The following is a 56,435-nucleotide window of genomic DNA, read 5'->3' as shown; positions in this document are numbered from 1 at the left end:
AAGATGAAACTGGTATTCGTGGGGAAGCGCCGGTTTGTGGTCTGCTTCGTAGAACAGCTCGGTCACCTCAACGCCTTCGTCGCGCAGCGTCTGCGACATGGGGAGCGACTGAATCCAGGTGAGAGCATCGCCGTTTCCACCCGAGATGAAGGTTTCTGGGAAGTCTTCCGTCACCCAGTTCTGCGTCGACATGAGAGAGCCGGAGGCCAGCTGTGACCACGCCTTCGTGCCGGTGTACGCCCAGAGCGCTGTCTTCAGCCCCCACGATTCGATGCCGGTGAGCTCAGCCATGGCATCGAGGTCATACACGCCGCAGTACAGAATCACGGCATCAAGCTGGTCAGGAGAGAGCGCCGACTCAATACCGGTGAAGTGAGCATAGTGCGGGTTGGTGACCAAAACAGCGAGCTGGCTGGCAAGCTGTGATCCCGCAGAGTCTCCGGCAAGGATGATCTGGTCTGGGTCAATGCCGAGTTCATCGGCGTGGTCATCGATGTACTCGAGTGCCGTGTTGAGCTGCTCAAATGCCGTGGGATACGTGGCTTCGGGGCCGAGTGTGTAGCCGATGCCGATTGCCGCATAGCCCTCGTTTGCGATCATCTCCAGGTACGGTGCGACATTGTCTTTGCTGCCCGACACCCAGGCTCCTCCGTGCACCCAGACAACGACGGGGAGCGGCTCAGAAGCCGATGCCGGGCGGAACACATCGAGTTGCGTGTCTTCACTGCCCGTGGCGTATGGGATGTTCCGTTCTGATTCGATGTCGAGCTTGGGCTGGTGTCGCTCCATCTCGGCAACCGTCGCGGCGCCCCCGTCTTCAAACACCCCACGAATCAGCATTGTCGACGGCCACGGGCTCGCGCTCGACACAAGCGCGATGAGTGCGAGAACGACGCCACAGCCGAGCAGAAGCTGGCGCCAGAGGAAGTGCGAGCGCGAGGGTTTCTGAAAGGAAGTCACCTCGCGAGCCTATCGATGAACCGCGACTCGCCACGAGAACCTCGGCGTCAACGCACGAGTGTCGGCCTGCCCCTTACCCTAAACATGGCTGTGGGGCAGGAGAACTCTCCTGCCCCACAGCATCCAGATTGCTTATTCGACGCCGATCAGGCTTCGGGTGATGATGCCTCGGCCGGTGCCTTGTAGCCGGGCAGCGCGATCTCTGAGGTGCGGCTGAACTCCTGAGTGATCGCGTCGTTCTCTTTGAACGTGAGCAGGCTGACGACGACGGCCACAACGAGGTTCGCGATGAATCCCGGAATGATCTCGTAGGTCTGTGCGACCCACGACTCTGCCCCGAACATCGTCGCTCCGAACTGTCCCCACACGTAGGCGACGACGGCACCGGTGATGAGCCCGGAGAGGGCACCCCAGTTACTGAGCTTCTTCCAGAAGAGAGCAAGCAGAATGATCGGCCCGAATGCGGAACCGAAGCCTGCCCAGGCAAACCCGACCAAGTCGAGGATGCTTTGAGACGGGTTGAGTGCGAGAATCACCGCGATGATCGCGACGATCAGAACACCAACGCGACCGAATGCCACATAGGTCTTGTCTTTGATGCGATCAACGCCGCCCGTCTTCTCTGCAATCATCTTGTAGAGGTCTTCCACGAGAGCAGATGACGTGACGACAAGCTGAGACGAAATCGTCGACATGATTGCTGCGAGCACTGCTGCGAGCACCAGACCAGCGATGAACGGGTGGAATAGAATCTGCGCGAGGTCGAGGAACACTGTCTCGCCCGATTCTGCGTCGGTCGGCTGACCGCCCGTGTTTGCGAAGTACGAGATGCCGATCAGCGCCGTCGCAATCGATCCGAGCACGGTCAGAATCATCCAGCCGATTCCGATCCGGCGCCCCGCCGTGGCGTCCTGCGGGGACTTCAGCGCCATAAACCGCACAATGATGTGCGGTTGCCCGAAGTACCCAAGCCCCCACGCAGCAGCAGAGATGATCCCCAGCGCAGCTCCACCCGGAACGAGGTTCAGAAGGTTCGGATCGAGGTCGTTGATCGTGGTGACGACCGTCGATGGGCCGCCCGCGTTGACCACGGCAACGATCGGAACGGCGATCAGCGCCGCCAGCATCAGCAGACCCTGAGCGACGTCGGTGAGCGTGGCACCGAGGAATCCGCCAAAGAGGGTGTAGATCATGGTGATCGCGGCGACGAGGAGCATTCCCCACACGTAGTTGATGCCGAAGCTCGATTCGAAGAACTTGCCCGCTGCCACCATGCCGCTCGACACGTAGAACGTGAAGAAGACCAGGATGATGATGCCGCAGACGATGCGCAACGCACGCGACTTGTCACGCAGTCGGTGCTCGAGAAAGCTCGGAATCGTGATCGAGTTGCCGGCAACCTCGGTGTACGCACGCAACCGCGGCGCGACGAACTTCCAGTTGAGCCAAGCGCCGATCGTGAGACCGATCGCGATCCACGCCTCAACAAGGCCCGATATGTAGATGGCACCGGGAAGACCCAGCAGCAACCAGCCGGACATATCGGAAGCTCCCGCGCTGAGGGCCGCCGTTCCGGGGCTCAATCCGCGACCCGCGAGCATAAAGCCGTCGAGGTCGTTCTTGGTTTTTCTATACGCGAACCAACCAATGGTTAGCATTCCCGCGAAATAGAGAACGATGGCGATTGTCTGGAACACTTGATCCGACATACTGCTCCTCGGGTTTTTCTCTCCTCACGCCAATGTGAGGATGTTTCCACTATGCCAGAGGAATCCCGAATGTCGGGCCCTCAAATGGGTGTCATCCACGCGATGTCGGCGCGGGGTTGTTGGTGGGGTGAATGCTCGAGCGCATCGGAATTGAGTCGCCATCGGGGACTGCTTGGCGTCAGCGATGCCTCTCGGGCACCACACAACCCTAGCGAAAACCTGAGAATCCATGGAAATCTCTGTCAATTCGCAACCGATTTCCAGCTTTGCTATGGTGGCTCACGGCGCGTGCGCTCGCGACAGGTGCTCCCACCTCCGGTGATGTGAGCATGTCTGCTGAGCCGCGCAGTGCGATCTCACCACGGGTGTCAGGTTGCGCTTGTTCGCGGTGCCGGATCGCGAATCACTCCGTCGACGGCGGATGAACGATGCTGCCTGCCCACAGGCATGCGCAGAAATGAACGCGGGTCCGGCGCCGCCGAGGAAAGGACGACATTCTCCGTGGACGTATCTGAGCTCAGCCAATTGGGGGGACCGCTCACCGTCGGTCTGCTGATCCTCTTCTTTGGCGGCACTCTCGTGATGTCGATCGCGATCAGCCGCAAGAAAGAGAACGCGGACGGCTACATGACAGCGGGAAACAAGATCGGCTTCGGAATCTCTGCCGCGTCGATGACCGCCACCTGGATCTGGGCATCATCGATGTATGCCTCAGCGACGTCTGGCTACACATACGGAATCTCCGGGCCGATCCACTATGGGCTTTGGGGAGCCCTGATGATTCTGCTGATCTACCCGTTCGGCCGCCGCATTCGCAAAGTCGCGCCCCGGGCCCACACCATGGCTGAGGTCATGCACGCGCGGCACGGCCGCTCGAGCCAGCTGATGCTCGCAGGCTCCAACGTGCTCGGCAGCCTCATCAGCCTCACGTCGAACTTCATCGCCGGCGGCGCACTCGTCTCGATGCTCTCCCCCTTCAGCTTTGGGCAGGGCATTCTCATCATCGCTGCGGGCGTTCTTCTGTACACCCTGTGGTCGGGGTTCCGCGCGTCGGTGCTCACCGACTTCGCGCAGGTGATTGCAATGCTCGGCGCCGTCGTCATCATCATTCCCGCCGTGTTCTTTCTCGCCGGCGGTCCGTCGATGTTCGTCGAGGGCGCCAAGAACCTGACTCCGCAGCAGGGCGATTTCTTCTCGTCGGATGCCTTCCTCAATCAGGGTGCCCCGTACATCGCTGCTGTGCTCGCGTATGCGATCGGCAACCAGACAATTGCGCAGCGTCTCTTCGCCGTGCGCGAGGACCTCATCAAGAGAACGTTCGTCACGGCGACGGTCGGCTACGGAGCGACGATCATCGGCATCGGCATGCTGGGCGTCATGGCCCTGTATCTCGGCATCGAGCCGATCGACGGCGACCCCAACAACCTGATCCCTCAGATTGCAGCGACGTTCCTCGGGCCGGTTCTACTCTGCCTCTTCTTCATCATGATCATCGGCTCGCTCGCCTCCACGGCAGACTCCGACCTTGCCGCGCTGTCGTCAATCATGATGGCCGACGTCTATGGCCAGAACATCGCAGGCACGAAGAACGCGAACCCTCAGACGATGCTGCTCGTTGGCCGCATCACCATGATCGTCGCAACGGGTGCTGCGTTGTTCTTCGCCAGCGGCCAGATGAACATTCTCGATCTGCTCGTGTTTGTCGGTGCCCTGTGGGGTGCCCTCGTGTTCCCTGTCATCGCGAGCTTCTACTGGAAGAAGGTGACGAACCTCGCGTTCTCGGCGTCGGTGCTCACCGCACTCGCCGTGTTCATTCCCGTGCGCTTCGAGTGGTTCTCGATGGCTGGCGCCACCGGCATCATCTTCGACGTCCTCTCGGTGATCGGCATTGGCATCGTGCTCGGTCTCATGGCGTTCGGCTTCTTCGGCAAGCGGGTGGCACTCATCGTCGCGGGCGTCGCCATCGTGGCATCCGCGCCGTTCGCCATCGGGTTCTTGCACGACTACGCCGTGCTTTCGGGCTCCCTCGTGGCGTATTCCGTGAGCACGATCGTCTGCACCGCGCTGTCGTTCCGCAGCAAGATGAACTTCGACTTCGACCTCATCAAGCAGCGCACAGGCGACTTCGACACAGAGAACCCGGAAGACGCGCTTCTCGACACCGTCACGCCCACCTCGAGCGCAGACAACACCACCGATTCCGACGACGAGTCCGCCGACCAGGCGCGACGCTAAGGAGCACCCATGAACGTCATTCTGCTCACCGTCTATGTTCTGGTCTGGCCCCTCATCGTGGCCGGAACGCTGTACTACATCGCGAGCGCCTTCTTTCGGGAATGGCGTGAGGCACGCCGTGAGGGCCGCCGCCTGATCTAGCTGGCGGAACGCACCTGGCCTGAAGCACCGCGGCATCCACCCTTCTCGGTCTTGCCTCTGGACTGAACAGAGACCAGTTGAGCCGACCTTAGTCGTTTGAGTCGTTCTCCGTCGGCACTGCTCCCGTCACCGCGGGAACCTCTTGCGTGAGCGGTGCCTCGGCTGCCACCTCGAGATGCTCTTCGGTCTCAAACTGCTCCTCGCGGTCTTCACCGCGGAACTGCGTCATGTAGAGATCGAAGTATGCCCCACGCTTGGCCAGCAGACCGTCGTGCGTGCCATGCTCGACGATCGCGCCGTTCTCCATCACGAGAATCGTGTGCGCATCGCGAATCGTCGACAGGCGGTGCGCGATGACGAACGATGTGCGATCGGTGCGCAGCGCGGCCATGGCCTTCTGCACGAGCAACTCCGTTCGCGTGTCAACCGAACTCGTCGCCTCATCGAGAATAAGCAGCGACGGGTTGGCAAGGAACGCGCGGGCGATCGTGATCAGCTGACGCTCGCCGGCCGAGACGCTGCCGCCCTCGGCATCCACCACGGTGTCGTACCCGTCAGGAAGCTGGCGCACAAAGCGATCGACCATGGTCGCCGTCGCGGCATCCACAACCTCGTCGTCTGTCGCATCGAGACGGCCGTACCGGATGTTGTCGCGGATGCTGCCCTCGAACAGCCAGGTGTCCTGCAGCACCATGCCGACCTGCGAGCGCAGCTGGGCGCGTGAAAGCTCGCGCGTGTCGATGCCGTCGAGCAGGATGCGCCCACCGGTGATCTCATAGAAGCGCATCACGAGGTTGACAAGCGTTGTCTTGCCCGCACCGGTCGGCCCGACAATCGCGACGGTCTCACCGGGCTGCACCTCGAACGACACGTCTTCGATCAGCGACGACTCCGGCACATAGCTGAACGAGACGCCGTCGAATTCCACATGGCCGTTTGTCTTTTCGGGAAGCTCGGCGCGCACGTCGTCAGGCTCCTGCTCGTCTGCGTCGAGCAGCTCGAACGTGCGCTCGGCCGAGGCAACGCCCGACTGCACCATGTTGGCGACGCCGGCCATTTCGCTGATCGGCTGCGAGAACTCGCGCGAGTACTGAATAAATGCCGTTGCATCGCCGAGCGTCATCTGCCCTGACGCGACGCGCAGGCCACCAGCGACGGCGATCAGTACGTAGGTGAGGTACGAGACAAACTGCATGGCGGGCATGATCATTCCCGAGACGAACTGGGCGCCGAAGGATGCCCGGAAGAGCTTCTCGTTGCGGTCGTCGAACTCCTGCAGCATTTCTTCATCACGACCGAAAGCGCGCACAAGCTCAAGCCCTGAGTACGACTCTTCGATATGGCCGTTGAGTGTTCCCGTCTCTCTCCACTGCGCGGTGAACAGCTTCTGCGAACGCACGCCGATCACTCCGGCAATGATGGCCGAGAGCGGAAGGGCGATGAGCGCCAGCAGAGCGAGCTGCCACGAGACGATGAACATCATCGCCGCGATGCCCACGATGGTGAGCAGCGACTGCACGAGCTGCGAGAACGCCTGCTGAAGTGCCTGCTGAACGTTGTCAACGTCGTTCGTCACGCGCGACATGAGGTCGCCGCGCTGGCGTGTGTCGAAGTAGCTCAGCGGCAGGCGATTGAGCTTCACCTCGATGTCTTCGCGAATTCGGAACACAACGCGCATCACGAGGGCGTTCAAGATGAAGCCCTGCGCCCACATGAGAATGGACGCAATGACGTACATGCCGAGCACGATGAAGATGAGGCGGCTCAGTGCGACGAAGTCGATTCCCTGCCCCGGCACGACATCGGCCGTCGCGAGCATCTGGGCATAGTCGCCATTGCCCGCTGCTTTCGCCTGATCGATAATCGTCTCGAGCGGAACACCCTCGGGCAGCTGCGCTCCGATGACGCCGTTGAAGATCACGTCCATTGCGGCACCCAGAACCTTGGGTGCGATCACCGTGAGCACAACGGAACCGACGACGAGCAGCACGACCAGGACCATGCCGGTCCGCTCGGGTTTCAGCAATCCGACAAGACGCTTCGCCGAAGGCCAGAAGTGCTGCGCCTTCTTGGCAGGGGCGTCGCCGAACATGTCGCCGTCTGCCTCTGTCGGGGTGTACTCCAGTAATGCATCGTCAGTTTTCGCTGCTTCCGCCTCGGCAATGCTCGACCCTGTCGGTTCAATTCCGGATGCTGTGGAGGCGGCGTTCTTCTTGTCGCGGCGGGCCATCAGCGCACCCCTTCCACACTGAGCTGGGACTCGACGATCTCCCGGTATGTCTCGTTTGCGACGAGAAGCTCGTCGTGCGTGCCCCGGCCGACGATGACGCCGGCGTCGAGCACGATGATCTCGTCTGCCTCACGAATCGTCGACACCCTCTGGGCGACGACGATCACGGCGGCATCCGTAATCGACTCGGCGAGCGCTTCGCGAAGCCGGGCATCGGTTGAGACGTCGAGCGCTGAGAACGAATCGTCGAACAGATACACCGTGGGCCGAGATACGAGAGCGCGTGCGATGCAGAGTCGTTGGCGCTGCCCGCCCGAGACGTTCGTGCCGCCCTGTGAGACGGGGTCGTCGAGTCCCTTCGGCTTCGCGGCGACGAAGTCGTCTGCCTGGGCGATGCGCAATGCATCCCAGAGTTCGTCATCTGTGGCGCCGGGTCTGCCGAATCTCAGGTTGGAGCCGATCGTGCCCGAGAAGAGGTAAGGCTTCTGCGGTACCAGGCCGATCACGCTTGCGCGCTGTGCCCGTGTGAGATCGGCAACAGACGAGCCGTCGATGGTGACCCTGCCCGACTGCACGTCGTATAGGTTGGGAATGAGGTTGACCAACGTCGTCTTGCCCGCACCCGTCGAGCCGACGATCGCCGTGGTGCGGCCCGGCACAGCGGTGAAGCTGACGTCGTCGAGTACGGGCCGCTCGGCGCCGGGGTACCCGAACGTCACATGATCGAACACGACGGTGCCGGTCTCGGGTGTCGGTGCCTTCTCGACCGTGGGCGGAACGTGGTCGCTCTCACGGAGCACGTCGTCGATGCGCTCAGCGCACACGACTGCCCGCGGAATCATCATTACCATGAACACGCCCATCATGACGGCGACGAGAATCTGCAGGAGGTACTGCAGAAATGCGGTGAGGGAGCCGACCTCCATCGCGCCAGCATCCACTCGGTGCCCGCCGAACCAGAGAACAGCGGATGTTGCCAGGTGGAGCACCATCATGATGACGGGGAACATCAGAACGAAGATGTTGCCGACGCGCACTGAGACGCGTGTGATCGCCTCGTTCGCCGAGCGGTAGCGCGCCGTCTCGTGGGGCTCGCGCACGAACGCGCGGATGACTCTGATGCCGACGATCTGCTCGCGCAGAACGCCGTTGATCGTGTCGATGCGATCCTGCATCTCTCGGAAGAGAGGCAGAAGCAGCCTCACGAGGAAGCCGACGACGATGAAGAGCAGAGGCACCGAAACCCAGACAAGCCATGACAGACCGACGTCTTCGCGCAGTGCCATGACGATGCCGCCGATGCACATGATGGGTGTCATCACCATGAAGTTCAGGGTCATGAGCACGAGCATCTGCACCTGCTGCACATCGTTCGTATTGCGGGTGATCAATGTCGCAGTGCCGAACCGTCCGACCTCGAGGGCTGTGAGCTTATCGACCTTGCTGTAGATAGCTCGGCGAAGATCGCGGCCGACCGCCATGGCCACGCGTGCACCGCAGTAGATCGCGCTGATGGCGGCGATGATCTGCGCGAAGCAGACGATGAGCATGACGATTCCGGTGTTCCAGATGAACTCGGTGTCGCCCTTGGCGATGCCCTCATCGATGATGCGAGCGTTGAGGCTTGGCAGGAACAGCGTGGCGATCGTCGACGCGAGCTGCAGAATGACGACGGCGACAATCCACGGCCAATACGGCCGGGCATAATGAAGTGAAAGGCGGAGGAGGGCCACGAGAGTTTCGTCCTGACGTCGTGATTCTCGCCTGGTGAAATTTGGCGAGCGTATGAGCCTAACTCACGTCGCGCGAGATTTTCTATCCGCCTTAAGGGGGATATCTGAGCAATTCTCGGTGGCCGAATGGAGTCACCCGAGTCGGAGCCTGTCGCTTGATAGCGGTGCCCGTAGGTTAGTCACGCACGGCAGCGACTGCTTCGATCTCGACAAGCTGAGCGTCGTAACCGAGAACTGTCACGCCCATGAGCGTGCTCGGCACGGCGTGTTCCCCGAACGTATCTCGTACGACCTCCCACGCGGCGACGAGGTCGGACTGCTGTGTCGAGGCGACGAGCACGCGCGTGCTGATCACATCGGTAAGTGTCGAGCCGGATTCAGCGAGCGCGATCTCGAGATTCTCGATGCACACCGCCGCCTGTGCCGCGTAGTCACCGATCCCTGCCGTGGTGCCGTCGAGGTTCAGCGGGCAAGCCCCGGCGAGAAAGATCAGTCGCGCGTCGGCCGGCGCTGTGGCCGCATAGGCGTATTCAGCAGTGGATGAGAGTCGGTCAGTGTGAATCAGGGTGACGGCTGACGGCATGGCATTCTCTCCCCGGCTGTGCTTACTCTCATGGTTGGCGCTCACGGTTCACTCTCACGAGCGGTTGCGGACGCTTCTGGCCTCGTCCATCGTCACACGTGCCGTCAGAAGGGAGGATCGTCACCGTATGTTTCCGGCGGTGCAGCCAAGATCGTGCCGCCTTCAGCACAAGTTCGCGATGACATCGCAACATCAGGCTCAGTCTCGTAGGTGTGACCCATCGGGCTGGTCCACGTGACGCGACCTTCGGCATCTTGCTCGGCACTCCACAGCGTCTCGTGTTTGAGCGTGTGATGTTTGCGGGCTCATCCCAATCGGGGGTGTAGGAGTTGGGGTCTGAAGCCGCCGGTCTCGAGCAGGCTTCGGGCGATGTAGTTGGTCAGGTTGCGGAACCCGAGTGCGGAGCCGCGCAGGTGTTCGAGCCGTCCGTTGAGCGCCTCGGTCGGCCCGTTGCTGGTGCCGGGTCGTTCGAAGTAGGCGAGCACGTCAGCGGCTCGCTTCTTCAGGGTCCGGCCCAGGGTGGTGAGCTCGGTGAGCACCTTGGGGACGCCGGCGCTGAGGTCGGTGATCAGCTTCTCCATGAGCTCGCGGCCACGTTGCCGGTCCTCGTGGCGATAGGCGGCGATCATGCGCTGGTAGACACCCCAGGTCGCCTCGACCTCGACGTGAGCGTCATCAACGAACAGCGCGCGTAGCCTGTCGCTCTGCTTGTCGGTGAGCAGGTCCGCGCCGGTGTGCAGCGTGCGCCGCGACTTGTAGAGCGGGTCGTCCCTGAACCCACGGTGCCCGTGGGTCGCGAGTTGGACCCGGCGCCGGCACCTGTCGAGGGCGTCACCGGCCAGGCGCACGACGTGGAAGGGATCCATCACCGTGACCGCGTCCGGGATCTCCTCTGCAGCGGCGGTCTTGAACCCGGTGAAGCCGTCCATCGCGACCACCTCGACCGCGTCACGGAAGGCGTCGTCGCGGTCGGCGAGCCAGGTCTTGAACGCCGCCTTCGACCGGCCCTCGACCATGTCCAGCAGCCTTGCTGGGCCGGCGCCATCGCGGACCGGGGTGAGGTCGATGATCACGGTGACGTACTTGTCGCCACGCCTGGTGTGGCGCCAGACGTGCTCATCGACGCCAATGACCTTCACGCCCTCGAACCGCGTGGGGTCGTTGATCAGCAGCCGCTTGCCTTCAGCCAGGACCGCGTTGTTGGCGGTGTCCCACGCGACCCCGAGTCCCTCGGCGACACGTGCGACGGTGAGGTGTGCGACCACGATCCCTTCCAGCGCCCACCGCAGCCCGGTGCGCGAGAGCTTCGCGCGTGGCTCCGCCGCGGCGCTGGTGTCTTGGCGCCACACGTGTCCGCAGTCGGCACAGCGGTAGCGGCGCACTACAACTTCCAGCACGGTCGGTCGCCAGCCCAGCGGCTCGTGGGCCAACCGCCGGATCACGGTGTCACGAGCAGCGCCTTCGCTGCCGCACCGTCGGCACCACTGATCTGGTTCCACCACGCGGCACGCGAGGACCGCACGATCCGGTTCAAGTCGTTGTCCGGTCACGCTCAGACCGAGGCCGTCGAGTCGAGCGAAGGCGGTCAGGTCAGGGCGGCCGAAGCCGGCCGGCGGGGTAGCGTCGGTCACGTCGAGGTCTTTCGGACGGATGGCGTAGGAACCTCCGTCGTCGGGAGACCTCGACGTCTATCTGCGGACCGACGCTCCCGGCCGACCTACACCGTCATCTGAGAAGACCCCTGAAACGTCTTCGCCGACGACGGGGCCGGCGAGGAGGAGGGCGCGGTGAGCTAAAAGAATGGAGCTTGCTCGGCTTCGACGCCGCCGCAAGCTCCGGTGAAACGGTCGGTACTGGTCGGTCGTCGTCGGTCACCACCGGATGGCGGCGTCCTCCACGCTCGGCGTTTGCGCAGGTCAGCGGCTCGTTCGCCCAGTGGGCGCATCAAGCGATAGACGCAAAGCCGACGCGATTAGGTCGTCCGTTCGATTCCGACAGGCGGCTCCGGCGAACCGTTCTGGTGGTCGCGCGATGCGCTGGCCTCACGGCTCTGCCCGACACCGACGTCGCTCTCCTCTGCGACGGACCCCTCGCCGGCTGAGCGCTCGCGGCCGGCATCCTGTCCGTGTGCCGATAGGCCTCGCACCGCTCGGCAACGCAGCGTGGCGTTGCGTCGCGACCTGGCGACGGCTCGGCGGGGCGCGATCGTCTCGTGCGTTGGCGGACTACGGGAGCTTGGACGCGAGGACGTCGGCCGCCAGGATCTCGGGTGCTGCGCCGAGGAGGTGCTGGTTGGCCATCAGGGCTGCGACGATGGCGCCGTTGGCGTGGGCGTCGCGAGCGGCTTCGTCGGGGAATGCATCGAAGATCCAGAAGGTGTCGGCGTGGGTCCTGACCGCGAACCAGACAATCGTTCCTACTTCTTCGTTGGCGAGTGCGACAGCGCCGGCGAGCAGATCGGCGACCGCGTCGTGCTGTCCATCGGCCGCGACGATCTTGGCGACGAAGGCATACGGAAGTGATGCGGGTGTGGACATGAGGGACTCTCCTTGACGTCGGGGTTCTTCGTGGGACGAGTTCAGCGTATGACGAGCGAGGGCCGGTGGGGAGTGGCGTATACGGCAGTATTGCTATTGTTTACGTCATGCGTATCGGACTGATCGCGATCGACGGCTGCTTCGGTTCGGCTATCGCGTCGATCATCGACATCGTGCGGGTGGCCGACGGAGCCCGCGGCGATGTCGACCCGCGGATCGACCCGATCGAACTCGCCATCCTCGGACCGAAACGGCGAGTGACCACGACGGCATCGATGACCCTGTCGGTGGACCACCCGCTGTCGGAGTCCGGAGAGTTCGACGTGGTCGTCGTCCCTGCGCTTGGAACCCTTACGGCCGCCGCTACCAACGACGCCCTCCAGAGCCGAGATGCTCGTTCGGTCATCGCCTCGCTCGGGCGCCTCGACGAGGCGACCACCCGGATCGCCGCGGCGTGCACCGGCGTGTTCGCTGTCGCCGAGACCGGACGGATGCATCATCGGAGGGCGACGACCAGCTGGTTCCTGGGGCCGGAGTTCCGGAAACGCTATCCGACCGTCGCCCTCGATCTCGACACCATGGTCGTGGTCGACGGGAACCTCGTCACCGCCGGCGCCGCGTTCGCCCACATCGACCTCGCGCTCTCACTCGTGCGATCGATCAGCCCCGACCTGGCCCAACATGTCGCCAAGCTCCTCATCATCGACGAGCGTCCGTCGCAGGCGGCCTTCGTCGCCTACGAACATCTCCGGCACGAGGACCCGATCGTCGTCGAGTTCGAACGCTTCGTGCGCGCCCGCCTGGACGAACCGTTCAACGTCGCCTTCGTCGCGCAGTCGCTCGGCACCAGCCGGCGCACCCTCGAACGACGAGTCCGTGCGGCGCTCAACCTCACTCCGCTCGGCTTCGTCCAACGGCTTCGCATCGAACGAGCTCGGCACCTCTCAGCAACCACGGACTTCACCTCCGCCGAGATCGCGCTACGGGTCGGCTACGCGAACGCCGAGACTCTGCGCTCCCTCCTGCGCATGGAGCGACGCCGTTCCTGACCTATCGCCATGCCTGTAGCCGGTGTCCTAGCGCTCGACTGGAACCACCTCTCAGCACGTCGCGTCGACGCTCCTGCGTCGCCCCTGGACGACCCACTCGACACGCCCGCAGCACAGGTCATGTGACGTGTCCCGGCTTCCCGGACGGTCGGGGTTGGGTGGCTGTGATGTCGCTGCGTTCTCGTCGAGGGGGTCAGCAGACTCGATCAGGGTCGACTGGGATGAGACGCGAAGGCGGTCAGGTCAGGGCGGCCGAAGCCGGCCGGCGGGGTAGCGTCGGTCACGTCGAGGTCTTTCGGACGGATGGCGTAGGAACCTCCGTCGTCGGGAGACCTCGACGTCTATCTGCGGACCGACGCTCCCGGCCGACCTACACCCTCATCTGGGAAGAGCCGGGAAACCGGCAGGCCCTCCGCGCGGCGTTGCCTTCGTTCGCGCTTCTCGTGCTGACGGAGCCACGCTGAAATTTCGCTTCGCCGCCGAGGCGGCCGCGCGTAGTGATACGTGTCACGCGAACGACGAACGTCGATGTGCCGAGCGGCTGTGCTGGACTCGACACGGTCATCGACATCGTCGTCCCGGACTGCACTGGGGAGTGGCGGAGTATCGGCGCCCTCCCGTGGGTCGAGGTAGCCCGACACCGTAGCGTCGGCGAACACATCTGCCGCGATCTGGGGCAAAGAGCGCGTTTCGCCGGCCGACTGAAGCCCTCGCGCCGTTTCCATTGTGGCGTTGTAGATGGCCGTCGCGACGTCGGCTGTGTGAACGAGTTCGATCGACGCCATGCCGTCGTGCAGCGGCTGAAAGCTGACGCACCGACCCTCTTCTGCCCTCTTACGGCGAACCACAATCGACTCGGGATGCATTTTCTCGCGCGTGACGCGCGCGGTCCGGGAGAACTGCGCAGGTGTTTGCGTGTGCGCCAGAGGCACAACTGCTGCTTCGAAACCCGCTGCCGCGTCGCGCGGCAGCGACCACGACTGGTCGATGATTCGACGCACGTGCTGATGCGAGATGTCGCCGGAAGCAAGCGCCGCCCGCGTTTGCGGAAGGTCGCGCTGCAACGTCGTCGCCTCTTCGATCTGAGTGCGCATTGTCGACTCGGGAATGCGCAGCATGACCGCTGCCTCGGCGACGAAAGCGCGGAAGCCGAGCTCGTCGACTCGAGCAGGCGACGTCGCGTGCGAGTCGAGAACGACGAAATCGGCCGCCGACTCTGCGAGCTTTCGCGCACCGTGCAACACTGCCGTACGGCGCTCCTGTGCCCGCGCGATCTCGCGATCAATGCGCGCGACTTCGTCGAGTGCAAGACTCGCCAGGCTCATGCGGTCAGCCCCCGCTGAGCGTCCTCTCGCGTGAAAAAGAGGAGTGTCGTCGGGCTGCTGGCCCTCCGGTGCGGCATCCTCGTTTCCCATGCCCCAACTATACCAAGTATCGAAACTTTGTTCTAGTCTTTTGTGAAGATATTTCTCGTTTTTTGGTCGTAAACAACCTGCCGCCGCTTTCGAAAGATTGGCAGTTCACCGGCTGATAACTTCCCACTCTTACGAAGCTTTATACGAGCAGCTTCCGTAGACCCAACCGATTCTTCGTGCGTTGAATGGCCAGAAATCCTCATGGCGAAAGGCACAGCTTGACCCTCACGAAGCGTCAGGGTTCATGATGGTCTTCATGACCAACGACATTGACAACGCAGGCACCGGTTCTGCTCCGTTCTACAGTGCCTTCGAGATGAGCCCCGTTCCGCCGCCCGGGCCAAACGCGACTCCTCCCGAGGTATACCGCGGCATCTACGGCATGCCAATGTTCGTGACGATTCCGACCGCCGACCTGGCGGCATCCGTCGATTTCTGGACCCAGGGACTCGGGTTCATCGACCTGTTCTCCGTACCTGGCCAGCTCTCGCACATGCGCCGCTGGGCATTCCAAGACGCCCTCCTCGTCGCTGGCGATCCAGCTGCCCAAACACAGGCGATGACCGTGAGCTTCTCGTGCGTGCTGAGCGAGATCGATGGCATCGCACAGGCATGCGAGAAGCTCTCGCCCGGCTGCACGACCGGCCCACGCGCCATGCCGTGGCCCACGATCGACCTGGAGGTGCGCACACCAGAGAACACGCGCGTGATCTTCTCGGCAGCACGCGGGGTCGACCCGTCAAGCGACGAGGCCGACACTCTCAGGAACGAGGGATACCTGGTTCCCGACGCGACAGATAAGGAGTGAGACTGGATGCCGTGAGCTCACACTTCCGCGACCACGCCGCCGCCACCCGCGAAGGAGGCGGTGCCCACGGTGAGGCCGTCTCGCCTGACGGACTCACCGTCGGCGCCGTCGCACACCGAACGGGCGTGACAGTGCGCACATTGCACCACTGGGACGGCATCGGTCTGGTGGCACCGAGCACGCGCAGCGGTGCGGGATACCGGCTCTACTCCCCCAGTGACATCGCTCGCGTGCACCGCGTGTTGATCTACCGTGCACTGGGACTCCCGCTTGAGCGCATCCGCGATGTGCTCGACTCAGACGCCGAGCTGACGGCGAGCGCGCTGCGGGCTCAGCATAAGAAGCTCGAGGAGCGCATCGGCGAGCTGCACGGCATGCGCACAGCGCTCGAGCGCATGATCACTGCGGTCGACTCGGGGATCACCCTCTCGGCAGACGAGCAGATGCGCATCTTCGGAGACACGTGGAACCCTGAGTGGGCGACGCAGGCGCGCCAGAAATGGGGCGACACCGCTCAATGGGCGCAGTATGCCGAGCGAGCCGCCTCGCGCAGCACGCACGACTGGGAAGAGATCGCCGATGACGTTCGCGACCTTGAGGCCACGCTGGCTCGCGCTCTCGAACGCGGAGTTCGGCCGGGAAGCATCGAGGCAAACGAACTCGCCGAAGCCCACAGAAAATCGATGAGCCGCTACTTCGACTGCACGGTCTCCATGCACGTCTGCATCGGGCGCCGTTACGCGGACGACCCCGATTTTCGCGCACACTTCGACACCGTGGCGCCGGGTTTGGCTCTGTGGCTACGCGACGTCATCGACGCCAATGCCCGCGCAAACGGCATCGACCCGGATGAGGCCATCTGGGAGTAAGCCGAATGGGCGTACGTCGGCTGCCAAGACCGTCCACATCGCGATACGCTGACCTTTCGCACCAGGGAAGGAAGCGCCGTGGCAGACACCGTCACCGACGCATCGGACGCAGGAATCGTCGTGGATGCCATCGCACGATCGTTCGGCAGCGTCCACGCCGTGAGCCAGGCGAGCTTCACAGTGCCGCAGGGCAGCATCACCGGACTCGTCGGCCCCAACGGGGCGGGAAAGACGACGTTGCTGCTCATGCTGGCCACCCTGCTGCAGCCCGATGCCGGCAGCATCCGGATCGCAGGAATCAACCCGAGCGCAGACCCTGCCGCCGTTCGCTCCGTGATCGGCTGGATGCCCGACAGCCTCGGCACGTGGTCGTCGCTGAGCCCGCGCACCGCACTGAAGATGATCGGGCGCATGTACAACCTCGACGCGCAGGCAGCGGCCAGTCGGGCCACCGAACTGCTCGATTCCGTCGGGCTCACTCCACTCGCCGATCAGCCAGCCCGGGTGCTCTCACGCGGTCAGAAGCAGCGCCTCAGCCTCGCTCGCGCTCTCATTCACGAGCCCCGCGTGCTGCTGCTCGATGAGCCGGCGTCTGGCCTCGACCCCGCCGCGCGAGCGGAGCTGCGCTCGCTGCTACGCCACCTGGCCGACGACGGCGCGACCGTGCTCATCTCAAGCCACGAACTCGCAGAACTCGAAGAGATTTCGGATGCCGCGGTATACATGTCCGGCGGCGTCACGGCGTCGAGCGACGCGCTCACTCGCGCGGCGACGTCAACCCGCCAGTGGCGCATTCGTTCGCTCGACGGCGCATCGCTGCGGAGTGCGCTGACCGGAATCGGCGTAGCGCCAGAGAACATCGCCGCAGACAACCGCGGGGTTCTCGTGAGCGTCACGGGCGAAGCCGATGCTGCGCAGCTCCTCGGCGCCCTCGTCACCGCCGGCGTCGCCGTCACATCGTTCTCGCCCGCCGTTGGCGAATTCGAGCATACGTTCCTCGACCTCACGCAGAATGCCGCGGCCGACCAGCATCCGAAAACCGCTCTGAACGGAGGAGCACAATGACGTTCTTCCGCGGGCTCGGCCTGATCATCGGTCTCGAACTGCGCCAGCGCGTGCGCGGGGTCGCCTGGTACATCCTCGTCGGCATCTTTGTCGCACTCGTGGCCATCGTCACGCTGTTGCTGTGGCTCACAACAAGCACGTGGGGAAACGACTTCGGCGATACTGCGCCCGGTGACTCCGGCGCGGGCGGGTGGCTGTTCTCGCTCATTCTCTATTTCGTGCTGCTGCTCGGCACGCTCGCGACCCCCGCCTTCAGCGGCAATGCCGTGAACGGCGAGAGGGATGCCGGCACGCTGGCCACCACCCAGGTCACCCTCGTGACCACACCGCAGATCGTGCTCGGCAAGTTCGTCGCCGCGTGGATCAGCTCGCTCGCGTTTCTCGTGGCGAGCGTTCCCTTCATTCTGATTGCGCTGCTGCTCGGCAACCTCAGCGCGGTGACCATCGCCGGTTCGGTGCTCGTGCTGGCCGCAGAGCTCGGCGTCTTCGCCGCATTCGGCGTCGCGCTCTCTGCCCTGGTGACGCGGCCGCTGTTCTCCATTGTGCTGAGCTATCTGGTTGTCGCCGCGCTCAGCGTCGGAACGCTCATCGCCTTCGGGCTGCTCGGCAGCGTGACGACGTCGACGGTGACCGAAACCTACATCGGCTTCGAGGCCGACGAGTACGACGATGCCACGGGCGAACCCGTCGACCCCGTGTGCCTCGACCCCGAGATGCGCACGTTTCAGCAGCCGCGCTTTGACCTGTACTGGGGCATTCTCGCCGCGAACCCGTATGTGGTGATCGCCGATGCCGCGCCAGGTGGCTTTGACTCGCACGGGTACCCCACAAACCTGTTCGGCACGCTGTCGAGCGGTGTTCGCTCGCTGCAAACGCCTCCGGAACTCGAGCGCGTCGTGGACCACTGCAACGGCGGTGAGCCGGGAATGTCGTACCTCACCGACCGGCCGACACCGCAAGAGGCGCACGACGCCGCTGTTCCAAGCTGGTTCGTCGGCCTCGGCATCCATATTCTGCTCGCTGCCGGCGCTCTCTGGTGGGCATGCGTGCGCACGCGCACTCCGGCGAAGCGTCTTGCGAAGGGCAGCCGCATCGCGTAGCGATCGTGGCGCGCCTGACGGAGGGTTCGAGGTTAGGCGCGCAACCCCGCCATGAGCACGTCGAGAAAGAGGTAGCGATGCTCGGGGGAGCCCAGACGCGTCGCATGCTCGACACCACAGATGAGATGCTCCAGCTGTTCAACTGTGACGTCGGGCCGAATAGCTCCGCTCTGACTCGCTCGCTCGAGCACCTCCGTGAATGTAGAGAAGATCTCACTCTTCATCGCGCGCACCGATTCTGACTCGTCATCTGGCGAGAGCAGCACCGCCTGCAGGCCGCCGTTCTCAAGCTGCAGCGCAAGTGCAGTGCCTACGAACGCTCGCAGCGCCGTCGCGGCATCCGGTTCGCTTGACGCCTTCTGGCTGACCTGCACCATCTCGGCGAGGGTCTCTGCGGTGAGCGCCTCTTTGAGAGCGTGCGCGTTCGGGAAATGTCGGTAGACGGTGCCGACCCCGACACCCGCTTCTCGCGCAATGTGGTTGAAGCGCAGATCGTCGGGGTCTTCATGCCTGGCCGCCTCGAGAATGCGCGACCTGCTGCGGGCGGCATCGGATCTGAGAGCGGACATGACGCAATCATAACGTAAACGGATAGTGTATCCGGATCGTGCTACGTTAAATGGATACTTCATCCGCTTCGTTAGGAGACCTCATGATCTGGAACCCCGAGCGCATTCCCGACCAGACCGGTCGCACCATCGCCGTCACCGGCGCGACAGCCGGCATCGGCTATTTCGCGGCTGAGCAGCTCGCCCGCGCGGGGGCGTCGGTTGTGCTCGCCTCGCGTTCCGCAGCCAAGCTCAATGTTGCTCAGGCCACTCTTCGCTCGCACGTGCCCGGAGCCTCGCTGAGCTCGGTCGTCATCGACATGACGTCGCTGGACTCCGTCGCGCGCGCAGGCGAAACACTCGCCGCGGGGCCTCACCTCGACGGCATCCTGCTTAATGCCGGCGTGATGACGGCGACGCGAGGCGCCACAACAGTCGATGGGCTTCCGGTGATGATGGCAAGCCACGCCATCGGAAACTTCTCCCTCGTCGCGCACCTTCTGCCCACGCTCGTCGGCGGATCGGAGGGGAGCGAGACTCGCATCGTGCACACCTCCACTGGGTTTGTGCGTCGCTTTCGCATGGCCGTCGACGACATCACGCGCACGCCCTGGCCATCGATCGCCGCGTATACGCAGGCAAAAACGGTGACGGAGATCTTCGCGTTCGAGCTCGACCGCCGACTGCGTGCGGCTGAGCTGCCCGTCGCGTCTCTCGTGACCCACCCCGGGGTCGGCGTCGATGCAAAGACGCCGCGGCGGGCCGGCATCCGAGATGAGACGACGCACTACCAGCGCAACCCCTACACCCCGTGGGCGCAAGGCAAAGATTCAGCGGCGTGGTCTGCCGTGCGCGCGCTCACCGACCCCTCTGCGGCGAGTGGGGAATACTACGGGCCGCGCGAGGGCCTCCGCGGGCTTCCCATCGCCATCGAGCCGTTGCCGCGCACGGCTCGCCCAGACGGCGACCTCAGCGCACGCGTGTGGGAACAGCTCGAGCGGCTTTCTGGCGCGCACGCGCTCGCGTGACGCGCGCACGGGACTGCGCGATTCGGGCACGCTGCCTGCGCTCACACAGGGTCAGCCCGATCGACGCGAGCAGAGTGATGAGAATCGTGCCCGCACCGATCAGCGCGAGGTTGTGCTCGATCGAACTCAGGGCGGCGAACATCCACGCGAGAACGCTCGAGCCCGCAACAACGGCGGCGAGCGTCGCCCACCATATTCGCGCCCGCGAGCGACTCGATCGGCGAAGCGAAGCAACAACGACAGCGGCCGCGACGCCGGAAACAAGCCCGATTACCGCTCCGGCAACTGAGCCGATCACTCCGTAGATCACGGCGATGCCCAGCACAAGCTCCGAGTGCAGAAGTGCGCTCTCGATGAGCGTGCCGACAAGCACGTAGAGCCCCGCCGCTACGGCTCCGCCGATTGTCGCCCCAAGCACCATCGTCACTATTCGCCAGGGCCGCCACATGCTTCAAGTATGGGATGAGCGGCTGACAGTTTCGGCCCGCGCCATGGTAATTAAGTGCTACCCTAATACTATTAGGCAATTGCCAACTGAGAGAAGGTTGCGTCATGCGCATTGGGCTGACTCCCGAGAGGGTCGTCGACGCTGGCCTCGAACTGGCGGATGCGGCGGGACTGACCGGCGTCACCATGACGCGCCTCGCGCAGCACGTGGGGGTCAAGACCGCGAGCCTCTACGCCCACGTTCGCGACCTCGACGATCTGAAGACGCGCATGGCTCTCCGCTCTCTCGATGAACTGGCCGACCACGGCGCAGAAGCGCTGGCCGGACGCGCGGGAAAGAACGCGCTCGGGGCACTCGGCAACGCCTATCGCGACTATGCGCGAGCGCATCCGGGCCGTTACGCCGCGACGCGCATTCCGCTTGATCACGCGACAGCGGCGGCAAGCGGAGGGCCACGAAATACCGACCTGGCCAGCGCCGTGCTGCGCGAGTACGACCTACCCGCCTCCGAGCGGCCGCACGCCACCCGCGTGCTGGGCGCCACATTTCACGGCTTCATCTCGCTTGAGCAGAGCGGCTCGTTCAGCCACAGCTCTCCCGACAGCGAGAGCAGCTGGCATCGCGCCATCGACGCGCTCGACGCCATGCTACGACACTGGCCGGAACCGTCACACACCTCAATCATCGAAAGTCCAGCATGACAACAGCAGACATCATCACCACACCGATCACCACACCGATCACCGCGCCGCTTGTGCACGGCGCACACGCGCTCGAGCCGGGCGCACACGGGCTGCGACCGCACCGCCTCCCCGAGTGGGCGCGTCGTCAAGCAGCAGACCCCCAGCTCGACATGGTCGAAGCGCAGCCTTCTGGCGTGCGGCTGGTGTTCGACACCACGGCGACGAGCATCGCACTCGAAGCCAGCGCCGTCAGATTCGGCTACCGTGGCGCACCCGCGCGCCCACGCGGCATCTTCGATCTCACAATCGACGGCGCCCTCGTGGCGAGCGCCTCGCTCGAATCGGCAACCCTCATCATGATCGACATGCAGACGGGCGAGCGCAGCCTTGACGCGAAGGAGCCAGATCGCATCGTCTTCGAGAGCCTTGAGCCAGGTGAGAAGCGCGTGGAGATCTGGCTTCCGCACAACGAGACGGTCGATCTCGTCGCCCTGCTCACGAACGCGCCCGTGCGCGCCGTGACTGACGAGCGCCTCGTCTGGCTGCATCACGGCAGCTCGATCAGCCACGGGTCGAATGCAACGCATCCAACGGGAATCTGGCCGGTTATCGCAGCAAACGCCCTCGACCTCAACCTTGTGAATCTCGGCCTCGGCGGCAGCGCCCTGCTTGATCCGTTCATTGCCCGAGTCATCAGGGACACTCCCGCAGACCTCATCAGCGTGAAGCTCGGCATCAACATCGCGAACGCCGACCTCATGCGGCTGCGCGCCTTCCGAACAGCCGTGCACGGGTATCTCGACACGATTCGCGATGGCCACCCCGAGACGCCGCTGCTCGTCGTGTCTCCTGTGCTCGCCCCGATTCACGAGAGCACGCCCGGCCCGGGCGGTTTCGACCTCGAAGCGCTTGCGCGCGGCGAGATGCAGTTTCGTGCCTTCGGTGATCCGGCAGAGGTTGCGGCGGGCAAGCTCACACTCACGGTGATGCGCGAAACGCTCGCCTCGATCGTCGCCGAGCGATCGGTCGACGATCCGAATCTGCGGTACCTCGACGGTCTCGACCTGTACGGGCCGTCAGACTCTGACGAGCATCCACTCCCCGATAATCTGCACCCGGATGCCGCGACGCACCGCCTCATCGGCGATCGGTTCGCGGCCCTGGGATGGCCCCGCTAGAAAGCCAGAAAACGACCCCACCTGCCGCTGGCCGGACGTCGTCCGGGAGTGGCAGGCGGGGTCGTCTGTCTTTGGTGTCAGCCGACCAGCACGTTCCGCTTCGCGGCAATGGCGCGCCCGTACTCGATTGCGAGCTGCTCGGCGCCGGCCTTGATCTCCGCGGCCTGCTCGGCGAACTGGTCCATCGCAGGATTGACTCCAACGAGCGTGAACGGGCGCTGCACAACGAGCAGATCGGTGCCCCAGACTTCGCCGAGCACGCGCTCAAGCCACGGAGTTGAATGGTCCCACCCCTCCTTAGGAGTGCCGGGGTTGTAATTACCGCCGAGCACCGTCGTGAGCACGGCAGGCTTGCCCTTCAGCGCGCCTTCGGCGATGCGTGGGTCCGCGTACGCGACGTCGTACCAGCTCTTCACGTGAGCGGCGACTCCCCAGTTGTAGAGCGGCACCGCCAGCAGAAGGGCGTCGGCGTTGATCAGTTCGTCGGCGATTTCGGTGGCCTGTGCCCGAGCGTCGAGCTGAGCCGGGCTGCGCTCGCCCTCGGCGACAAAGCCGCTGGTGACAACGTCACGCCAGAGCGTGGACGGGAGCGGATTGCTTCCAATATCACGACGGGTGACGACAGAGTCGGGGTGTTCCGCAGACCACTCCGCTTCAACCAAATCGGCCAGGGCGCGGCTCTGGGATGCGGCCGGCATAATGCTGGCGTCGAGGCGAAACAGTGACATTAACGTGCTCCAAATCCATTTGACTAAGAAAAACAAAGTGACTCGGAAAACAGTAGCACGTATGATTGATGCCATGGTCGATCGCGAGTCCGAAACACGCATGTGTGACGCTGCGATCACACTTGCCTTCTCGGTGTTGGGAAAACGGTGGAACGGCATGATCCTCGCTGTGCTCGGCCAAGGCGAAGCATCGTTCGTCGGGCTGCGCAAGGCTGTCAGCGGCATCAGTGACACCGTGCTTTCGGATCGCCTGACCGAGCTCGTCGAGGCTGGGCTCGTAAGCCGCGATGTCTCGAATGGGCCACCCATATCGGTCAGCTACGGGCTCACAGCGGCGGGCGCCGAAATCGTGCCGACAATCGATTCGCTCGGCGACTGGGCAATGCGAAATCTGCGGCCGACCCGCTAAACGGTTTGGCTGACGGCCGACTCAGCTCCGAGAGCATCCTGTGCTTCCATCAATCGAAGCGCGCGCTCGACCTTGTCGACGTCGCGCACGGCGCCCTTGTCGGCAGACAGTGCCATTGCGGCGTAGGCACGCAGCGCGGGCGACACGACGCGCTCGCGGTCGCGCGGCGTGAACCCGCCAGAGGCGAGCAGCGCACGGCGACGCTCGGCGAGCACATCTGCAGGCACGTCGAGCGACATCGCGCGACTCGGAATGTCGATCGAGATGATGTCGCCGTCCTCCACAAGCGCGATATCACCACCGGATGCCGCTTCGGGCGAGACGTGCCCAATCGACAGTCCCGAGGTTCCGCCCGAGAAGCGTCCATCGGTGATGAGCGCGCATTTCTTTCCGAGGCCACGGCCTTTGAGGAACGACGTGGGGTACAGCATCTCCTGCATGCCGGGTCCGCCCTTGGGGCCCTCGTAGCGGATGACGACGACGTCGCCCTCACCCACCTCTTTCGCGAGGATCTTCTGCACGGCCTCATCTTGCGACTCACACACGACGGCCGGGCCGGAGAATGTCCAGATCGACTCGTCGACGCCCGCGGTCTTCACGACGGCACCGTCGACGGCGAGGTTGCCGCGCAGCACGGCGAGGCCGCCGTCGACCGAATATGCGTGCTCGATGTCGTGGATGCAGCCCTCGGCAGCATCCATGTCGAGATCGGCCCAGCGCTCTGACTGGCTGAATGCCGTCGACGAGCGCTTGCCCCCTGGCGCAGCGAACCAGAGGTCGGTCGCCTCGTCGGTTGCTGCGCCACCGCGCACATCCCAGCTCGCGAGCCACTCGGCAAGCGAGGGCGAATGCACGCTGTGTACGTTCTCGTTCAGCAACCCGCCGCGGCGCAGCTCGCCGAGAAGCGCAGGGATGCCGCCGGCGCGGTGCACGTCTTCCATGTAGTACGTTCGCCCGTTCGCCACGTTGGGTGCCACCTTCGCCAGGCACGGCACCCGGCGCGAGACGGCATCGATCTCGTCGAGCCCGAACTCGACGCCTGCCTCGTGCGCCGCCGCGAGCAGGTGCAGGATCGTGTTTGTCGAGCCACCCATCGCGATGTCGAGCGACATGGCGTTCTCGAATGCCGCGGGTGTGGCGATCTCGCGCGGCAGCACGGATGAATCGTCGCCGTCGTAGTACCGCGTTGCGATGTCGACGACGGTCTTCCCGGCGTTCTCGTAGAGCGCCTTTCGCGCCGTGTGTGTCGCGAGCACCGAGCCGTTGCCCGGAAGCGAGAGCCCCATTGCCTCGGTGAGGCAATTCATGGAGTTCGCCGTGAACATGCCCGAGCATGAGCCGCACGTGGGGCACGCGCTCTCTTCGATGCGCAGCATGTCGGCATCCGAGATGTTCTCGTTGACGGCATCCGAAATCGCATCGACGAGGTCGAGCGAGCGCACCGAGCCGTCGACGAGCGTCGCCCGGCCCGACTCCATGGGGCCGCCCGAGACGAAGACAGTCGGAATGTTGAGGCGCAGCGCGGCCATCAGCATGCCCGGGGTGATCTTGTCGCAGTTCGAGATGCAGACGAGGGCGTCTGCGCAATGCGCGTTCACCATGTACTCGACGGAGTCGGCGATGAGGTCGCGGCTCGGCAGAGAGTAGAGCATGCCGGAGTGCCCCATGGCGATGCCATCGTCGACGGCGATGCTGTTGAACTCGCGCGCGATGCCGCCCGCTGCGTTGATCGCCTCGGAGACAATGCGCCCGACGGGCTGCAGGTGCGTGTGCCCGGGAACGAACTCGGTGAAGCTGTTTGCGACGGCGATGATCGGCTTGCCGAAATCGCTTCCCTTCACGCCGGCGGCGCGCAGCAGCGCGCGGGCTCCGGCCATGTTTCGTCCGTTGGTGACTGTTCGTGAACGCAGGTGTGGCATGACACAAGACTGGCCGAGGGATGCCGCGCGCGGAAGTTGCCGCTGGCACTAGTACTGTCACTACTAGTATTGAAAAATGATTCAGGATGCTGCGAGGGCAGGGCGCGCCCGAGGCACGACGCCGCGCGAAAGCGACGACGCTCAGCGCCGTGCCGAGCTGGGCGGCTTCCTGCGCGCGCGGCGCAACGAGCTGTCGCGCAGCGAAGTGGGGCTTCCGCCCCGCACTCGAGGCGGCGATGTCGGCCTGCGCCGCGAAGAGGTCTCCTATCTTTCCGGCGTGAGCGGCACCTGGTACACCTGGCTCGAGCAGGGCCGCGACATCAATCCCTCACGTCAAGTGGTGGATGCTGTCGCGCGCACGCTGCGCCTCGACGCATCCGCGCACTCTTACGTTTTGGCGCTGCTCGGCTACTCGAGCCCGCTCCCCCAACAGGTGCCGCCGACGCACGATGCTCCGCCGAGCCTGCAGCGCCTGCTCGACTCGTGGGCAGACCCGGCGTTTGCGTTGGCGCCTGACTGGGCGGTGCTCGCGTGGAACGACGCGTACGAACAGCTGTATCCGGGCATCGCGACGGCCGCAGACGACGATCGCAACCTGCTGTGGCTCGTCTTCACCGACCCGTACGTTCGCGCGCTGCTGCCCGACTGGGAGCGCACAAGTCGTCGCTTCCTCAGCGAGTTCCGCGCCGAGACGGGCCCGCGGCTCGGCGATCCGGCGCACGGCATGCTCGTCGAGAGGCTCAGCGCGGCGAGCGCTGCGTTTCGCGCAGGCTGGGAGAGCCGCGACGTGCAGCGCTTCGCCTCACGAGAGCGGCTGTTTCAGCATCCTGATGTCGGCCTTCTGCACCTGGAGCACCACCAGCTCGCGCTCTCGGACCATCCCGAGATCCACGTGGTCGCGTACACGCCGATGCCCGAGACGGATGCTGCGGAGCGCCTCGCCCGCCTGTGCGCGCTGTAGCCCGAGTTGCCAGGCCCTTGCCCGGCTCACTCGCCAGCTGCCCTGGCTGAACCGCCGCCTCACTCGCGGGCCATTTTTTGCGGGTATCTGCTGCAACAAAAACACCAAGAGTGGCACCCGTTCTCGGAGGCAGCAATACCCTCGCCGATCCTTACGCGACGTGCATGCGCGCTCGATAGCCCTGCGGCGACTCCCCGACGTGACGCTTGAACGCCGTGCTGAACGCACTCTCTGACGAGTAGCCGAGGCTGAGCGCCAGCGGCCGCATTCGCGTGTCGCGCGACCGCAGCTCACGCTGCGCCATCAGCATCCGCCAGTGGATCAGGTATGTCAGCGGCGGCGTTCCAGCCACCTCACGAAAGCGCTCAGCGAATGTCGTGCGCGACATCATCGCCGCGTGCGCGAGGTCTTCCAACCGCCACGCCTTCGACGGCTGCTCATGAATGAGCGTGAGCGCTGGTCGCAACCGTTCATCCGCGAGAACCTTGAGCCACCCCGTCGGAACTGCCGCGTCATTCATGAAGCTGCGGAGCACCTCGAGGAGGAGCAACTGCCCGTATTGGCGAATCGCAAACGCAGAACCCACGCGATCCGCCACGAGCTCGGCAAAGATCTGGTCGATGTGTGCGCGCACGTTCGCGGCCGAGTCAGACGATGCGCTGATCCACGCAACGGCGGGCAGCGCCTGCAGCAGAAGCTCCTTCCCGACGGCACTCAGGTCGACACGTCCCCCGATGAACACGTCTGCGACGTCGGGATCGATGTCGTCAACACGGGTCAGCGTGCCCGCAGATGGCGGGTGGATGCTTGCGGGCGGCCCGTCTCCGGTGCCGCCGCGAAGCGCCAGCCACGAGCGTCCGTTCAGAACCGCGACGTCGCCCTTCTCAAGCAGAATCGGCTCGTCGAGCCCATCCGTCGAGAGCCACGCGCTGCCCTGAGCGACCGCGCAGAACTTTAGTTCTTCGTCGACATTCGACCGCGCCTCCCACGGCCCACTCACCGCCACGCTGCCCGAGACCACGCTGCGAACGTCGATGAACTCAAGCACGTCTGACAATCGATCTGCGGGCATCTTCGGATTATAGAACATAAAAATAGGATGATTCGTTATTCCTCGTTCGCTTTCAGGGAGGCAAGGTGGTGTGTGGGGGCACGACTACGACCCCGGAAAGAGAAGATCACCATGACGAACAATCCTGTCGCACTCATCACCGGAGCAAACAAGGGAATCGGGCACCAGACGGCGAAAGACCTTGCCGCCCACGGCTTCACCGTGCTCGTCGGCTCGCGCGATCTCGATCGCGGGTTGGCCGCCGCCGCCGACATCACCGGCGACGCCGTCGCCGTGCAGCTCGATGTCACGGACCACGCGTCGGTCGATGCCGCCGCCAAACGCATTCGTCGGGAGTTCGGTCGCCTCGACGTTCTCGTCAACAATGCCGGAGTCTCCTTCATCGGAGACTCGGAAACGCCGCTCCAGGAGCGGGCATCATCTGGTCTTCTCACCCAGGTTCCCCTCGACATCGCCCGGCAGATTTACGAGATCAACGTGTTCGGCGTCATCGCCATCACTCAGGCGCTGCTCCCGCTCCTGCGCGAGACTCCCAACGCTCGTATCGTCAATGTGGGAAGCGGCGGCGGTTCGCTCACGGCCAACGCCGACCCGTCGAACCCGCACCGCTCGATGTTCGGAGTCTATTCGGCGTCGAAATCTGCACTTCACGCGGTGTCGCTTGCGTTCGCAACGGCGCTTGAACCCGACGGAATCAACGTGTATACGATCGATCCGGGGATGACAGCAACATCACTGAACAACTTCCAGGGAACAAAGACCGTCGAAGACGGCGCACACCACGTCGTCGAAATGGCGCTGCGCGAATCGGGGCGTACGGGCAGCTTCACAAGTGATGAGGGCCCTGTCGCCTGGTAACGGCGGATCCCTGACAGCGGAGGATCGGGGCATCCATCCGTGGCAGGCTAGGAACATGGCGAACTCGCCCAGCGGAGATTCAGCGGTCGACCGCGTCGTGCGTGTGCTCGACACGTTCACCGCAGACCGCACGGTGCAGACAGCATCCGAGATCGGTCGACGCGCCGGGCTGCCCTCGTCGACAGCGCACCGCATCGTCGACGGGCTGGTCCACAGCGGCCTCCTCGAGCGAGACGACGCAAATCGCATACGACTCGGAATGCGGCTGTGGGAACTGGCGCTGCGCGGATCCCACGCGCTGCGCCTGCGTCAAGCCGCGCTGCCCTCCATGGAAACCGTTCAAGCGAGAGTGCGAGAGCACACGCAGCTCGCCGTGCTCGAGCACGACGAAGCGCTCTTTCTTGAGCGGCTTTCCCACCCCGACGCGGGGGCGAACATCACGCGCATCGCCGGGCGCCTGCCGCTGCACGCCTCGTCGTCTGGGCTCGTTCTTCTCGCGTACGCCGAGAATGAGGTGCGCGAGAGGGTGCTGGCGAGGCCATTACGTGCCCTCTCGGCAGACACCGTGACCGACCCAGACTCATTGCGTCGCCTGCTCGCAGGCATCCGCCAGCGTGGCCATGTCGTCGCTCCCGGATCTATCGAGACCGTCTCGACAGGAGTCGCGGTGCCGGTGCGGCAGAACGGTGCGGTGATCGCGGCACTTTCTGTCGTGCTTCCGCGCGACGCACCCACCATCGACGCGCTGACCACGCTCATGGCAGCCGCTCGTCGAGTGCAGAAAGCACTGAATCGCTCACGCGACTAATTGTCTGCTTCCCATTGAACGGGATGCGCCGCACGCGCACCGCGGATGTGGCCCACACTGGTTCGAGGCAACCACCGCACTCATCCGTCGAAGGAGACGACATGAAAACCGTTCGCACCCGCGTCGCGATCATCGGCGCTGGCCCCGCGGGCCTGATGCTTGCTCACCTGCTGAGCAAGGCTGACATCGAGTCGGTCGTGATCGATCGACGTTCGCGCGATGAAATCGAGACGACGATTCGCGCCGGCATCCTCGAGCAGGGAACGGTCGAGCTCCTCGAGTCGTCTGGCGCGTCCACGCGAGTGCGCACGGAGTCCACGCGCCACAACGGCATCGAGCTGCGATTCGCCGGCAACGGTCATCGCATCGACTTCGACGCCCTCGTTGGGCGTGGCGTGTTTCTCTACCCCCAACACGAAGTGCTCAAAGACCTCATCGCCGTGCGCCTCGCCGGGGGCCATGACCTGCGCTTCGGCGTCACAGCCGAGCGGATCGAGGATGCTGAAACTGCGCGCCCGCGCGTCATCACGACAGAATCCGATGGCACACAGGTCGCAATCGAGGCCGACTTCGTCGTGGGAGCGGATGGTTCACACAGCGTGTCGCGCGCGGCCGTCACGGGATCGCACACCGGCGGGTACTTTCGCGAGTATCCGTTCGCATGGTTCGGAGTGCTGTGCGAAGCTCCGCCGAGTGCAGAAGAGCTCATCTACAGCAATTCCCCCAACGGCTTCGCGCTGATCAGCCAGCGCAGCGAGACGATTCAGCGCATGTACTTCCAGTGCGACCCCGAGACCGACGCACAGGCATACACAGAGGAACAGCTGTGGGAAGAGCTCCAGTCACGCGTCCCCGGAACGACACTTCATGAGGGGCCGATCTTCCAGCGAGACGTTCTGCGGTTCCGCAGCTTCGTGTCGCACGAGCTCCTGCACGGACGGGTTGCCTTGATCGGCGACGCCGCACACACCGTTCCGCCAACGGGTGCAAAGGGAATGAACCTCGCAATCGCCGATGTCGTGCTGCTTGATCAGGCTCTGCGTGCCCTGCTGCTCGATGACGACACCCGACTGCTCGACGCATTCTCAGAGAAAGCACTGCATCGCATCTGGAAGGCACAGCACTTCTCGTGGTGGATGACGAGCATGCTCCACGTTGCTCCGGGTGCCTCGGAGTTCGACCGTCGCCGCCAGCTCGGCGAACTGCGCTCGGTCGTTGAGTCGGAGTCCGGCCGGCGCTATCTCGCTGAGGCATACACCGGTTGGCCTCTTGAGTCGCTGACCTGACGCTTGGTCGGGCTGAGGCCCCGGAGCCAGGATGCTCGGGGCCTCAGCGAGCGATCAACCTATCGCGTCAGCGACGTCGTACCCCTTGCCGTTGTACTTCTGCACCTGCACATTCGACACTGCCGGCTTGCCGTCCGTGGTCGTATCGATGGTCGACCCTTCCAACATAAAGGGAGCGGAGAAGTCCGAGATGTCGAAGAGCGCATTCATGAAGCTCTCGCGCGTCGGCTCTTTCATGTTCGTGAACGCCTGCTCGAGAGTCGCGGCACCAATCCAGCTCCACACGCAGTGCGGGAACGCGGGCGCGCCATCTTGATCTGTGTACGTGTCTATTGCCTCAAGGAACGCCTTTCCTTCGTCGCTCTCCTGGAACGCGGGGCTCGACGATGACTGCGAGAATGCCACCGAGTAGACCCCGGGGAACGCGTCTGCGCCACCAGGCTCAAGGATCGCCCCGGGGCTCGACGTGTTCGACGGAAGGAACCAGCTGGGCAGCCAGTCCAACGCCTGCGCCTTCTGCAGCGCTGCGATCGTCAGAGGGGTGATCGACATCGCGTTGAAGATCACGTCGGCGCCTGTTGAAGCAAGCTCGGTGATCTGAGCATCGACTGACGTGTCTGTTGCTTCGTACGTCAGCTCGTCTGTGACGGTGATGTTCGAGGCATCCTCGATCGCACCCTTGAAGCCCTCAACGTAGCCTTTGCCGTAATCATCGTTCTGGTAGAGGATCGCTACCTTGTGGTCCTCGCCTGACTCCACCAGCAGATCACCGAACGCGGCCCCCTCGTCGAGGTAGGTCGGAACCAGCCCGAGCTGTTCGGGGCTCTTTTCGCGATCGCTGAACAGCGGATCACCTGTCTGCACGAGAACCTGAGGGACCTTCTCGTCGATAGCCGCTTCGCGCCATGCTCGGTTGGTCGGCGTACCGAGACCGAGCCCGGCAGCAAACACGCCATCCGAGACCATCTGCTGGAAGTTTGCGAGAGCCTTCTGCGGATCGTATCCGTCGTCATAGGCTTTGATCTCGACAGTGCGAGTCTTGCCGTCGCCGAATTTGATGCCGCCCTCGTCGTTCTTCACACCGAAGTATGCCTTCGCACCATCGACTGTGCAGTTGCCGGGGCCTGCCGTCGAACCGGTAAGCGGACTCGTGATTCCGAAGGTAATTGTCGTGTCGGTGATACCCGGGCTTGCCGACTCTCCGTTCTCTCCGCCACCACCACTGTCGCGGGAGCAGCCCGTGAGGGCGAGCGCGGCGACGGAGGTCATCGCGACGATGCTGATGACCCCTCTTGCATTCCTTCGCATTTTCATGCTGGACCTTGCCTCTCTGTCTCTTCGGTTCTCTCCGCGCCGGCATCTGCCTGCGGAGTCTTATGTGGAGCGTTCGTCCCAGCGGACGATGCACCACCGGAAGCACGGCGTGTGAATCGTCGAAAAAAGCGGGGCAGGCTGACAAGCCCACCGGGCAAGAGGAAGAGCACAACGAGAAGGATGGCTCCCTGGCTGATCGTTGTGAGGTTCGGGTCGATGAGGTTCGTGGCCTGAGGAACGATGACGTAGTACGCACCACCGATCAGCGAACCGGCGATGCTTCCGGCGCCGCCGATGACCATCGCCGCGAGCAAGCTGATGGAATGCCCGAAGCTCAGGGTCTCCGGCGAGGTGTACTGCACTGCCACGAGATAGAGGAAGCCGCTCACTCCCCCAAGCAGCGAACCAATCGTAAAGGAGAGCACCTTGTAGTTGTAGGGAGAGATGCCCATTGAACCGGCGACGGCCGCATTCTCTTTGACGACGGCGAGGGCACGGCCGTACTTGCCTCGCACAAAGTTGCGAGCCAGAAGGAAGGATGCCGCTGCGATCACCAGCACGATATAGAACTGCCACTGATCGTCATACAGACCAGACCACTCGGGAGCGCCCGAAAAGCGGGCAGAAATGCCCTGCGACCCGCCCGTCACGCCCGAGAGACGTTTGGCCAAAGGCACACCGACGATGGGCAAGGCGATGGTGACCATGGCGATGGCAAGGCCGCCGAGGCGCGCGGCGGCAAGAGCGATCAGAAGTCCGAGCGCACCGGGAATCGCGACAGCGGCGATGAACACCAACACGATGTTCCAGTCGTTCTCCACGCCGATTGCGGTGACATAGGCTCCCACGCCGAGAAAGAAGATCTGCCCGAGGTTCACCTGCCCGCCGTAGCCCATGACGATGTTGAGGCCGAGTACGGCCACGGCGTAGACGCCGATGCGAATCAGCGTTTGGTTCGCGAAGACCGGGAGAACGAGCGGAGCGATCACCAGCACGGCCGCAACGACGATGATGACGCCCCACCGAACCATTGGACGTTGAAAAAACGCTGCGCGGGCTCCTGTCGTCATCTCACCTCTCGTCTGCGTTGCCTTAGTCATCACACACGCTCCACGACTCTGCGACCAAACAGACCCTGGGGACGGAAAATCAGTATGACGAAGATGAGCACGAACGGCACCGCGATCTTGAGGTCGTAGCCGACGAGAGGCACATAGACGGCCGCCAGGTTCTCGAGCACGCCGATCGACCACGCGGCGACCACGGCGCCGAGCGGTGAAGACAGACCGCCGAGGATCACCGCGGCGAGCGCGTAGACGAGTGCGGTATCGAGCATCCCCGGCGTGAGCGTCAGCCGCGGAGCGACGAGGGTCCCCGCGATGGCGCCGAGTCCCGCAGCGAGCCCCCAGCCCACCATGAGCAGCCGTCCGACAGGAAGTCCCGAGAACGCGGACGACTCCGGGTTGATTGCCACCGCGCGCAACGCGAGTCCGAGCTTCGTCTTCAGAAACAGCACCTGCAGCACAAGCATGATCACGACGATCGTGAAGATCGTTCCCAGCGAGCGCCAGCTGATCACGGCACCCAGAACGTTCACGCTGGACAGCGGGAACATCGACGGAAACTCTCTGTTGTTGTATCCCCACAGCCAGGCGCAGATACCCGTCACCAGAGTCAGGATGCCGATGGTCACAACAACCGCAGTGTCGGAGTCGCCCCGTTCGAAGCGCCGCACCAAGAGCCGCTCAATCAGCCCGCCGAGAAAGAAGGAGACGACAACCGTGATCATGATTGCGAGGATGATCGGAACCCCAAGCTGCACAAAGACGTAGGCGATGTACGCCGACAGCACGGCCATGCCGCCCTGCGCGAAGTTGATGAGCCCTGTTGCCTGGTTCACAAGAACAATCGCGAGCGCCAGCGCTGCGTAGATCGATCCGCTGGACAGCCCGTCCACGATCAGCTGGATGAAGGTTCCCATGCGTCACCCGCCCAAATAGGCACGGCGGATCTCATCCATGCCCTTGAGTTCGTCGGAGGTGCCGGAAAGCGCATTGCGGCCCATTTCGAGCACGGTTGCCGAGTCGATGAGCCGAAAGGCCAGGTTCGCATTCTGCTCAACGATCAGCATGGCAATGCCGGACTCTTTGCGCAGACGCCCGATTGCGTCGTAAACGGACTTCGCGGTGCTGGGCGCGAGGCCAAGCGATGCTTCATCGAGCAGAAGCAGACGGGGGCGCGCCATGAATGCGCGCCCGACCGCGAGCATCTGCTGCTCGCCCCCCGAAAGCGCGGCCGCGCTCGAGGAGATTCGACTGTGAAGCTGGGGAAAGAGGTCGAGACAGTAGTCAATGTCGGCCGCGATTCCCTTGCGATCCTTGCGTACGTAGGCACCAACCCGGAGATTCTCGCGCACGGTGAGCTGCATGAGGGTGCCGCGGCCTTCCGGAACGTGCGCGATGCCGAGCGCGGCAACCCTGTCGGGCCCTAATCCACGGATGCTTCGGCCGTCAAACGTGATCGTGCCGCGTGTGCGAACTGTGCCGCTTATCGCACGCAGCGTGGTGGTCTTTCCCGCACCGTTCGCGCCGAGGATTCCGACGGCACCGCCCTCGGGAACGGAGAGCGAGACGCTTTCCAGCACCTGAACGGGCCCGTAGGAAGCTCTCACGTCAGCAAGCTCAAGCAGCGCCATCGTCGTCCTCCTGACCGAGATACGCCTCGATGACCCGCGCATTCGTCTGCGCTTCTGCCGCTGTGCCTTCCAAGAGGGTGCGGCCGTGGTCGAGCACGACGACGCGATCGGTGAGAGCAGAGATGAGTCCCATATGATGCTCGACGATCACGACGGTGATGTCGCCTTCGTCCCGCAGGGCCTTGACCGTGGCGATGAAGCTCTCGACCTCCCCGTGCGAGAGGCCGGCAGCCGGTTCGTCGAGCAAGAGCAGCTTCGGCTTCGACAGCAGCGCCCGGCACAACTCGATTCCCTTGTGCAGACCATGGCTGAGTTCATCAGCTGGCACATCGGCAGCCGACCCGAGCCCGACTCTCTCAAGCAGTGCGCGTGCCTCCTCGCGGAGAGAATGCTCGCTCCGCGCCGTGAACGGCAATCTCAGCGACCACGAAACCGGGCCGCCTGGCAGTCGGGTGTGAGCCCCGAGGAGAACGTTCTCGAGCACTGTCGCTGTGAGCTGCAGAGCCGGATGCTGAAAGGTGCGGGCGAGACCGTGTGCGGCCAACCGCGAGGGAGCGAGACCGCTCACCTCGTTCTCGTCAATCGCTATCGAGCCGCTGCTTGGCTTGTAGTGGCCGCTGATGCAGTTGAACAACGAGGTCTTTCCTGCACCGTTCGGTCCGACCAGACCGAAGATCGCATTCGCTTCGACATCGAACGAGACGTCGTCGAGCACAGTGATGCCACCGAAATTCAGATTGACGTCGCGCAGGCGCAGGCGTGCTTCCATCTCGGTCGCCCTCCATCTGCCACGGTGCAAGATCTCCAACGGTCATCAGTGACCGTTGGAATTGGACGCTACGGATAGGAAACGAAATTGTCAACGATTTTGGGGCGAATCCCTTGGATGTTCCCCGATCGTGACATTCGCTCAGGAACTCTCGTGCGGTGTCCTGTTGGCAATGGTCTGCAGCCAGTCAATCGTGCTGTCAGTCATCGGATGACGGGCGCCATAGGTTTCCAGAAGTTTCTGCACATCCTGCATCTCGGCCTCACGCCGCACCGCATGCCTCGCTGTTCCGGTGAGCATGCGCTCCACAAGGGCCTCTCCTCCTGTTCCCAATTCCGCCGCAACCTGCTCGAGAGCCCACTCGCGTGCACCGACGTGTTCTGCGGCTTCTGCGGTCTCGAATACCAGTGCGGCGAGCCCCTTCATGAACACGCTGCGCACCATCCGCAGGCAGCTTGCGTCGCCGGCTTCCCCGCCGACGAGCGTGGCTGGAATGCCCAGCTGAGTGAGCATCTCGACGAGCCTCTCGCCCCTGTCGCCACTCACGATGAGCGGCGTCGCAAGCCGTTTCCGCGGTACCGGCGCGAGAACCCCGACGTCGGCAAACCCGACGCCGCTCGCGGCTGCCCGAACACCCCACGCCCGCTCAGCAGCGGGCGCCGCGGTATTCAGATCTGCAAAAATCGCCGTGGTCGTCATCGCGGGCAGCGCGTCGTCGAGCACGTGTTCGGCGGCCCCGGCTCCGACGAGGCTCAGCACGAGATCGGCTCCGTCAACGGCATCCGCTATGGTCGCCGCGCGCACGACGCCCCTCGGAATCTCCCCCGCATTGGGATCGACAGCGGTCACGACCTCCCCGGTGCCCGCAAGATCCGATGCGTAGATACTCCCCGCCTCTCCGAGCCCGAGCACCGCAATGCGCATGATTTCCTCCCCACCCGACTTACGTCGTCATCGGTCCCGCCACGCAGCTCACGAGTTCCGGTCTGCGTTGTAGACAATAATGGCGTAGGTTCTATATCGGTTGCGTTAGCTGCAGCGGAGGAGTGTATCCATGTCGACGGTCGTCAACGAGAATCGCGACGGTATCTCCGGCGCCGAGCAGCGCGTGACGGAGCTGATTCGTGGTGTGATCGTCCGCGGCGAGTACGCACCAAACCAACGGCTCATCGAGGCCGATCTGAGCGCCACGTTCTCTGCAAGTCGCGCCGCAGTTCGCACAGCCCTCCTGCGCCTTGCCAATGAAGGACTCGTCGAGCGCCTCCCCAACCGCGGCTCCCGTGTGCGAGCCGTCTCACTTGAGGAGGCCATCGAGATCCTCGAGGTGCGCATCGGAGTCGAGTGCCTGTGCGCGGCGAAAGCGGCCGAACGCATCACCGACACGCAGCAGAACGAGTTTGCGCAGCTGCGGGAGGAAATGATCACCGCCGTCTCCGAGGGCGATCTGGTCGAGTACTCGCGCCTGAACCAGCTGCTTGATCTTCGCGTTCGCGAGATTAGCGAACACGCCACAGCCGCCGCCGTCATCGAACGGCTGCACGCTCAGAGCGTTCGCCATCAGTTCAAGTTGTCTGGGCGCCCACGCCGAGCAAAGGTGTCGGTGCTCGAGCATGCGGCGATCATCGACGCGATCGTCGCGCGCGATCCGGATGCCGCGCGGAACGCCGTCGAGACGCACCTGAAGAGCGTCATTGCCGCGTTGCGTTCCCTCGACTGAACTCGCGAACTCGCGCCGACCGCTACGAGGTCGCCGTGCGCCAGCCGCCGTGGTACTCGGTGCGAGCCGTCACCGCGTACGGCACAGGGCTCACAATCGCGCGAACGGCGAGCTGCTCGTGCGGCTGCACCGTTGTCTTCTGCGAGCCGCCGTCTGGCTCTCCCCACATCACGCGAACCTCCGCACCGATGGGCACATCGGCGTCGACCGTCGCGAGCGACAGCCCACGCTTCTCGTTCGCCGTGACGCCCGTGAACAACGACAGACCGATCGTGTTGCCATCGGCATCGAGCACGGAGTCGTAGTTCGACGATCCGTAGTTCGCGTTCGGCAGGTCGAAGACCTGATACCCGGTGCCCGATCGATCATTCGGGGTCGTAAGCAGCTGTGCAAGGTCGTCATCGTTCCAGGCAAGCGTCACCTTCTTCCGCTGCGACGCGGCATCCACCTTCTCGAGCGCATCGCGTCCGATGAAGTCGTGGTCGAATTTCACGAACGATCCATAGCCAAGCTCCCAGGGATTGAGGTAGTAATCTTCGATGTTCTCTGACACGAATGACCCGGCAAGCGCATTGACCGCCTCGTAGCCCGTCGCCGGCAGCCATTCGCGATACGAGCGCTCGGCTTCGCTTGAGTAGATCGCGGGCAGAGGCGAAGGGATCCAGCCCGACTCCAGCGTGTTCGAGGAGTAGGCGCGTGAGCCGCACGGCTCGATGCCGAACTCGGCACCGGCCTCGAGAATCGCATCGCGAATCTTGCCATGCTGCTCATACGGGCCCCACAGTTCGAGGCCGGGAGCGCCGGCCATGCCGTGCCGCAGAGTGCGCACATGCTCGCCCGCGATCGCCATCTCGCCCATATGAAAGAAGCGCACCTTCTCAAGCTCGCGCCCGTTGAGCTTCTCGATGATCGGCCACGCATTCGGGCCCTGAATCTGAAACCGGTAGTACTCGCGCCGCACCGCAGCTCCGTATGGGCGCGACGGCGATCGATCGTCATAGCGCGTCTCGACGTTGTACCCGCCAGTCTCGGCATGAAACTGCAGCCAGTTCGCGCCCGGATTCCTGCCGACGTACACGTAGTCGTCTTCGGCAAGGTGAAAGAGGATGCCGTCGCCGATCACTCCTCCATTGGATGCCGTCGGCACGAACTGCTTCGCGGTATCCACCGGGAAATTTGCGAAGCTGTTGATGCCCGTATCGCTCAGCAGCTTCAGTGCGTCGGGCCCCGAGACGAAGAAGTTCACCATGTGGTGGGTCTGGTCGAAAAGCACAGCGGTCTCGCGCCACGAGATCTGCTCACGGCGCCAGTTTGTGAACTCCGCAGGAACCACGGGATAGATGTAGGTGCCCAACTGCGAATCGCGCAAGTGCGCAACTGTGTTCTTCGCGCTGTCGAGTACCTCTTGAAGATTGCGTGCCATGTCGTTCTCGACTTCCTTGTCTGTGGCGAGCAGTGACGCCGACGGCGACTTTCCCCTCGCTGAGGTGACTTCGTCAACAAGATTGTATGCAAAGTGCGCGCCAGTCGATAGGGGCGTCGGCGTTCTCTCTCGCCTCAGGCAGGTTTTCGTATCCAAGATTGTCGCCAATATCTTGATCATTCTGATCGAATGTGGTTTCGTGTGTCCATGGCCGAGAATTTCCCGTCGCTTCTTGTGATCAGCGCTCATGCGGGCGATTTTGTGTGGCGCGCCGGAGGCGCGATCGCTGCCGCCACCATGCGCGGCGAGCGCGCGAGCGTCGTCTGCGTCTCCTACGGCGAGCGCGGTGAGTCGGCCAGCCAATGGCTTCAGGGCAAGTCGCTTGACGAGATCAAAGACATCCGCCGAGCGGAGGCAACGGCCGCCGCATCCGCTCTCGGAGCCGATATCGAGTTTCTCGACGCCGGCGACTATCCGCTTGTCGAGTCTGGCGAAACCGTCGCCAAGCTCGTCGACATCTTTCGGCGCGTACAGCCGAGCGTTGTCCTCACGCATCCGCTCCTTGACCCGTACAACGGCGATCACCCGGCCGCCGCACGCATGGCACTCCAGGCGCGGGTGCTGGCCCAAGCAATCGGCGTGACGAACGCCGACGGCTCGACGCCGACGCGAGACGAGATCATCGGAGCCCCGCCCGTATTCTTCTTCGAGCCGCACCAACCCGAGCAGTGCGACTTCAAGCCGAACCTGCTTCTCGACATCACGAGCTCCTTTCCCCTCAAGCAGAAGGCGATGGAATGCCTGCCTGCCCAGAGGCACATGTGGGAGTACTACACATCGCTCGCGGTGCGGCGGGGCGTGCAGGTCAAACGCAATGCCGGGCCGAATCTCGGGCTTCCCGTCGAGACGATGGGCGAAGCATACGAGCGGTACTACCCGCAGGTAACGGATCTGCTCGCATGACTGCCCCGAATCGGACAGGCTTCGTTGTCACCGACATTGAGCGAGCGGATGCCGCGACAATCGACGCACTCGGCGCCCACGGCGTTGCCACCGTGCACGAGGCAATGGGCCGCACCGGGCTCGTCGGCGCGTCGGTGACGCCGATCCAAGACGGCACGCGCGTCTCGGGCTCGGCCGTCACCGTGCTGAACTGGCCGGGAAACAACCTGATGCTCCATGCGGCGGTCGAGCAGTGCAGCGAAGGCGACATCGTCGTGGCGACGACAGTCTCTCCCGCTCTCGACGGCTCGTTCGGCGAGCTCTTTGCCACCGCGCTGAAACGGCGCGGCGTGCGCGGCCTCGTGACAACCGGCGGGGTGCGCGACGTCAGCGACCTGCGCGAGATGGGCTTTCCCGTGTGGTCTGCAGCAGTGAACGCCCAAGGCACGGTCAAAGCGGTTGCGGGCTCGGTGAATGTGCCCATCACTGTCGGCGAGACGGTGGTGAGAGCGGGCGACGTCATCATTGCCGATGACGACGGCGTCGTGTGCGTGCCGAGGGAGGAGTGCGCCGCCGTTCTCACGGCATCCGATGCCCGCGTCGCCACGGAGGCGGCCTCACGCGCTGACTACCAGGCCGGGGGCCTGAGTCTCGATCGCAACAATCTGAGGCCCGTGCTCGCCGACCTCGGCGTGCGCTACGTCACTGAGCGCGAATTCACCGAAGGGTAAACGATGAGACCCGCGAGCGGCATTCCCTGCATGCTCATGCGGGGCGGCACGTCTAAGGGCGCATACTTTCTCGCCGCTGATCTGCCCGACGACGCTGACGAGCGCGCCGACCTCATGCTGCGAGTAATGGGCAGCCCAGACCCCACGCAGATCGACGGTCTCGGAGGCGCCCACCCCCTCACGAGCAAAGTCGCGATCATCTCCCCCTCGACCGAGCCGGGCATCGACATCGATTACCTGTTTCTGCAGATCGCCGTCGACTCCCGGCAGGTGGGCACCACACAGACCTGCGGCAACCTGCTGGCCGGAGTCGGGCCTTTCGCCGTCGAGCGCGGCTTGGTCGCCCCATCAGCATCCGAAGCGGCCGTACGCATTCGACTCATGAACACCGGAGACACGGCAACAGCGGTCTTCCCTGTGCAGAACGGGCTTCCCATGTACGACGGGGACGCCTCGATCGACGGGGTTCCCGGCTCCGCCGCCGCCATCGAGATCGAAATGACGGGCGGGAGCCGACCGCTGCTTCCGACAGGCAACGTCAGCGATATGGTCGGCGGGCACCGTGCAACACTGATCGACAATGGAATGCCGACGGCGCTCGTTGCGGCCGACGAGTTGGGGATCGTCGGCGACGAATCGCCTGCCGATCTCGAGTCGCACAGCGATTTGGCCGCTGCCGTCGAAAGGATCAGGGTGCTTGCCGGTGCGCTGATGGGACTCGGCGACGTGTCAGGGCAGACAGTGCCGAAGGTGGTTCTTCTCTCGCCCCCGCGACTCGGCGGGGCAATCGCCACTCGTGCGTTCATCCCGACGCGCGTGCATACCTCAATCGGCGTGCTCATGGCAGCATCCGTCGCGGCCGGTGTCAGCATTCCCGGGGCCGTCGGCGAGAGCCTCGCTGTGCACTCCGATGCAGACGCCATTCTCATCGAGCACCCGAGCGGAACATTTCCTGCCCGCGTGAGCGTCAACACAGACGATCTCGGCACGTGGCACGCCCGGTCGATGTCGCTGCGCACCGCTCGCAAGATCTTCGACGGCACGGTGTTTCCGCGCCCCCACCCATAAGTCACCCCAGCCATACATCTCTGTCAGAGAGGACAGCACCATGACGGCATCCGCGTCTTTCGACGTCGCTCACATTGGCAGCGTCGAGCTGCTCACCCCCAGCTTCGAGAAGAGTCTGTGGTTCTTTCGAGATCTGCTCGCGATGCGCGTGATTGAGGAGCGCGGCGATTCCGTGTTCCTTCGCACATGGGACGAGTACGAGCTCTACACGATCAAGCTCACCTCATCGAAGGCATCGGGCGTTGGACGCACGACATTCCGGACAACGTCAGCTGACGCTCTCGCGCGTCGTGTCGCAGAGATCGAGCAGCTCGGCCTCGGAGACGGGTGGGTCGACGGCGAGATCGGTACTGGCCCGACATACATGTTTCACGACCCCGACGGCCATTCGATGGGCATCTACTACGAGTCTGAGCGCTACGTCGCGGGCGATGACGACCGACCGGCACTGAAAAATCAGGCATCCGCCTTTCCCGGTCGCGGGGTGAACGCGCGCCGCCTCGACCACATCAACTACCTGGGCAAAGATGTCGAGGCAAATGGCGAGTTTCTGAAGACGGCGCTCGCGATGCGCGAGTCGGAGCGCATCCGACTCGACTCTGGCGGGTTCGCCGCGTGGTGGTTTCACTTCTCACTGAAGTCGTACGACGTCGTCTACTCAGACGACTGGACGAAGCACGGCAACCGTCTGCACCACATCGCCTTCGCCGCCGACACCCGAGAAGACATCCTGAAGGCCGCCGACATCTTTCTCGAAAACGGCATCCACATCGAGTCGGGCCCGCACAAGCATGCGATCAACCAGACATTCTTTCTCTACGTCTACGAGCCGGGCGGCAATCGCATCGAGTTTGCGAATGCCGGAGCACGACTGCTGCTCGACCCGGATCAGCCCGTCGTGGAATGGAGCGAAACGGAACGCAAGAAGGGCCAGGCATGGGGTATGAAGACGATTTCGACATTCCACACGCATGGCACACCGCCGGTGGCGGAACAATGATCACCCACCATATCTATTCACCTGAATAGATGGTTGGATGGAGGTGGACCGACCTGGCCGCGCAGGCCCGGCAGACACAGAGAGGTGGTATGTCGAATGTCCGACACACTCAGCACAAATGCAGAAGTGCGCACGGGGTTGTTCATCGGAGGCGAGGAACGACAGACTCCCGGAACGCTCTCGATACAAGACCCGGGTAAGCCCGGGGGCATCGTCGGCGAGGCGGCCGATGCCTCGACCGCGGATGTCGCCGATGCCGTCGCTGCGGCACGCGATGCATACCCTGGGTGGTCGGCTTTGACACCCAAGGAGCGTGCGGCGGCGATGGCCGATGCCATCGCGACGATCGCGGAGGATCGCGACGCTGACGCGGCGATCCTGTCGCAGGAGAACGGCAAGATTCGGCTCGAGGCATGGATCGATGCTCTCGTGTTCGAACTGCGCTGGAACCTTGCACTGACGCTCGCCGACGAGGTCTCAACCGGTCACACGCTGCCCGTCGTGCCCGGGGCAATTCCCGTCTCGACGAAGATCTCGTATCAGTCCCTCGGCGTCGTCACGGTGATCGTGCCCTTCAACTGGCCAATTGCGATTCTCGGCGCAGCGCTCCCCCACGCGCTTCTCGCCGGCAACACCGCGATCGTCAAGCCACCGCCGTCGGCTCCGCTCGCAACAACACGCGTCGTGCAGAGGATCGCCGAGAGGCTCCCGGCCGGGGTGCTGAATGTGATTACGGGGGCCGACAAGAACATGGGCGGCCTGATCACCGATGTCGACAAGGTGTGCTTCACGGGATCAGTGGGCGGCGGCAAGCGCATCATGGAGATGGCATCGACGTCGCTCACACGCGTGACCCTCGAGCTCGGCGGCAACGACGCGGCGATCTTCCTCGACGATGTTGTTCTCGACGACACGCATCTCGACCGGCTGTTCGCGGGGATCTTCGACTCAACCGGACAGATCTGCATGAACGCAAAGCGTGTGTTCGTGCACCGTTCCCGACTCGACGAGCTGGTTGCGGGCCTCAGCGCACGGCTCGAGAAGACCGTTGTCGGCTACGGGCTCGATGAGGGCACGACAATGGGACCACTGCACCAGGCAGCCCAGAAGACCTTCGTCGCGCAGCTCATCGACGAGGCGAAGGCTGCTGGCGCCGACGTTCGTGAATTCGGCGAACTCCCCGGCGGAGAGCTCGAGGGAGGCAACTTCCTGCGCCCGACCCTCGTCGTCGACCCGGATCCCCAGTTGCGCGTTGTCACGGAGGAGCAGTTCGGGCCGGTGATTCCGATCATCCCCTTCGACGATGAAGCAGAGGCCATCGCCCTCGCAAATGACACGTGGAGCGGCCTGTGCGGATCGGTCTGGACCGACTCCCCGGAGTCGGCTCAACGGGTGGGTGCACAGCTCATCTGCGGATACGTCTGGGTCAACGACCACGGCGCTACCCGCCTCGATCTGCGAGCACCCTTCGGTGGAATGAAGCGGTCCGGATTCGGGCGCGAGCAGGGCATCGAGGGCGTCCGCGCGTTCCAAGACACGCGCGCAATCGCGACGATTGATCCCGAGGCACTCAGCGCCATGGCCCACTGACCGCTGCGCCGCTGCGGGAGAAGCCGCGTTCCCGATCGCTGTCGCAGTCTGTCAGCCCGAGAAGGCGATCTCCCGCAGCAGCACCCCGAGCTGCTCGCGCTGCGCTGCCGTCAGCTTGCTGTGCTGGTCCAGCTCGGCCGAGCGTGCTGATTCCTGTGCCGCCGCGAATCGAACGCGACCTTCCTTTGTCGCCTGCACGACTTTTGCTCGCCTGTCGTTCGGGTCTGGCTCACGACGCACAAGGCCGCGGCTTTCCAGGTCGTCGACGAGCGCGACGACCTGACTGGGATCAAGCCACAGAAACTCGGCAAGTTCACGCTGCGTGGGGCGGCTGTCGCTCGCCGCAAGCGCGAGCACTGAGTAGGAGCGCGCGCGCAGGCCATGCTCGGACAGCGCGGCATTGCCCGCGGCGATCGACCGTGCGTTTGCTCGCGCCAGCAGAAAGCTGAGGTCATCCGTCAGCGCCGACGCTCCTCGATACTCAGCGACACCGGCGGCTGCTGTGGGTTCGGGCTTAGCCATGATGCATAGCCTATCAAAACAATGATTCTTCAATCATTGACATTCTCAATGAAATTGACTTCAATGGATGCTATGCCTGTCCGTGCAGGCCGCCGCAAAGGAGCTTTCATGTCAGATGACACCGCACGTCGCCACCTCGAGGGAAAAGTCGCAATCGTCACCGGCTCGGGCCGAGGCCTTGGCCTGGCGTACGCCCAGGAGCTTGCCCGCCAGGGCGCCTCCGTTGTCGTCAACGACGTTGACGAGCAGACAGCGGCCGACGCCGTCGCCTCCATCACCTCCGGTGGAGGGACCGCCACTGCTGTCGTCGCCCCCGTTGGCCCGACCGAGACAGCGAAGCTGCTCGTTCAAACGGCCGTTGACACGTATGGGCGCCTCGATATCCTCGTGACCAACGCCGGCGTTCTGCGAGACACCGTGCTGTGGAAGATGACAGATGATGACTTCGATTCCGTCATCGGAGTGCATCTTCGCGGCACCTTCACGTGCGTGAGGGAGGCGGCAACCTACATGCGCGCCAACACGATCGCCGGGCGCATCATCTGCATCGGATCCCCTACCGGACAGCGCGGAAACTTCGGTCAGACGAATTACAGTGCGGCCAAGGCCGGCATCGTCGGCATGGTGCGCACCTGGTCGATGGAGCTGAAGCGCGCGGGGATCACCGCGAACGCCGTCATCCCCGTCGCCGCCACCGCGATGACCTCTACCGTGCCGTACTTTGCCGCGGCGGTAGAGGCTGCTGACAAAGGCGAGGCAATGCCCGCGTTCTTCAGACACGACCTCGGATTCGGCACGTCGCAAGACGTCGCCGGACTCATCACCTATCTGGCCTCAGATGCCGCACAGGATGTCACGGGCCAAGCCATCGGCATCGGCGGCGACCGCATTCAGCTCTGGTCTCATCCCAATGCGGTGACCACGGCATACAACGATGGCGGCTGGTCGGCAGAAGCGCTCGACGAGAACTTCACCGACGCTGTGGGTGACCTGCAGACAGTGGGCGAAAGCTTCCCTCCGCTGCCAGACGAACTCCAGCGCCCCACGGCAGACGCGTAACCGCGTTCTCTCGGGGCACCTCCTCAACGACAAGAGAGCCTCATGATCCGCTACGAATCAGCAATCGACGTTGACACGATCGATGCCATCGATATGCACGTGCATATCGAGGTCGATGCTCACGGCCACTCGTCGCTTCCAGACGACCTTGCCGAGGCAGCCAGTCACTACTTTTCGACGAACGCGCCGCGGCCCGACCTTGATTCCATCGCGAGCTACTACCGCGGGCGCAAGATGGCCGCCGTCGTCTTCACCGTCGATGCCGAAACGCAGCTCGGCCACTCTGCGATCTCAAGCGCAGAGATCGCCGAGGGCGCCGCACGCAACAACGACGTGCTCATCCCGTTCGGATCGGTCGACCCGCGCACGGGCACGGCCGCAATCGAACGCGCCAGACGCCTCATCGACGAGAACGGTGTGCGCGGGTTCAAGTTCCACCCGACCGTGCAGGGGTTCGACCCGAGTGACGAGCAGCATTACCCCCTCTACGAAGCGATCCAGGATGCCGGGGTTCCCGCGCTCTTCCACACCGGACAGACGGGAATCGGCGCGGGCATGCGAGGCGGGTACGGTTTCCGTCTCGGCCTGTCGAACCCGATGCTGCTCGACGGTGTGGCTGCAGACTTCCCCGATCTGCAGATCATCATGGCCCACCCGTCCGTGCCCTGGCAGGACGAAGCGCTGTCTGTTGCGACGCATAAGCACAACACCTGGATCGACCTGTCGGGCTGGAGCCCGAAGTATTTCCCAGCGGAGCTTGTGCGCTATGCCAGCTCGATCATCAAACGTCGCGTGCTCTTCGGCTCAGACTTCCCCCTCCTCACGCCCGATCGTTGGCTGCGGGACATCGAGAAGACGGCACTCAAGCCCGAGGTGATGCCCGACATTCTCAAGGGCAACGCCGTTCGCCTGCTCGGACTCGGCGGCTGACGCCGATGGCGAAGATCGGTGTGGGTGAAACAATCGGCATCGACCCGTACGCGTTCGCCGCGTCGCACCTCAGCGTGAAGGCACGGGCAGCGCTCTCGGAGCTGCGCACGACACTCGATCGCGACGTTCGCCCCGTGATGGCGGAGGCGTGGGAGTCGGCAACGATGCCCCCCGGCGTTCTGCAGGCCCTCATTCCGCTGAACCTCATGCAGCCAGACGGCGTCGATGACGCTGAGGCGTCGAGCTGCATGTTCTCGGGCTTCCGCAATTATGTGCTCGCTTGCACCGATGTCTCGGTCGCGACGCTGTACAACGCGCAGTCCGGCCTTTTTCGCACGACGCTCCGTCTCGGCGGATCAGCGGCGCAGTGGGCAGATCTCGATCCATGCGTGCGCTCATTCGAGACGGCCGGAACATTCGCGCTGACCGAGCCGGAGCACGGATCGGATATTGCCGGTGGCCTCGCAACGACAGCACGGCGCGCCGGCGCCGACTGGATTCTCGATGGCGAAAAGCGCTGGATCGGCGCTGCTGACACCGCTGATGTCTTCGCCGTCTTCGCCCGCGACAGTGATGACGGGCACGTAAAGGCGTTTCTCGTTCCCCGTGAGGCCAGTGGCATTACGCTGCACACGATGCGCGGCAAGGCGTCGCTGCGCCCGATGCGGAATTCGGTCATCACGCTCGAGCGCGTGCGAGTCTCTGACACTGATCGCTTGCACAATGTGAACTCGTGGCGCGATGTCGCGCGGATTCTGCGAGCGATGCGCTCAGACGTCGCCTGGATCGCCACGGGATTGCAAGCCGGCGCACTCGAGGCCGCCGTGCGCTACGTCACCGAGCGCGAGCAATTCGGACGCCCCATCGGCGGCTTCCAGCTCGTGCAAGAGAAGCTGGCTCGCATGCTCGGCAACCTGACCGCCTCACTCGGCATGGTCGTGCAGCTCTCGGCACACCAGGATGCCGGAGACTTCTCAGACGAAAACTCTGCACTTGCGAAGATGCACACCGCCCGGATGGCGCGTGAGACCGTCGCGCTCGGACGCGAGGTTGCCGGGGGAAACGGAATTCTTCTCGAGCACGACGTCGCGCGGTTCTTCGCCGATGCCGAGGCCGTCTATTCCTACGAAGGCACCCACGACATCAATTCCCTCATCGTCGGACGCGCCCTGACGGGCACGTCCGCATTTCTCTGACACTCAGACCCACAAAGAAGGAGACGATCATGACGACAATCGCCGCATATGGTGACGCCGCAGGGCTCGCCGGAACAGACCTTGGCTACACGGAGTGGCTCGAGGTCACGCAAGACCGGGTGAATCTCTTCGCCGATTCCACCGACGATCACCAGTGGATTCACGTCGACCCCGTCCGCGCACAGGATGGCCCGTTCGGCGGCGCGATCGCCCACGGCTTTCTTTCGCTGTCACTGACCGTCAGGTTCTGGTCTGAGCTGTTCGACCTGACCGACGTCACGACGAAGGTGAATTACGGCCTCGACAAGGTTCGTTTCGTCTCTCCGGTGAAAGTCGGTGCGCGTGTGCGCATGACGGCAGTGATCGCCGAGGTCACCGAGGTGCGCGGCGGCTATCAATTCGCCGTCGACCAGACAATCGAGATCGACGGCGGCGAAAAGCCGGCCGTCGTCGCTCGAGGGCTCTATCGCTTCTACGCCTGATCCGGGCCACTGCATTCACGCTCGCACTCACCGCCGAGCGAGCGTGAATGCGCTGAATCACTCACGGCGGCGAGCACCTCGAAGGAGAGGAACATGCACCACCACGGACTCGGAACCTGGATGGCCAAGCGGCGTCTGAAATCACCAGAGAAAACGGCTCTCATCTATGGTGACGGCGAGCGCCTCACCTACCGTGAGCTTGCCGATCTCGCCGACGCAGCATCGACGATGCTGTCACGCCGGGGCATCCGCAAAGGCGATCCCGTGGCATACCTTGGTGAGAACAGTCCCGAGTTTCTGACGGTGCTCTTCGGAGCGGCGCAGATCGGCGCCGTGTTCGTACCGGTGAACACGCGCCTCGCACCTCCGGAGGTCGCTCATGTGCTCTCTGATTCCGGCGCCCGGATGCTCATTCATGACGCCGATTTCGCCGAGCGCCTTGTGCCGGTGATCGCCGAGACCCAGATCGACCACGTCATTCAGACCGGGGCAGGAGACCACAGCCACCCCGGGCTGGCAGCGGTGCTTGCCCAGATTCAGGTCGACGACGTCAGAATCGTCAACGACGTCGACGACCCGGCAGCGATCATCTACACGTCGGGAACGACGGGGAAGCCGAAGGGCGCCGTGCTCACCCACGACAATCTGACGTGGGTGAGCATGAACTGCATCGTCGACTACGACGTCGTCTCCAGCGATGTCGCACTCATGATCTCGCCTCTCTTCCACGTCGCTTCGCTCGGCATGGGTGCCCTTCCGGTGATCCTCAAAGGGGCGACTCTCGTGCTCGAGAAGGGTTTCGACCCCGGGCGCGCGCTCGCGCAGATCGAGCGCAACGGCATTACGATGCTCTCGGGCGTGCCGACGACCTACCAGCTCATGGCAGACCACCCGAATTGGGCCTCGACCGACATCTCGACGCTCGCAAAGCTCACCTGCGGCGGCTCCGCCGTGCCGACCCGCATCCTCGATGCGTTTGAGCAGCGCGGCCTGTCGTTTTCGCAGGGCTACGGAATGACTGAGACCTCGCCGGGTGCGACGTCGTTGTCGCCGGCAAAGACGCGAGAGAAGCAGGGCAGCGTTGGGCTCCCGCACTTCTTCACCGAGGTGCGGATCGCCGATGCGAGTGGGGCGATCGTGGGCCAAGGAACGGTCGGCGAGATCGAGATTGCCGGCCCGAACGTCTTCTCCGGCTACCACGGTCTGCCCGAGGCGACGGCAGCCGCGTTCTCCACCGATGGCTGGTTCCGCTCCGGAGATCTGGGTTACCTCGATGACGAGGGGTACCTCTATATCGCCGACCGTTTGAAAGACATGATCATCTCGGGCAGCGAGAACATCTATCCGGCAGAGATCGAGAATCACCTGTACAGCATCGACGGAGTCACGGGTGCCGCCGTGATCGGTGTTCCCGACGACAAATGGGGCGAGGTTCCCTTGGCGATCCTCACCGTGCGAAAGGACGCCTCCATCGACACCGCCTCGGTGCGCCGCCACCTCGAGAGCAAACTCGCCCGGTACAAGCTGCCGAAGAACGTGGTGTTCGTCACTGAGCTTCCCCGCACCGCCTCAGGCAAGGTTCGCAAAGCTGACCTGCGGGCGCAGTACGCGACATAGCGGGGCCCGCGGTCATCCGACCGTCGTGTGCTCTCCGACGGGCACCAGCTGAGCAAACTCAGACTCCGCACGGGAGGCGAGTTCTGTGTGGCGCGCTCGATAACAGGCGAGCGACTGCGCCGCAGGCCAATCGGCACCCAGATATTCGACCGGAAGACGCGGATCCGCACGGAGCAGTGCAATCCAGTCGGCCACAAGCATGATCCGTGCCGACACGGCACTCTGGGCACCATCTGTGGCGTTGGCGTGCCCCCACGTCTCGAGGAACAGCTCGTGCTCGGCGCGGATCGCATCGAGATCCCACGCATCTCGCACGGCATCAGCCAAGGGGAAATCGTCGATCTCTCGGGCACGGAAAGCAGCAACGGAACGCGGCGGAAGATCGTCGCGAAGCGGTTCGAGGGTGGCCGCCATGTCCACCTCTCCCGGTGCGATCCACAGTCCATCCCGCAGCGGCGCGAAGCCCTCCCACGTCAGCACCGCACGGAGGCGGTGGCGTACCGTCCGATGCCCCTCGGAGACAGAGAAGGTAACAAGCGTCCACCCCGCCCCTTGTGGCTTGAAGGGAAAGTCTCGATTGACGCGTTGACCACCCTCGCGCAAAATGTCGCGCACTTCATCTGTGAGCGAGAACTCGACCTCTCGGCCCGATCGCTTGCGATCGAGCAGGCCGCGTACGGCCATGCGATCCAACGTTGCTCGCGCGGTCGGCGCCGCGATGCCTGCGCCCTCGAGTATCGGCAAGAGGGCCCCGGCACGAACTCGATCGAGCTCCCTGTCGAGCACGAACTCACCGAGCAACGCGAGAAGAAGCCTCTTAGCTGGTCGCGTGCGCATCACACAACATCCCGTTTGCACCGCATCATCACGCACTTCGTCATAATTGCTGCCTGGTGGCTTCGCCGAGCTTCGCTCGCTGAATCTGCTCATAGACGTGCGTGCGCAGCGCAGTGAATCGCGGCAGGGCCCGAGTGGTGATCTGGTCACGCTCTGGGGCGAGGTCAATCGTGAGATCTTCTTGCACCCACGTCGGCGATTTCGAGAGCACGATCACACGCTCTCCCAGATAGACCGACTCGTCGATGTCGTGCGTCACGAAGAGAATCGACATGCCGCGCTCCTGATGCAGGCCCCGCACAAGGTCTTCGAGATCAGCGCGAGTCTGCGCATCGACGGCGGCGAACGGCTCGTCCATGATGAGCACCTCGGGCTGGTACGCCACAGCTCGCGCGATGGCGACGCGCTGCTGCATGCCACCGGAGAGCTGCCACGGATAGCTCTTGTGCGCGTGCTCTAGTCCGACTGCCGACAATGCGTCGTCAATGAGCTGATCGCGATCGCTGCGTGAGAGGTTGCGATGTTTGAGGGGCAGCTCGACGTTGCCGCGCACCGTCAGCCACGGATAAAGGCTGCGTCCGTACTCCTGGAACACCAGAGCCATATTCGGCGGTGGCCCCGTCACGCGGCTCCCGCCCAACGTGACCGTTCCCTCCGTTGGACTGAGCAAGCCGGCGATGCACTTCAGCAGCGTCGTCTTTCCACATCCAGATGGACCAACGATGCAGACAAGTTCGCCCGCGCCCATTGAGAAGCTGATGTCGCCGATCGCCTCAACGTCGCCGGTGGATGATTCATACACCTTCTTGAGGTGCTCGACGGCAAGCAGTGTGTCAGGCACTCTCCACCTCCTTGATTCCGTGGTACCACCGTAGAACTCGCCGCTCGACGAATCCGAAGACCGCCGCCAGCAGCACGCCGATCAGCCCGAGAAGCAGAATTCCGCTCCACATCTGGTCGATCAGATAGTTTCTCTGAAAATAGACGATTCGATAGCCAAGTCCAGACGACGACGCGAACATCTCCGAGATCACCATCAGAATCAGCGCGATGGCAATCGCCTGACGCACGCCCGTCATAATGCGAGGACTTGCCGCCGGAAGCACGAGATATCGCACGCGCTGCGCTCTGGTGAGAGAGTACGAGCGCGCCGTCTCGGTCATGACCGAATCCGTTGCACGCACACCATCGATGGTGTTCAGCAGAATCGGCCAGACGGCACCGAGAACGATAACCGTGATCTTCATCGCGTCCGTTGGTCCCAGAAGGATCGCGATGATCGGAATCAGCACAGGGGGCGGGATTGCGCGAAAGAACTCCATCAGGGGCTCGAGAAGCTCTCGCAACCACCGCACGAGCCCGATGAGCGTTCCGGCGATGATTCCCACGACGACGGAGGCGAGGGTGCCGAACACAAGGCGCGTGAAGCTGGGAAGCACGTCTTCGAAGAACGCCGGACCGATCCAGGTCTGCACGAAGGCCCGTCCGATGGTCAGCGGATCGGGGAAGTAGACGGCCGATGCAAATGTGGACCAGATGCCCCAGATCACCAGCAGCACAATCGGCAGACCGAGGCCGTACGCGATATTGCTGCTGAACGTCACCCAAATGCGAGACCTGCGCTTCGGCATGACGATGCGGGATGTATACAGGCTCACAGTACCTCGTCTCCTCGCACCGACTGATGCCAGCTCAGCGAGCGACGTTCGATCACGCGAAATATGAGGTTGACGACGAGGCCCAGAAGCCCCGTCACAACCACCAGCGCATAGACTCTGACCCAATCGCCCGCCGACCTGGCAACGATGATGCTATTGCCGAGCCCGGGGTTGCCGATTGTCATCTCAGCTGTGATGGCGAGGATCAGCGCGACAGTCGCGGCGAGGCGGATTCCCGTCATGAGATACGGGAGCGAGGTCGGAAAGATCAGGTGGAGAAAGCGCGACCAGCGCGACAAACCGAAGCTGCGAGCGGTGTCGCGGGCAACCGCGTCAATGTCTGCGACGCCGTAGAGCACCTGAACGAACACCTGCCAGAAACTGGCGAACACGATAATCACAAGGGCGGCCTGGAGCTGAATGCCGTACACGAGAATCGCCAGTGGAATGAGCGCGACGGACGGGATCGGACGAAGGAATTCGACAGTGGAGTGCGTCGCGCGACGCAGAAACCCCACGAGGCCGATGACCGTGCCGAGCACAGTCGCGAGCACAACGGCGATCATCAGACCGATGCCCCACGCGGTCATCGTGCGACCGACGTTGCGCCAGAACTCAAGATCGCGAAATTCGGTGCCAAGCTGCCCCATGACGTCTGTTGCATAGGGGAAGTACTGCGGATTCATCAGGCCGAGAGCTGGCACTAATTGCCAGATGCCAAGGAATCCGACAATTCCGGCTGCGCCCAACGCGAACTTTCGGAGTCCCCGTCCTGAGCGTCTGGAGCGGCGAGCGCTGGTGCCCGGCGCGGCTTCAACAGTGGACATATGTCCTTCCGGGTGTCATCGAGGGAGGGAAGGAACGGATGCCGCGGCGGTGCGCCGCGGCATCCGCTTCGTTACTGCTGCTGAATCAGTCGTTCGAAGTCGGGCACGGCGTCAAGCACACCGAACTCGACAGCCATATCTGCCAGCTTCTGGAGATTCTCGATGTTGAGCTCCGACGTGAACTTCGGCAGCGTGATGCCAGCCGCAGCCTCTTCGGGAATGCCCATGTTTTCGACGATGGCGGCGCGGACGCCGTCTTCATTGGCATCGGCCCACTCCAGAGCTTCCGTCATCGCTGCAGAGTAGTCAGCAATGAGTTCGGGGTCGGAGTCGATGAGATCCTGCGTCGTGATGCTCGTCAGCAGCGAAAGACCCGGGATTGTGGCCTGGTAGGGAAAGACGACGATGTTTCCTCCAGCGCCCTCAATCTGTGACATGAAGGGGTCTGGCACCCACGCGGCATCGATGTTGCCGGCCTCAAGCTGTGCTTGCGCGTCGGGGAACGCTACCTCGACGAACTCGATGGTTGACGAGTCTCCGCCGTCGTCCTCAACGGTCTTCATAATCGTGAGGTCGCCAGCTGCTCCCAGACTGTTTACTGCGACACGCTTCCCTGCGAGGTCAGCAGGAGACTCGATTCCAGAGTCGCCAAGCGAGACAACGGCATTGACATCGCCACCCTCCGGAAGGCTGTTCGCGTAGTCTCCGATCATCACAACGTCGAGCCCTTGAAGGTCGGCACGGAACGGACCGAACGGCTGCCCGATGGCGATCTCGATGTCACCGCTGAGCAGCGCTGGGATGGCGAGAGCACCACCCTGCGCGGGAACGACCTCGACTTCGAGGTTGTGCTCGGCGAAGATGCCAGCGTCCATCGCTCCCCAGAGGGCACCGGTTTCAGCGATGGGGAGTGCGGCGATGCGGATTGTGCGCATGTCATCCGATGAGGAATCGTCTGCGGGCGCTGTGGCCGAGCTGGCACCGGAGTCGGTACAGCCACTGAATGCGAGAACGGCCGCTGCGCCTAGGGCTACAGCGGTAAGTGCCTTCTTCATTGATAGGCCTCTCTGTGGTGGGTTGGGAAGTCGCACGGAGGTGCCGATCGCCGGCACAGCCCCGTGTTGACACCGTCATCGTCTCCCGTCCCACGTTTTAATGCAAGCCTTTTGTGACGCTCGTCAGAGAACAGTTGAATAACGATTGGTGTTTATATCAATCATTGAGATCGACAATGAATTGACAACGCCCATCGCCCCCCATGAAAGGAAGACATGATCCCGCAGCCCCCACCAACAGCTCTCGACAAGATCTTCACCGCCCGCGTCACCGTGGGGGCGGTCGATGACTATGGGCAGACACGCGCGGGGCACCGCCGGATCGTCTCGATTCTCGGCGGACGCCTGTCGCAGGGAATCGACGCCGAGGTGCTCGCCGGGGGCGCTGACTGGCAGATTGTGCACACCGACGGCACGATCGAGATTGACACGAGATATTCGGCCCGCACCGACAATGGCGAGCTTCTTCACGTTCGCACGCGAGGCATGCGCACGGGATCGCCAGGCGTTCTCGAGGCACTCCTCGCCGGTGAGTCGGTGCCAGCGAGTGACTACTATTTTCGCCTCGTCGTCACGATCGAGACGGCGGCCCCGACGCTCGCCTATCTGCAGAATTCACTGCTGGTCGGCGCGGCTGCGCGCGGCGCCGACGACGTCGTCTACGACGCGTATCGCGTGCGCTGAGCTCGCTTCGCGAGAAGTTGCCTCTAGACATTCACTATCTCCATAGGTATTGTCGCAGGACGAGCGCAGTGCAGCGCTCGCGCTGAATGCGAAGGGACCTCGATCGGTGTCACACTCGAAGCCAGCACGTAATCCAGATGCTGCTCTCACGCTCGTGAATGGTTTTTCCCTGGAGATGACGGGAAAAGATGTTCCCGGCTTGGAAGAAGCCCGGAATGCCATCCCCGCGGGAACGAAGATCAATGTCACGTTCCTCGGAAATGAAGACCTGGAGATGCGCATATCTGCGGCCAAAGCGGTGCGCGAGATGGGGTTCATACCTGTACCGCACATCTCAGCACGTCGCCTCTCGTCCCAGAGCCAGCTCGAGGACTTTCTCGGCCGCCTTCACGACGTCGGCGCTTCTGAGCACGTCTTCGCCGTCGGAGGCGATCCTGCCGAACCAGAAGGGCCCTACCCCGATTCGCTGTCGGTGATCCGCAGCGGGCTGCTGTCGCAATACGGGGTGCGCGAGGTATCGATCGCGGGGTACCCGGAAGGACACCCCGACATCGACGACGACGTGCTGTGGCGGCACCTCGACGACAAATCCGCCGCGCTGAAAGAGCAGGGTCTGCAGGCAGTGATCCTCACGCAGTTCGGGTTCGATACCGAACCTGTGATGACGTGGATCAAGAACGTCCGCGCCCGAGGCATCGATACGCAGATCCGCGTCGGAACACCCGGGCCCGCAGGGGTCAAGCGACTACTCGGGTTCGCACGTCGCTTCGGCATTGGCGCAAATGCAATGATCGTCAAAAAGTACGGCTTCTCCCTGACGAACCTGATGGGAACAGCCGGCCCCGATACCTTCGTCTCCGACCTCGCGAGCCTCCTCTCGCAGGAGCCGACGGCGGGAGAGGTGAGCCTGCACTTCTATACGTTCGGCGGGCTGAAGGCCACCGCAGATTGGGCCAATGAGTACACAACCGATAGGTCGTGAGGAGGCATCCATGTCCCGGCCCAATGACGCGCTCAAGAATCACGCCTGCTTGGTGATGCACGGTCCAGACCAGCCAGGCGTCGTCTCCGCGGTCTCTGCACTGATCACCCGCAATCAGGGAAACATTGTGTCCCTCGATCAGTACTCGGATGACCCACAGGGCGGCGCCTTCTTTCAGCGCGTCGTCTTTCACCGCAGCGATCTCACCGCCGCGTTCACCGACATCGAGGCCGATCTCGACAAGACGCTCACTCCCTACGGAATGACCTGGAAGCTGACAGACCAGTCCATACCGAAACGCATGGCGATTCTCGTATCGACAAGCGATCACTGCCTGCTCGAACTCCTCTGGCGTCACAGACGAGGCGAGCTTCCCGTCACCATCCCCATGGTGATCTCCAACCACACGAACACCGCGAGCGACGTCCGCACCTTCGGCGTTCCGTTCTTTCACGTTCCGTCAACGGGCCCTGACAAGAGCGCGGCCGAAGCCGAAATCGCGGGGCTCCTCGCCGACAATGTCGACGTCGTCGTTCTCGCCCGCTACATGCAGGTGCTCTCCGATGACTTCCTCGAGAAGGTCGACGTTCCCATCATCAACATCCATCACTCGTTTCTCCCCGCCTTCATCGGCGCAGCCCCCTACCGCAAGGCAAAGGAGCGCGGCGTGAAGCTGATCGGCGCCACGAGCCACTACGTCACGAAGGATCTCGACGAGGGCCCGATCATCGAACAGGATGTCGCCCGCGTCGACCACTCGATGTCTGCCGCTGACCTCCAAGCGCGCGGCGCATACGTCGAACGCGCCGTTCTGAGTCGCGCAGTGCAATGGCACGCACAGGACCGAGTGATCAGACAGGGCAACCACACAATCGTTTTCTGACCCACAACCCAGGCGCCGGAACCACCGGCGACTCCCACCTACAGATTGGTTCATCTCATGGCAGCGAAGAATCTTCAGGACGTGCTTGATCAGG

The 56,435-nt window shown here is 63.6% G+C and carries 56 protein-coding genes (2 of these 56 running past the window's edge); 30 read left to right on the top strand and 26 right to left on the bottom strand.

Annotated elements, in window-relative coordinates; genetic code table 11:
- Both HCR84_RS01110 and putP read right to left on the bottom strand, forming a co-directional pair.
- Nucleotides 1–960 carry the 5' portion of an alpha/beta hydrolase gene (locus tag HCR84_RS01110; RefSeq protein WP_235940963.1) on the bottom strand. It extends 75 nt beyond the left edge of the window, so the window shows 960 of its 1,035 coding nt (coding positions 1–960); it begins with the start codon at nt 958–960; the stop codon falls past the left edge of the window.
- Between the two features lie 146 nt (nt 961–1,106).
- A complete protein-coding gene (gene putP / locus HCR84_RS01105; protein ID WP_166982880.1) occupies nt 1,107–2,669 on the bottom strand; it encodes a sodium/proline symporter PutP in 1,563 nt (520 codons plus the stop codon).
- A gap of 582 nt (nt 2,670–3,251) precedes the next feature.
- On the opposite strand from putP, the gene HCR84_RS01100 reads away from it, so the two are divergent.
- Together HCR84_RS01100 and HCR84_RS17520 are read left to right on the top strand one after the other, a co-directional pair.
- Complete coding sequence (locus HCR84_RS01100) at nt 3,252–4,904, top strand: sodium:solute symporter family protein (protein WP_244972626.1); 1,653 nt, start codon at nt 3,252–3,254, stop codon at nt 4,902–4,904.
- 9 nt (nt 4,905–4,913) lie between these two features.
- Nucleotides 4,914–5,045 carry a putative transporter small subunit gene (locus HCR84_RS17520; RefSeq protein WP_218043601.1) on the top strand — a complete coding sequence of 44 codons (132 nt, stop codon included), beginning with the start codon at nt 4,914–4,916 and terminating at the stop codon, nt 5,043–5,045.
- A gap of 88 nt (nt 5,046–5,133) precedes the next feature.
- Here HCR84_RS17520 and HCR84_RS01095 read toward each other — a convergent pair whose 3' ends face one another.
- The 5 genes from HCR84_RS01095 to HCR84_RS01075 all read right to left on the bottom strand — a co-directional run bounded on the left by HCR84_RS01095 (nt 5,134) and on the right by HCR84_RS01075 (nt 12,128).
- Entirely contained in the window at nt 5,134–7,275 is a 2,142-nt protein-coding gene (locus tag HCR84_RS01095) for an ABC transporter ATP-binding protein (RefSeq protein ID WP_166982882.1), read from the bottom strand.
- Nucleotides 7,275–9,008 carry an ABC transporter ATP-binding protein gene (locus HCR84_RS01090; RefSeq protein ID WP_166982883.1) on the bottom strand — a complete coding sequence of 578 codons (1,734 nt, stop codon included), beginning with the start codon at nt 9,006–9,008 and terminating at the stop codon, nt 7,275–7,277. Before HCR84_RS01090 ends, HCR84_RS01095 begins: the two co-directional genes overlap by 1 nt.
- Before the next feature lie 175 nt (nt 9,009–9,183).
- The gene (locus HCR84_RS01085) at nt 9,184–9,591 is read right to left on the bottom strand and encodes a RidA family protein (RefSeq protein ID WP_166982884.1); all 408 of its coding nucleotides are present in this window, start codon (nt 9,589–9,591) and stop codon (nt 9,184–9,186) included.
- A 305-nt stretch (nt 9,592–9,896) separates the two neighbouring features.
- Nucleotides 9,897–11,222, bottom strand: coding sequence for an ISL3-like element ISPfr2 family transposase (locus HCR84_RS01080; protein ID WP_166982885.1), 1,326 nt, complete (start codon nt 11,220–11,222; stop codon nt 9,897–9,899).
- Nucleotides 11,223–11,816: 594 nt separating this feature from the next.
- Complete coding sequence (locus HCR84_RS01075) at nt 11,817–12,128, bottom strand: putative quinol monooxygenase (protein WP_033107114.1); 312 nt, start codon at nt 12,126–12,128, stop codon at nt 11,817–11,819.
- A gap of 107 nt (nt 12,129–12,235) precedes the next feature.
- Here HCR84_RS01075 and HCR84_RS01070 point away from each other — a divergent pair, with 107 nt between their 5' ends.
- Nucleotides 12,236–13,177, top strand: coding sequence for a GlxA family transcriptional regulator (locus HCR84_RS01070; protein WP_166982886.1), 942 nt, complete (start codon nt 12,236–12,238; stop codon nt 13,175–13,177).
- Nucleotides 13,178–13,518: 341 nt separating this feature from the next.
- Here the strand turns inward: HCR84_RS01070 and HCR84_RS01065 are convergent, their stop codons facing one another.
- Nucleotides 13,519–14,592, bottom strand: a complete 1,074-nt coding sequence (locus HCR84_RS01065) for a DUF222 domain-containing protein (RefSeq protein WP_166982887.1) — start codon at nt 14,590–14,592, stop codon at nt 13,519–13,521.
- Nucleotides 14,593–14,848: 256 nt separating this feature from the next.
- Here HCR84_RS01065 and HCR84_RS01060 point away from each other — a divergent pair, with 256 nt between their 5' ends.
- The 4 genes from HCR84_RS01060 to HCR84_RS01045 all read left to right on the top strand — a co-directional run bounded on the left by HCR84_RS01060 (nt 14,849) and on the right by HCR84_RS01045 (nt 18,434).
- Nucleotides 14,849–15,400, top strand: coding sequence for a VOC family protein (locus tag HCR84_RS01060; RefSeq protein WP_166982888.1), 552 nt, complete (start codon nt 14,849–14,851; stop codon nt 15,398–15,400).
- Nucleotides 15,401–15,411: 11 nt separating this feature from the next.
- A complete protein-coding gene (locus HCR84_RS01055; RefSeq protein WP_166982889.1) occupies nt 15,412–16,269 on the top strand; it encodes a MerR family transcriptional regulator in 858 nt (285 codons plus the stop codon).
- Nucleotides 16,270–16,347: 78 nt separating this feature from the next.
- Nucleotides 16,348–17,334 carry an ABC transporter ATP-binding protein gene (locus HCR84_RS01050; protein WP_244972541.1) on the top strand — a complete coding sequence of 329 codons (987 nt, stop codon included), beginning with the start codon at nt 16,348–16,350 and terminating at the stop codon, nt 17,332–17,334.
- Nucleotides 17,331–18,434 (top strand): ABC transporter permease, encoded by a 1,104-nt coding sequence (locus tag HCR84_RS01045; RefSeq protein WP_166982890.1) that lies wholly within the window; start codon nt 17,331–17,333, stop codon nt 18,432–18,434. Before HCR84_RS01050 ends, HCR84_RS01045 begins: the two co-directional genes overlap by 4 nt.
- Nucleotides 18,435–18,466: 32 nt before the next feature.
- Here HCR84_RS01045 and HCR84_RS01040 read toward each other — a convergent pair whose 3' ends face one another.
- Nucleotides 18,467–19,003 (bottom strand): TetR/AcrR family transcriptional regulator, encoded by a 537-nt coding sequence (locus tag HCR84_RS01040; RefSeq protein ID WP_166982891.1) that lies wholly within the window; start codon nt 19,001–19,003, stop codon nt 18,467–18,469.
- Nucleotides 19,004–19,086: 83 nt separating this feature from the next.
- Here HCR84_RS01040 and HCR84_RS01035 point away from each other — a divergent pair, with 83 nt between their 5' ends.
- Complete coding sequence (locus HCR84_RS01035; RefSeq protein ID WP_166982892.1) at nt 19,087–20,010, top strand: SDR family NAD(P)-dependent oxidoreductase; 924 nt, start codon at nt 19,087–19,089, stop codon at nt 20,008–20,010.
- On the opposite strand, the gene HCR84_RS01030 is transcribed toward HCR84_RS01035, so the two are convergent.
- Nucleotides 19,952–20,458 carry a hypothetical protein gene (locus tag HCR84_RS01030; protein WP_166982893.1) on the bottom strand — a complete coding sequence of 169 codons (507 nt, stop codon included), beginning with the start codon at nt 20,456–20,458 and terminating at the stop codon, nt 19,952–19,954. The genes HCR84_RS01035 and HCR84_RS01030 overlap by 59 nt on opposite strands.
- A gap of 104 nt (nt 20,459–20,562) precedes the next feature.
- Here HCR84_RS01030 and HCR84_RS01025 point away from each other — a divergent pair, with 104 nt between their 5' ends.
- Nucleotides 20,563–21,159 (top strand): TetR/AcrR family transcriptional regulator, encoded by a 597-nt coding sequence (locus HCR84_RS01025; protein ID WP_166982894.1) that lies wholly within the window; start codon nt 20,563–20,565, stop codon nt 21,157–21,159.
- Entirely contained in the window at nt 21,156–22,319 is a 1,164-nt protein-coding gene (locus HCR84_RS01020) for an SGNH/GDSL hydrolase family protein (RefSeq protein ID WP_166982895.1), read from the top strand. The genes HCR84_RS01025 and HCR84_RS01020 overlap by 4 nt, the downstream gene beginning before the upstream one ends.
- A gap of 77 nt (nt 22,320–22,396) precedes the next feature.
- Here the strand turns inward: HCR84_RS01020 and HCR84_RS01015 are convergent, their stop codons facing one another.
- Nucleotides 22,397–23,047: an FMN-dependent NADH-azoreductase gene (locus tag HCR84_RS01015; protein WP_166982896.1), complete on the bottom strand. Its 651-nt coding sequence runs from the start codon at nt 23,045–23,047 to the stop codon at nt 22,397–22,399.
- A gap of 61 nt (nt 23,048–23,108) precedes the next feature.
- On the opposite strand from HCR84_RS01015, the gene HCR84_RS01010 reads away from it, so the two are divergent.
- Nucleotides 23,109–23,456 carry a winged helix-turn-helix transcriptional regulator gene (locus HCR84_RS01010; protein WP_235940961.1) on the top strand — a complete coding sequence of 116 codons (348 nt, stop codon included), beginning with the start codon at nt 23,109–23,111 and terminating at the stop codon, nt 23,454–23,456.
- Here HCR84_RS01010 and ilvD read toward each other — a convergent pair.
- Entirely contained in the window at nt 23,453–25,375 is a 1,923-nt protein-coding gene (ilvD, locus tag HCR84_RS01005; RefSeq protein ID WP_166982898.1) for a dihydroxy-acid dehydratase, read from the bottom strand. The genes HCR84_RS01010 and ilvD overlap by 4 nt on opposite strands.
- Nucleotides 25,376–25,451: 76 nt before the next feature.
- Here ilvD and HCR84_RS01000 point away from each other — a divergent pair, with 76 nt between their 5' ends.
- Nucleotides 25,452–26,336 carry a helix-turn-helix transcriptional regulator gene (locus HCR84_RS01000; protein ID WP_166982900.1) on the top strand — a complete coding sequence of 295 codons (885 nt, stop codon included), beginning with the start codon at nt 25,452–25,454 and terminating at the stop codon, nt 26,334–26,336.
- 151 nt (nt 26,337–26,487) lie between these two features.
- Here HCR84_RS01000 and HCR84_RS00995 read toward each other — a convergent pair whose 3' ends face one another.
- Nucleotides 26,488–27,408 carry an AraC family transcriptional regulator gene (locus HCR84_RS00995; RefSeq protein ID WP_166982902.1) on the bottom strand — a complete coding sequence of 307 codons (921 nt, stop codon included), beginning with the start codon at nt 27,406–27,408 and terminating at the stop codon, nt 26,488–26,490.
- Nucleotides 27,409–27,519: 111 nt separating this feature from the next.
- Between HCR84_RS00995 and HCR84_RS00990 the strand changes: the two genes are divergently transcribed.
- The 3 genes from HCR84_RS00990 (at nt 27,520) to HCR84_RS00980 (ending at nt 30,360) form a co-directional block, all read left to right on the top strand.
- Entirely contained in the window at nt 27,520–28,266 is a 747-nt protein-coding gene (locus HCR84_RS00990; RefSeq protein ID WP_166982904.1) for an SDR family NAD(P)-dependent oxidoreductase, read from the top strand.
- Nucleotides 28,267–28,321: 55 nt separating this feature from the next.
- The gene (locus HCR84_RS00985) at nt 28,322–29,074 is read left to right on the top strand and encodes an IclR family transcriptional regulator (RefSeq protein ID WP_166982906.1); all 753 of its coding nucleotides are present in this window, start codon (nt 28,322–28,324) and stop codon (nt 29,072–29,074) included.
- A 101-nt stretch (nt 29,075–29,175) separates the two neighbouring features.
- Entirely contained in the window at nt 29,176–30,360 is a 1,185-nt protein-coding gene (locus HCR84_RS00980) for a 4-hydroxybenzoate 3-monooxygenase (protein WP_166982908.1), read from the top strand.
- Nucleotides 30,361–30,414: 54 nt separating this feature from the next.
- Here HCR84_RS00980 and HCR84_RS00975 read toward each other — a convergent pair whose 3' ends face one another.
- The 6 genes from HCR84_RS00975 to HCR84_RS00950 form a co-directional block, all read right to left on the bottom strand.
- The gene (locus HCR84_RS00975) at nt 30,415–31,629 is read right to left on the bottom strand and encodes an ABC transporter substrate-binding protein (RefSeq protein ID WP_244972540.1); all 1,215 of its coding nucleotides are present in this window, start codon (nt 31,627–31,629) and stop codon (nt 30,415–30,417) included.
- Between the two features lie 41 nt (nt 31,630–31,670).
- Nucleotides 31,671–32,774 (bottom strand): branched-chain amino acid ABC transporter permease, encoded by a 1,104-nt coding sequence (locus tag HCR84_RS00970; protein WP_244972539.1) that lies wholly within the window; start codon nt 32,772–32,774, stop codon nt 31,671–31,673.
- The gene (locus tag HCR84_RS00965) at nt 32,774–33,655 is read right to left on the bottom strand and encodes a branched-chain amino acid ABC transporter permease (RefSeq protein WP_166982912.1); all 882 of its coding nucleotides are present in this window, start codon (nt 33,653–33,655) and stop codon (nt 32,774–32,776) included. Before HCR84_RS00965 ends, HCR84_RS00970 begins: the two co-directional genes overlap by 1 nt.
- A 3-nt stretch (nt 33,656–33,658) precedes the next feature.
- Entirely contained in the window at nt 33,659–34,369 is a 711-nt protein-coding gene (locus tag HCR84_RS00960) for an ABC transporter ATP-binding protein (protein WP_166982914.1), read from the bottom strand.
- Entirely contained in the window at nt 34,356–35,138 is a 783-nt protein-coding gene (locus tag HCR84_RS00955; protein ID WP_166982916.1) for an ABC transporter ATP-binding protein, read from the bottom strand. Before HCR84_RS00955 ends, HCR84_RS00960 begins: the two co-directional genes overlap by 14 nt.
- A gap of 141 nt (nt 35,139–35,279) precedes the next feature.
- Nucleotides 35,280–36,062, bottom strand: a complete 783-nt coding sequence (locus HCR84_RS00950; protein WP_166982918.1) for an NAD(P)-dependent oxidoreductase — start codon at nt 36,060–36,062, stop codon at nt 35,280–35,282.
- Nucleotides 36,063–36,192: 130 nt separating this feature from the next.
- Here HCR84_RS00950 and HCR84_RS00945 point away from each other — a divergent pair, with 130 nt between their 5' ends.
- Nucleotides 36,193–36,855, top strand: coding sequence for a GntR family transcriptional regulator (locus tag HCR84_RS00945; protein WP_166982920.1), 663 nt, complete (start codon nt 36,193–36,195; stop codon nt 36,853–36,855).
- A gap of 22 nt (nt 36,856–36,877) precedes the next feature.
- On the opposite strand, the gene ligM (HCR84_RS00940) is transcribed toward HCR84_RS00945, so the two are convergent.
- Nucleotides 36,878–38,278 (bottom strand): vanillate/3-O-methylgallate O-demethylase, encoded by a 1,401-nt coding sequence (gene ligM / locus HCR84_RS00940; RefSeq protein ID WP_166982922.1) that lies wholly within the window; start codon nt 38,276–38,278, stop codon nt 36,878–36,880.
- Between the two features lie 207 nt (nt 38,279–38,485).
- Here ligM (HCR84_RS00940) and HCR84_RS00935 point away from each other — a divergent pair, with 207 nt between their 5' ends.
- From HCR84_RS00935 to HCR84_RS00915, 5 genes are all read left to right on the top strand, one after another.
- Nucleotides 38,486–39,241, top strand: coding sequence for a PIG-L deacetylase family protein (locus tag HCR84_RS00935; protein WP_166982924.1), 756 nt, complete (start codon nt 38,486–38,488; stop codon nt 39,239–39,241).
- A complete protein-coding gene (locus tag HCR84_RS00930) occupies nt 39,238–39,951 on the top strand; it encodes a 4-carboxy-4-hydroxy-2-oxoadipate aldolase/oxaloacetate decarboxylase (protein WP_166982926.1) in 714 nt (237 codons plus the stop codon). The genes HCR84_RS00935 and HCR84_RS00930 overlap by 4 nt, the downstream gene beginning before the upstream one ends.
- Before the next feature lie 3 nt (nt 39,952–39,954).
- A complete protein-coding gene (locus tag HCR84_RS00925) occupies nt 39,955–41,019 on the top strand; it encodes a PrpF domain-containing protein (protein ID WP_166982928.1) in 1,065 nt (354 codons plus the stop codon).
- 40 nt (nt 41,020–41,059) lie between these two features.
- Nucleotides 41,060–42,019, top strand: coding sequence for a VOC family protein (locus HCR84_RS00920; RefSeq protein ID WP_166982930.1), 960 nt, complete (start codon nt 41,060–41,062; stop codon nt 42,017–42,019).
- A 96-nt stretch (nt 42,020–42,115) separates the two neighbouring features.
- A complete protein-coding gene (locus HCR84_RS00915) occupies nt 42,116–43,609 on the top strand; it encodes an aldehyde dehydrogenase family protein (RefSeq protein ID WP_166982932.1) in 1,494 nt (497 codons plus the stop codon).
- Between the two features lie 51 nt (nt 43,610–43,660).
- Here HCR84_RS00915 and HCR84_RS00910 read toward each other — a convergent pair whose 3' ends face one another.
- The gene (locus HCR84_RS00910) at nt 43,661–44,131 is read right to left on the bottom strand and encodes a MarR family winged helix-turn-helix transcriptional regulator (protein ID WP_166982934.1); all 471 of its coding nucleotides are present in this window, start codon (nt 44,129–44,131) and stop codon (nt 43,661–43,663) included.
- Nucleotides 44,132–44,239: 108 nt separating this feature from the next.
- Between HCR84_RS00910 and HCR84_RS00905 the strand changes: the two genes are divergently transcribed.
- The 5 genes from HCR84_RS00905 (at nt 44,240) to menE (ending at nt 49,415) form a co-directional block, all read left to right on the top strand.
- Nucleotides 44,240–45,190 carry an SDR family NAD(P)-dependent oxidoreductase gene (locus HCR84_RS00905; protein WP_166982936.1) on the top strand — a complete coding sequence of 317 codons (951 nt, stop codon included), beginning with the start codon at nt 44,240–44,242 and terminating at the stop codon, nt 45,188–45,190.
- A gap of 42 nt (nt 45,191–45,232) precedes the next feature.
- On the top strand, nt 45,233–46,120 hold the full coding sequence (locus HCR84_RS00900; protein ID WP_166982938.1) for an amidohydrolase family protein: 888 nt from the start codon (nt 45,233–45,235) through the stop codon (nt 46,118–46,120).
- A gap of 5 nt (nt 46,121–46,125) precedes the next feature.
- Nucleotides 46,126–47,316, top strand: coding sequence for an acyl-CoA dehydrogenase family protein (locus HCR84_RS00895; RefSeq protein WP_166982940.1), 1,191 nt, complete (start codon nt 46,126–46,128; stop codon nt 47,314–47,316).
- Between the two features lie 29 nt (nt 47,317–47,345).
- Nucleotides 47,346–47,798, top strand: a complete 453-nt coding sequence (locus HCR84_RS00890; RefSeq protein ID WP_166982942.1) for a MaoC family dehydratase — start codon at nt 47,346–47,348, stop codon at nt 47,796–47,798.
- Nucleotides 47,799–47,891: 93 nt separating this feature from the next.
- A complete protein-coding gene (gene menE / locus HCR84_RS00885) occupies nt 47,892–49,415 on the top strand; it encodes an o-succinylbenzoate--CoA ligase (RefSeq protein WP_166982944.1) in 1,524 nt (507 codons plus the stop codon).
- A 12-nt stretch (nt 49,416–49,427) separates the two neighbouring features.
- Here the strand turns inward: menE and HCR84_RS00880 are convergent, their stop codons facing one another.
- The 5 genes from HCR84_RS00880 to HCR84_RS00860 all read right to left on the bottom strand — a co-directional run bounded on the left by HCR84_RS00880 (nt 49,428) and on the right by HCR84_RS00860 (nt 53,672).
- The gene (locus tag HCR84_RS00880) at nt 49,428–50,252 is read right to left on the bottom strand and encodes a PaaX family transcriptional regulator (protein WP_166982946.1); all 825 of its coding nucleotides are present in this window, start codon (nt 50,250–50,252) and stop codon (nt 49,428–49,430) included.
- A gap of 40 nt (nt 50,253–50,292) precedes the next feature.
- Nucleotides 50,293–51,093 carry an ABC transporter ATP-binding protein gene (locus tag HCR84_RS00875; RefSeq protein ID WP_166982948.1) on the bottom strand — a complete coding sequence of 267 codons (801 nt, stop codon included), beginning with the start codon at nt 51,091–51,093 and terminating at the stop codon, nt 50,293–50,295.
- Nucleotides 51,086–51,910, bottom strand: coding sequence for an ABC transporter permease (locus tag HCR84_RS00870; protein ID WP_166982950.1), 825 nt, complete (start codon nt 51,908–51,910; stop codon nt 51,086–51,088). The genes HCR84_RS00875 and HCR84_RS00870 overlap by 8 nt, the downstream gene beginning before the upstream one ends.
- Nucleotides 51,907–52,737, bottom strand: coding sequence for an ABC transporter permease (locus HCR84_RS00865; protein WP_166982952.1), 831 nt, complete (start codon nt 52,735–52,737; stop codon nt 51,907–51,909). The genes HCR84_RS00870 and HCR84_RS00865 overlap by 4 nt, the downstream gene beginning before the upstream one ends.
- Nucleotides 52,738–52,808: 71 nt before the next feature.
- Nucleotides 52,809–53,672, bottom strand: coding sequence for an ABC transporter substrate-binding protein (locus HCR84_RS00860; RefSeq protein WP_244972538.1), 864 nt, complete (start codon nt 53,670–53,672; stop codon nt 52,809–52,811).
- Between the two features lie 336 nt (nt 53,673–54,008).
- On the opposite strand from HCR84_RS00860, the gene HCR84_RS00855 reads away from it, so the two are divergent.
- From HCR84_RS00855 to ligM (HCR84_RS00840), 4 genes are all read left to right on the top strand, one after another.
- Nucleotides 54,009–54,476: a DUF3237 domain-containing protein gene (locus HCR84_RS00855; RefSeq protein WP_166982956.1), complete on the top strand. Its 468-nt coding sequence runs from the start codon at nt 54,009–54,011 to the stop codon at nt 54,474–54,476.
- 106 nt (nt 54,477–54,582) lie between these two features.
- Entirely contained in the window at nt 54,583–55,458 is an 876-nt protein-coding gene (locus HCR84_RS00850; protein ID WP_434063547.1) for a methylenetetrahydrofolate reductase, read from the top strand.
- A 10-nt stretch (nt 55,459–55,468) separates the two neighbouring features.
- Nucleotides 55,469–56,341, top strand: coding sequence for a formyltetrahydrofolate deformylase (gene purU, locus HCR84_RS00845; RefSeq protein ID WP_166982958.1), 873 nt, complete (start codon nt 55,469–55,471; stop codon nt 56,339–56,341).
- A gap of 57 nt (nt 56,342–56,398) precedes the next feature.
- On the top strand, nt 56,399–56,435 hold the start of the coding sequence (ligM, locus tag HCR84_RS00840) for a vanillate/3-O-methylgallate O-demethylase (protein WP_166982960.1). The gene runs 1,373 nt beyond the window's last position; 37 of the gene's 1,410 nt are visible here — the first part of the coding sequence; the start codon lies at nt 56,399–56,401; its stop codon lies beyond the right edge, outside the window.

The organism is Paramicrobacterium fandaimingii (genome assembly GCF_011751745.2).
Taxonomy (GTDB): domain Bacteria; phylum Actinomycetota; class Actinomycetes; order Actinomycetales; family Microbacteriaceae; genus Paramicrobacterium; species Paramicrobacterium fandaimingii.
This window is presented reverse-complemented; position numbering and strand designations above follow the sequence as displayed.

Coding starts and splice junctions, on each gene's coding strand:
- putP (WP_166982880.1), bottom strand. CDS start 2,669: ATGTCGGATCAAGTGTTCCAGACAATCGCCATCGTTCTCTATTTCGCG.
- HCR84_RS01100 (WP_244972626.1), top strand. CDS start 3,252: ATGTCGATCGCGATCAGCCGCAAGAAAGAGAACGCGGACGGCTACATG.
- HCR84_RS17520 (WP_218043601.1), top strand. CDS start 4,914: ATGAACGTCATTCTGCTCACCGTCTATGTTCTGGTCTGGCCCCTCATC.
- HCR84_RS01095 (WP_166982882.1), bottom strand. CDS start 7,275: ATGGCCCGCCGCGACAAGAAGAACGCCGCCTCCACAGCATCCGGAATT.
- HCR84_RS01085 (WP_166982884.1), bottom strand. CDS start 9,591: ATGCCGTCAGCCGTCACCCTGATTCACACTGACCGACTCTCATCCACT.
- HCR84_RS01075 (WP_033107114.1), bottom strand. CDS start 12,128: ATGTCCACACCCGCATCACTTCCGTATGCCTTCGTCGCCAAGATCGTC.
- HCR84_RS01070 (WP_166982886.1), top strand. CDS start 12,236: ATGCGTATCGGACTGATCGCGATCGACGGCTGCTTCGGTTCGGCTATC.
- HCR84_RS01065 (WP_166982887.1), bottom strand. CDS start 14,592: ATGGGAAACGAGGATGCCGCACCGGAGGGCCAGCAGCCCGACGACACT.
- HCR84_RS01060 (WP_166982888.1), top strand. CDS start 14,849: ATGACCAACGACATTGACAACGCAGGCACCGGTTCTGCTCCGTTCTAC.
- HCR84_RS01045 (WP_166982890.1), top strand. CDS start 17,331: ATGACGTTCTTCCGCGGGCTCGGCCTGATCATCGGTCTCGAACTGCGC.
- HCR84_RS01040 (WP_166982891.1), bottom strand. CDS start 19,003: ATGTCCGCTCTCAGATCCGATGCCGCCCGCAGCAGGTCGCGCATTCTC.
- HCR84_RS01035 (WP_166982892.1), top strand. CDS start 19,087: ATGATCTGGAACCCCGAGCGCATTCCCGACCAGACCGGTCGCACCATC.
- HCR84_RS01030 (WP_166982893.1), bottom strand. CDS start 20,458: ATGTGGCGGCCCTGGCGAATAGTGACGATGGTGCTTGGGGCGACAATC.
- HCR84_RS01025 (WP_166982894.1), top strand. CDS start 20,563: ATGCGCATTGGGCTGACTCCCGAGAGGGTCGTCGACGCTGGCCTCGAA.
- HCR84_RS01020 (WP_166982895.1), top strand. CDS start 21,156: ATGACAACAGCAGACATCATCACCACACCGATCACCACACCGATCACC.
- HCR84_RS01015 (WP_166982896.1), bottom strand. CDS start 23,047: ATGTCACTGTTTCGCCTCGACGCCAGCATTATGCCGGCCGCATCCCAG.
- HCR84_RS01010 (WP_235940961.1), top strand. CDS start 23,109: ATGATTGATGCCATGGTCGATCGCGAGTCCGAAACACGCATGTGTGAC.
- ilvD (WP_166982898.1), bottom strand. CDS start 25,375: ATGCCACACCTGCGTTCACGAACAGTCACCAACGGACGAAACATGGCC.
- HCR84_RS01000 (WP_166982900.1), top strand. CDS start 25,452: ATGATTCAGGATGCTGCGAGGGCAGGGCGCGCCCGAGGCACGACGCCG.
- HCR84_RS00995 (WP_166982902.1), bottom strand. CDS start 27,408: ATGCCCGCAGATCGATTGTCAGACGTGCTTGAGTTCATCGACGTTCGC.
- HCR84_RS00990 (WP_166982904.1), top strand. CDS start 27,520: ATGACGAACAATCCTGTCGCACTCATCACCGGAGCAAACAAGGGAATC.
- HCR84_RS00985 (WP_166982906.1), top strand. CDS start 28,322: ATGGCGAACTCGCCCAGCGGAGATTCAGCGGTCGACCGCGTCGTGCGT.
- HCR84_RS00980 (WP_166982908.1), top strand. CDS start 29,176: ATGAAAACCGTTCGCACCCGCGTCGCGATCATCGGCGCTGGCCCCGCG.
- HCR84_RS00975 (WP_244972540.1), bottom strand. CDS start 31,629: ATGACCTCCGTCGCCGCGCTCGCCCTCACGGGCTGCTCCCGCGACAGT.
- HCR84_RS00970 (WP_244972539.1), bottom strand. CDS start 32,774: ATGACTAAGGCAACGCAGACGAGAGGTGAGATGACGACAGGAGCCCGC.
- HCR84_RS00965 (WP_166982912.1), bottom strand. CDS start 33,655: ATGGGAACCTTCATCCAGCTGATCGTGGACGGGCTGTCCAGCGGATCG.
- HCR84_RS00960 (WP_166982914.1), bottom strand. CDS start 34,369: ATGGCGCTGCTTGAGCTTGCTGACGTGAGAGCTTCCTACGGGCCCGTT.
- HCR84_RS00955 (WP_166982916.1), bottom strand. CDS start 35,138: ATGGAAGCACGCCTGCGCCTGCGCGACGTCAATCTGAATTTCGGTGGC.
- HCR84_RS00950 (WP_166982918.1), bottom strand. CDS start 36,062: ATGCGCATTGCGGTGCTCGGGCTCGGAGAGGCGGGGAGTATCTACGCA.
- HCR84_RS00945 (WP_166982920.1), top strand. CDS start 36,193: ATGTCGACGGTCGTCAACGAGAATCGCGACGGTATCTCCGGCGCCGAG.
- ligM (WP_166982922.1), bottom strand. CDS start 38,278: ATGGCACGCAATCTTCAAGAGGTACTCGACAGCGCGAAGAACACAGTT.
- HCR84_RS00935 (WP_166982924.1), top strand. CDS start 38,486: ATGGCCGAGAATTTCCCGTCGCTTCTTGTGATCAGCGCTCATGCGGGC.
- HCR84_RS00930 (WP_166982926.1), top strand. CDS start 39,238: ATGACTGCCCCGAATCGGACAGGCTTCGTTGTCACCGACATTGAGCGA.
- HCR84_RS00925 (WP_166982928.1), top strand. CDS start 39,955: ATGAGACCCGCGAGCGGCATTCCCTGCATGCTCATGCGGGGCGGCACG.
- HCR84_RS00920 (WP_166982930.1), top strand. CDS start 41,060: ATGACGGCATCCGCGTCTTTCGACGTCGCTCACATTGGCAGCGTCGAG.
- HCR84_RS00915 (WP_166982932.1), top strand. CDS start 42,116: ATGTCCGACACACTCAGCACAAATGCAGAAGTGCGCACGGGGTTGTTC.
- HCR84_RS00910 (WP_166982934.1), bottom strand. CDS start 44,131: ATGGCTAAGCCCGAACCCACAGCAGCCGCCGGTGTCGCTGAGTATCGA.
- HCR84_RS00905 (WP_166982936.1), top strand. CDS start 44,240: ATGTCAGATGACACCGCACGTCGCCACCTCGAGGGAAAAGTCGCAATC.
- HCR84_RS00900 (WP_166982938.1), top strand. CDS start 45,233: ATGATCCGCTACGAATCAGCAATCGACGTTGACACGATCGATGCCATC.
- HCR84_RS00895 (WP_166982940.1), top strand. CDS start 46,126: ATGGCGAAGATCGGTGTGGGTGAAACAATCGGCATCGACCCGTACGCG.
- HCR84_RS00890 (WP_166982942.1), top strand. CDS start 47,346: ATGACGACAATCGCCGCATATGGTGACGCCGCAGGGCTCGCCGGAACA.
- menE (WP_166982944.1), top strand. CDS start 47,892: ATGCACCACCACGGACTCGGAACCTGGATGGCCAAGCGGCGTCTGAAA.
- HCR84_RS00880 (WP_166982946.1), bottom strand. CDS start 50,252: ATGCGCACGCGACCAGCTAAGAGGCTTCTTCTCGCGTTGCTCGGTGAG.
- HCR84_RS00865 (WP_166982952.1), bottom strand. CDS start 52,737: ATGTCCACTGTTGAAGCCGCGCCGGGCACCAGCGCTCGCCGCTCCAGA.
- HCR84_RS00860 (WP_244972538.1), bottom strand. CDS start 53,672: ATGCGCACAATCCGCATCGCCGCACTCCCCATCGCTGAAACCGGTGCC.
- HCR84_RS00855 (WP_166982956.1), top strand. CDS start 54,009: ATGATCCCGCAGCCCCCACCAACAGCTCTCGACAAGATCTTCACCGCC.
- purU (WP_166982958.1), top strand. CDS start 55,469: ATGTCCCGGCCCAATGACGCGCTCAAGAATCACGCCTGCTTGGTGATG.